General features: G+C 68.6%; 49 protein-coding genes and 1 other RNA gene (1 of these 50 running past the window's edge). 16 read left to right on the top strand and 34 right to left on the bottom strand.

Annotated features, from left to right (window positions below; all coding sequences use genetic code 11):
* The 8 genes from RGD00_RS06585 to RGD00_RS06550 form a co-directional block, all read left to right on the top strand.
* Positions 1-28 carry the 3' portion of a cytochrome b/b6 domain-containing protein gene (locus tag RGD00_RS06585; RefSeq protein ID WP_310456509.1) on the top strand. 629 nt of this gene lie to the left of the window's left edge, so the window shows 28 of its 657 coding nt (coding positions 630-657); its start codon lies beyond the left edge, outside the window; it ends in the stop codon at positions 26-28.
* 182 nt (positions 29-210) lie between these two features.
* Entirely contained in the window at positions 211-723 is a 513-nt protein-coding gene (locus RGD00_RS06580) for a hypothetical protein (RefSeq protein WP_310456508.1), read from the top strand.
* 152 nt (positions 724-875) lie between these two features.
* Positions 876-1,229 (top strand): DMT family protein, encoded by a 354-nt coding sequence (locus RGD00_RS06575; protein ID WP_310456507.1) that lies wholly within the window; start codon positions 876-878, stop codon positions 1,227-1,229.
* A 371-nt stretch (positions 1,230-1,600) separates the two neighbouring features.
* Positions 1,601-8,029: a peroxidase family protein gene (locus RGD00_RS06570; RefSeq protein ID WP_310456506.1), complete on the top strand. Its 6,429-nt coding sequence runs from the start codon at positions 1,601-1,603 to the stop codon at positions 8,027-8,029.
* Positions 8,030-8,086: 57 nt separating this feature from the next.
* Complete coding sequence (locus tag RGD00_RS06565; protein WP_310456505.1) at positions 8,087-9,847, top strand: type I secretion system permease/ATPase; 1,761 nt, start codon at positions 8,087-8,089, stop codon at positions 9,845-9,847.
* Complete coding sequence (locus tag RGD00_RS06560) at positions 9,847-10,968, top strand: hypothetical protein (protein ID WP_310456504.1); 1,122 nt, start codon at positions 9,847-9,849, stop codon at positions 10,966-10,968. Before RGD00_RS06565 ends, RGD00_RS06560 begins: the two co-directional genes overlap by 1 nt.
* Positions 10,969-10,978: 10 nt before the next feature.
* Positions 10,979-12,283 carry an HlyD family type I secretion periplasmic adaptor subunit gene (locus tag RGD00_RS06555; RefSeq protein ID WP_310456503.1) on the top strand — a complete coding sequence of 435 codons (1,305 nt, stop codon included), beginning with the start codon at positions 10,979-10,981 and terminating at the stop codon, positions 12,281-12,283.
* Between the two features lie 116 nt (positions 12,284-12,399).
* Positions 12,400-13,080, top strand: coding sequence for a response regulator transcription factor (locus tag RGD00_RS06550; RefSeq protein ID WP_310456502.1), 681 nt, complete (start codon positions 12,400-12,402; stop codon positions 13,078-13,080).
* Positions 13,081-13,082: 2 nt separating this feature from the next.
* On the opposite strand, the gene RGD00_RS06545 is transcribed toward RGD00_RS06550, so the two are convergent.
* The 5 genes from RGD00_RS06545 to betI form a co-directional block, all read right to left on the bottom strand.
* Positions 13,083-14,432, bottom strand: coding sequence for an ATP-binding protein (locus RGD00_RS06545; RefSeq protein ID WP_310456501.1), 1,350 nt, complete (start codon positions 14,430-14,432; stop codon positions 13,083-13,085).
* Positions 14,433-14,558: 126 nt separating this feature from the next.
* Positions 14,559-15,002, bottom strand: a complete 444-nt coding sequence (locus RGD00_RS06540; protein WP_310456500.1) for an SRPBCC family protein — start codon at positions 15,000-15,002, stop codon at positions 14,559-14,561.
* Positions 15,003-15,021: 19 nt separating this feature from the next.
* Positions 15,022-16,419 (bottom strand): helix-turn-helix domain-containing protein, encoded by a 1,398-nt coding sequence (locus RGD00_RS06535; RefSeq protein ID WP_310456499.1) that lies wholly within the window; start codon positions 16,417-16,419, stop codon positions 15,022-15,024.
* A gap of 73 nt (positions 16,420-16,492) precedes the next feature.
* Complete coding sequence (locus RGD00_RS06530; RefSeq protein ID WP_310456607.1) at positions 16,493-17,695, bottom strand: multidrug effflux MFS transporter; 1,203 nt, start codon at positions 17,693-17,695, stop codon at positions 16,493-16,495.
* 543 nt (positions 17,696-18,238) lie between these two features.
* Positions 18,239-18,820, bottom strand: a complete 582-nt coding sequence (gene betI, locus RGD00_RS06525; RefSeq protein ID WP_310456498.1) for a choline-binding transcriptional repressor BetI — start codon at positions 18,818-18,820, stop codon at positions 18,239-18,241.
* 85 nt (positions 18,821-18,905) lie between these two features.
* Between betI and choX the strand changes: the two genes are divergently transcribed.
* The 3 genes from choX to choV all read left to right on the top strand — a co-directional run bounded on the left by choX (position 18,906) and on the right by choV (position 21,785).
* The gene (gene choX, locus RGD00_RS06520; RefSeq protein ID WP_310456497.1) at positions 18,906-19,829 is read left to right on the top strand and encodes a choline ABC transporter substrate-binding protein; all 924 of its coding nucleotides are present in this window, start codon (positions 18,906-18,908) and stop codon (positions 19,827-19,829) included.
* 61 nt (positions 19,830-19,890) lie between these two features.
* Entirely contained in the window at positions 19,891-20,724 is an 834-nt protein-coding gene (gene choW / locus RGD00_RS06515) for a choline ABC transporter permease subunit (RefSeq protein WP_425603382.1), read from the top strand.
* Positions 20,721-21,785, top strand: coding sequence for a choline ABC transporter ATP-binding protein (gene choV / locus RGD00_RS06510; protein ID WP_310456495.1), 1,065 nt, complete (start codon positions 20,721-20,723; stop codon positions 21,783-21,785). Before choW ends, choV begins: the two co-directional genes overlap by 4 nt.
* Here the strand turns inward: choV and RGD00_RS06505 are convergent.
* The 14 genes from RGD00_RS06505 to ccoN form a co-directional block, all read right to left on the bottom strand.
* Positions 21,754-22,671, bottom strand: coding sequence for a DMT family transporter (locus RGD00_RS06505; protein WP_310456494.1), 918 nt, complete (start codon positions 22,669-22,671; stop codon positions 21,754-21,756). The two genes, choV and RGD00_RS06505, sit on opposite strands and share 32 nt — an antisense overlap.
* A 51-nt stretch (positions 22,672-22,722) precedes the next feature.
* A complete protein-coding gene (locus RGD00_RS06500; protein ID WP_310456493.1) occupies positions 22,723-23,325 on the bottom strand; it encodes a LysE/ArgO family amino acid transporter in 603 nt (200 codons plus the stop codon).
* A 7-nt stretch (positions 23,326-23,332) separates the two neighbouring features.
* Positions 23,333-24,073, bottom strand: a complete 741-nt coding sequence (locus tag RGD00_RS06495) for a YebC/PmpR family DNA-binding transcriptional regulator (RefSeq protein WP_310456492.1) — start codon at positions 24,071-24,073, stop codon at positions 23,333-23,335.
* A 68-nt stretch (positions 24,074-24,141) separates the two neighbouring features.
* Positions 24,142-24,510, bottom strand: coding sequence for a hypothetical protein (locus RGD00_RS06490; RefSeq protein ID WP_310456491.1), 369 nt, complete (start codon positions 24,508-24,510; stop codon positions 24,142-24,144).
* A 12-nt stretch (positions 24,511-24,522) separates the two neighbouring features.
* The gene (locus RGD00_RS06485; protein ID WP_310456490.1) at positions 24,523-26,301 is read right to left on the bottom strand and encodes an SLC13 family permease; all 1,779 of its coding nucleotides are present in this window, start codon (positions 26,299-26,301) and stop codon (positions 24,523-24,525) included.
* A gap of 74 nt (positions 26,302-26,375) precedes the next feature.
* Positions 26,376-27,188 carry a TIGR00282 family metallophosphoesterase gene (locus RGD00_RS06480; protein WP_310456489.1) on the bottom strand — a complete coding sequence of 271 codons (813 nt, stop codon included), beginning with the start codon at positions 27,186-27,188 and terminating at the stop codon, positions 26,376-26,378.
* A gap of 62 nt (positions 27,189-27,250) precedes the next feature.
* On the bottom strand, positions 27,251-27,409 hold the full coding sequence (ccoS, locus tag RGD00_RS06475) for a cbb3-type cytochrome oxidase assembly protein CcoS (RefSeq protein WP_310456488.1): 159 nt from the start codon (positions 27,407-27,409) through the stop codon (positions 27,251-27,253).
* Between the two features lie 8 nt (positions 27,410-27,417).
* On the bottom strand, positions 27,418-29,625 hold the full coding sequence (locus RGD00_RS06470) for a heavy metal translocating P-type ATPase (RefSeq protein ID WP_310456487.1): 2,208 nt from the start codon (positions 29,623-29,625) through the stop codon (positions 27,418-27,420).
* Positions 29,626-29,629: 4 nt separating this feature from the next.
* Positions 29,630-30,091, bottom strand: a complete 462-nt coding sequence (locus tag RGD00_RS06465; RefSeq protein ID WP_310456486.1) for a FixH family protein — start codon at positions 30,089-30,091, stop codon at positions 29,630-29,632.
* Between the two features lies 1 nt (position 30,092).
* A complete protein-coding gene (gene ccoG, locus RGD00_RS06460) occupies positions 30,093-31,529 on the bottom strand; it encodes a cytochrome c oxidase accessory protein CcoG (RefSeq protein WP_310456485.1) in 1,437 nt (478 codons plus the stop codon).
* 245 nt (positions 31,530-31,774) lie between these two features.
* A complete protein-coding gene (ccoP, locus tag RGD00_RS06455; RefSeq protein ID WP_310456484.1) occupies positions 31,775-32,647 on the bottom strand; it encodes a cytochrome-c oxidase, cbb3-type subunit III in 873 nt (290 codons plus the stop codon).
* Entirely contained in the window at positions 32,644-32,859 is a 216-nt protein-coding gene (locus RGD00_RS06450; protein ID WP_310456483.1) for a cbb3-type cytochrome c oxidase subunit 3, read from the bottom strand. Before RGD00_RS06450 ends, ccoP begins: the two co-directional genes overlap by 4 nt.
* 10 nt (positions 32,860-32,869) lie before the next feature.
* Positions 32,870-33,595, bottom strand: a complete 726-nt coding sequence (gene ccoO, locus RGD00_RS06445; RefSeq protein ID WP_310456482.1) for a cytochrome-c oxidase, cbb3-type subunit II — start codon at positions 33,593-33,595, stop codon at positions 32,870-32,872.
* A gap of 15 nt (positions 33,596-33,610) precedes the next feature.
* Positions 33,611-35,215: a cytochrome-c oxidase, cbb3-type subunit I gene (ccoN, locus tag RGD00_RS06440; RefSeq protein ID WP_310456481.1), complete on the bottom strand. Its 1,605-nt coding sequence runs from the start codon at positions 35,213-35,215 to the stop codon at positions 33,611-33,613.
* Between the two features lie 203 nt (positions 35,216-35,418).
* On the opposite strand from ccoN, the gene RGD00_RS06435 reads away from it, so the two are divergent.
* On the top strand, positions 35,419-36,273 hold the full coding sequence (locus tag RGD00_RS06435; RefSeq protein ID WP_310456480.1) for a universal stress protein: 855 nt from the start codon (positions 35,419-35,421) through the stop codon (positions 36,271-36,273).
* A 228-nt stretch (positions 36,274-36,501) separates the two neighbouring features.
* On the opposite strand, the gene fnrL is transcribed toward RGD00_RS06435, so the two are convergent.
* Positions 36,502-37,245 (bottom strand): transcriptional regulator FnrL, encoded by a 744-nt coding sequence (gene fnrL, locus RGD00_RS06430; protein WP_310456479.1) that lies wholly within the window; start codon positions 37,243-37,245, stop codon positions 36,502-36,504.
* Between the two features lie 74 nt (positions 37,246-37,319).
* Between fnrL and hemN the strand changes: the two genes are divergently transcribed.
* Positions 37,320-38,675 (top strand): oxygen-independent coproporphyrinogen III oxidase, encoded by a 1,356-nt coding sequence (hemN, locus tag RGD00_RS06425; RefSeq protein ID WP_310456478.1) that lies wholly within the window; start codon positions 37,320-37,322, stop codon positions 38,673-38,675.
* A 126-nt stretch (positions 38,676-38,801) separates the two neighbouring features.
* Here the strand turns inward: hemN and RGD00_RS06420 are convergent, their stop codons facing one another.
* From RGD00_RS06420 to RGD00_RS06395, 6 genes are all read right to left on the bottom strand, one after another.
* Positions 38,802-40,028 carry a glycosyltransferase gene (locus tag RGD00_RS06420; protein ID WP_310456477.1) on the bottom strand — a complete coding sequence of 409 codons (1,227 nt, stop codon included), beginning with the start codon at positions 40,026-40,028 and terminating at the stop codon, positions 38,802-38,804.
* Positions 40,025-41,638, bottom strand: coding sequence for an ABC transporter ATP-binding protein (locus RGD00_RS06415; protein ID WP_310456476.1), 1,614 nt, complete (start codon positions 41,636-41,638; stop codon positions 40,025-40,027). The genes RGD00_RS06420 and RGD00_RS06415 overlap by 4 nt, the downstream gene beginning before the upstream one ends.
* Positions 41,635-42,747, bottom strand: a complete 1,113-nt coding sequence (locus RGD00_RS06410; RefSeq protein WP_310456475.1) for an ABC transporter permease — start codon at positions 42,745-42,747, stop codon at positions 41,635-41,637. The genes RGD00_RS06415 and RGD00_RS06410 overlap by 4 nt, the downstream gene beginning before the upstream one ends.
* 3 nt (positions 42,748-42,750) lie before the next feature.
* Positions 42,751-43,842, bottom strand: a complete 1,092-nt coding sequence (locus RGD00_RS06405; protein WP_310456474.1) for a microcin C ABC transporter permease YejB — start codon at positions 43,840-43,842, stop codon at positions 42,751-42,753.
* Positions 43,843-43,849: 7 nt separating this feature from the next.
* Positions 43,850-45,769 (bottom strand): extracellular solute-binding protein, encoded by a 1,920-nt coding sequence (locus RGD00_RS06400; protein WP_310456473.1) that lies wholly within the window; start codon positions 45,767-45,769, stop codon positions 43,850-43,852.
* Between the two features lie 187 nt (positions 45,770-45,956).
* Entirely contained in the window at positions 45,957-46,475 is a 519-nt protein-coding gene (locus tag RGD00_RS06395; protein ID WP_310456472.1) for a c-type cytochrome, read from the bottom strand.
* A 123-nt stretch (positions 46,476-46,598) separates the two neighbouring features.
* On the opposite strand from RGD00_RS06395, the gene RGD00_RS06390 reads away from it, so the two are divergent.
* On the top strand, positions 46,599-47,435 hold the full coding sequence (locus RGD00_RS06390; protein WP_310456471.1) for a prephenate dehydratase: 837 nt from the start codon (positions 46,599-46,601) through the stop codon (positions 47,433-47,435).
* 138 nt (positions 47,436-47,573) lie between these two features.
* Here the strand turns inward: RGD00_RS06390 and RGD00_RS06385 are convergent, their stop codons facing one another.
* On the bottom strand, positions 47,574-48,032 hold the full coding sequence (locus RGD00_RS06385) for an SRPBCC family protein (protein ID WP_310456470.1): 459 nt from the start codon (positions 48,030-48,032) through the stop codon (positions 47,574-47,576).
* 11 nt (positions 48,033-48,043) lie between these two features.
* The gene (gene nudC, locus RGD00_RS06380; RefSeq protein WP_310456469.1) at positions 48,044-49,015 is read right to left on the bottom strand and encodes an NAD(+) diphosphatase; all 972 of its coding nucleotides are present in this window, start codon (positions 49,013-49,015) and stop codon (positions 48,044-48,046) included.
* A gap of 252 nt (positions 49,016-49,267) precedes the next feature.
* Here nudC and RGD00_RS06375 point away from each other — a divergent pair, with 252 nt between their 5' ends.
* Both RGD00_RS06375 and ffs read left to right on the top strand, forming a co-directional pair.
* Complete coding sequence (locus tag RGD00_RS06375; protein WP_310456468.1) at positions 49,268-51,112, top strand: bifunctional 2',3'-cyclic-nucleotide 2'-phosphodiesterase/3'-nucleotidase; 1,845 nt, start codon at positions 49,268-49,270, stop codon at positions 51,110-51,112.
* A 42-nt stretch (positions 51,113-51,154) separates the two neighbouring features.
* Positions 51,155-51,251: signal recognition particle sRNA small type (gene ffs, locus RGD00_RS06370), an RNA gene on the top strand.
* Between the two features lie 275 nt (positions 51,252-51,526).
* Here ffs and proX read toward each other — a convergent pair.
* From proX to RGD00_RS06340, 6 genes are all read right to left on the bottom strand, one after another.
* Positions 51,527-52,549, bottom strand: coding sequence for a glycine betaine/L-proline ABC transporter substrate-binding protein ProX (gene proX, locus RGD00_RS06365; protein WP_310456467.1), 1,023 nt, complete (start codon positions 52,547-52,549; stop codon positions 51,527-51,529).
* A 76-nt stretch (positions 52,550-52,625) separates the two neighbouring features.
* Positions 52,626-53,558, bottom strand: coding sequence for an ABC transporter permease (locus RGD00_RS06360; RefSeq protein WP_310456466.1), 933 nt, complete (start codon positions 53,556-53,558; stop codon positions 52,626-52,628).
* Positions 53,542-54,792: a quaternary amine ABC transporter ATP-binding protein gene (locus tag RGD00_RS06355; protein WP_310456465.1), complete on the bottom strand. Its 1,251-nt coding sequence runs from the start codon at positions 54,790-54,792 to the stop codon at positions 53,542-53,544. The genes RGD00_RS06360 and RGD00_RS06355 overlap by 17 nt, the downstream gene beginning before the upstream one ends.
* A gap of 261 nt (positions 54,793-55,053) precedes the next feature.
* Entirely contained in the window at positions 55,054-55,845 is a 792-nt protein-coding gene (locus RGD00_RS06350; protein WP_310456464.1) for a helix-turn-helix transcriptional regulator, read from the bottom strand.
* Between the two features lie 171 nt (positions 55,846-56,016).
* Positions 56,017-57,153: a C4-dicarboxylate TRAP transporter substrate-binding protein gene (locus RGD00_RS06345; RefSeq protein ID WP_310456463.1), complete on the bottom strand. Its 1,137-nt coding sequence runs from the start codon at positions 57,151-57,153 to the stop codon at positions 56,017-56,019.
* Between the two features lie 40 nt (positions 57,154-57,193).
* On the bottom strand, positions 57,194-57,671 hold a 478-nt coding region (locus RGD00_RS06340; RefSeq protein WP_310456462.1), incomplete at its 5' end, for a TRAP transporter large permease subunit.

Here is a 57,671-nt window from a genome sequence, read left to right as displayed (position 1 = left end):
CGAGGAGCCAGGCAGGCTGAAGGGGTGAAACCGGCAGCACATCGGCCCGCGGGCGCCATCCGGGCCATCAATGGCCAAATGCAATCCCGACGGCGCCCTTCTGCCGGCACCCGGCACAAACCGGCGCGATCACTGTATCTTGTTAAGTTTATCGAAAATAGCACAACGGCTCTCGGCGTCCGCTATCATTCCGAGCGTCTTGCCCTCTGGATGAACCGCAAGGGCGAAAACTACCTGGACGTCCGGCGGCATCCCCGCGACATCGGCGCGGTCGAGGTGCGTCTCGGCGGGGACTGGTTCGAGGTGCCTGCTAGCGATCCGATGCTGGCGGGGGTGGCTGCACAGACCTGGCTGACGGCATGGCGCAGCATCCGTGCGGCGCATATGTCCGCAAGGAATTCGATCAACCTGGCTGCGCTGTCTGCTTCGGACTGGCATCATGCCGCATGTACCGGTTGGGATTGGACGAGCCGTGGCGAAGCCGGTCTTCGTGAAGCTTTCAGTCTGATTCGGGCCAGGCAATCGCCAATCAAGCATCAACGGAACCCATCACGACCACCCGCAAGATTCTCGGCAAGATCGTGCAGCGCAATCGAAGCGAACGGGGCGAGCCGCCGCTCTGTTGAGGCCACTGCGACCATACTTCCCGGTTCAACAACCACACCGCCTTCGGGCGGCGTTTTTCTTTCGACTTTCGATGGTCAAGAACCATGTGTAAAATGATCAAAACAACCGCAAGCGCGGCTGGTGCCCGACATTGATCATGTGATATCAGAGCATTACAGATGGCATAAATCTGAAATGGTCAGTTTATCCCGGGTCCGACACCGCGGCCCGATCCAGATCGGTTTTCGCCCCTCCATCGCAGGTCCCCCATGCCCTCGATTCCCGTTCCGCTGCTGACCATCGGCCTGCTGCTGGCCTCCAACGTGTTCATGACCTTCGCCTGGTACGGCCATCTCAAGTACAAGTCCGCGCCGCTGCTGACCGTGATCCTGGTCAGCTGGGGGATCGCCTTTTTCGAATACGTGCTTCAGGTGCCCGCGAACCGGGTGGGGCACGGGCATTTCAGCGCCGCCGAACTCAAGACCATTCAAGAGGTCATCACCCTCGCGGTCTTCGCCGCCTTCTCGGTGCTCTACCTCAAGGAGCCGCTGGCGTGGAACCACCTCGTCGGTTTCGCGCTGATCGCGGCGGGGGCGTTCTTCATCTTCCAGAAGTGGGGTTAGGGCGGATCGGCATTCAGCCCCGCCCATGGCGGGCGCTGGCCTGGCCATTTCTCCCGGCATCACCGTCTTTCATGACACCCCCGCGCGGCCAGACCATGGGCTGAAGGTCGATCACCTTCAGCGCGGACCGGCAGCCGGAGCAGGCGGCCCGGGCGGCGCCGCGCGGGACCTTGGTCCGATGCCGGCGGGGACCAAGGTCCGAACATCTGCCGGACCTCAGGCGCATATCTGCCGCGACCTTGCGCCATTCTCCGCCAGCGGGGCGGGGCCTAACCTGCGGAAAGTTGCCAACGCATCCAATGGGGCGACGGGCGGGCAGGTGTCGGCACCGGCCCCGGATCCGCGCGCCCCGGACCCGACGGGAGGGGAACATGGTCACGCTCATCCGCCACGATCTGGAATTCATCCTGAACCAGATCCGCATCGCCGAGGCCCATGCGGCCGGCACGCCGCTGACCGATCTGGTCGAAAGCCCGCTGCTGCCCTATGGCCTGCGCACCGTCGACGGCAGCTTCAACAACCTCGTCGACGGGCGCGACCCGTGGGGCGCCTCGCACGAGCCCTTCCTGCGGCTGACGGACCCCTACTGGCGCGACGAGGATGACGACAGCCTGACCTTCGGCACGCCGGCCGATCCGGTGGTGCTCGACAACAACGACTACACCCCCGGCGCGCCGACCACCCCCGGCTTCGATCCGGGCACGGTGGTGGACGCCGATCCCCGGACCATCTCGAACCTCGTCGTGGACCAGACGCTGAACAACCCCGCCGCCATCGCCGCGGCGCTGCGGCTCGGCGGGATGGCCGAAGCCGACATTCCCGCCGCCGTGGCCGCGGTCAGTGCCGCGCATGCGCTGGTTCTGGCAGAGGAACCCGACACGCCCGGACATGCCGCGCAGGCCGCGGCGCTGGAGGGTCTGCTGGATGACTACGGGATCGTGATGGACGGCAACACCGTCCACCTGGCCAACGCCGCCCCCGACGAGGGGCTTTCGGCATCCTACAACAGCTGGTTCACGCTGTTCGGGCAGTTCTTCGACCACGGGCTCGATCTGGTGAGCAGGGGCGGCAACGGCACGGTCTATATCCCGTTGCAGCCCGACGATCCGCTCTACAATCCCGATGCGCCGCATACGAACTTCATGGCGATGACGCGGGCGCGCATCGACGCGGATGCGGCCAATGTCACCACGCCCTGGGTCGACCAGAACCAGACCTATACCTCGCATCCCTCGCATCAGGTGTTCCTGCGTGAATATGCGACCGGCCCCGACGGCCCGGTATCGACCGGCAGGCTGCTGGAGGGCGCGCGCGGCCTTGCCACCTGGGCCGATGTCAAGGCGCAGGCGCGCGATCTTCTGGGGATCGAGCTGACCGACCTCGACGTGGGCGCGGTGCCGGTGCTGCTGACCGATCCTTACGGCGAATTCATCCGCGGGCCGAACGGCCTGCCGCAGATCCTTGCGGCCTTCGATGCCGAGGGCGTGCCGATCTGGGTCGAGGGCGATCTGGACGCGCCCGTAAACCCTTCGGCGATCCAGTTGCCGGTGGGAACCGTGCTTTACGGCGGCAATGTGATCGAGGCGGGGGAAACCGTGTCGGCGGCGCGGACCGGCAATGCCTTCCTCGACGACATCGCGCATGCGGCGGCGCCGGTCACGGCGAACGGCCAGTTGCAGGCCGACGATGACGATGCGGTCGGCTATTCCGGCGGCCATGACGCGCGCGGCCAGCAGACCGCCTATGACGACGAACTGCTCGACGCCCATTACATCACCGGCGACGGCCGCGGGAACGAGAACATCGGCCTTTCGGCGGTGCACCACGTCTTCCACGCCGAACACAACCGCCTTGTCGACCAGATCAAGGCCACGATAGAGGCCAGCGGCGATGCCGCCTTCATCGCCGAATGGCGCGATGCGAACGGCAACTGGGATGGCGAGCGGCTGTTCCAGGCGGCGCGTTTCACCACCGAAATGCAGTACCAGCATCTGGTGTTCGAGGAATTCGTCCGCAAGATCCAGCCCGACGTGGACATTTTCATGGTCCAGCCGGATGTCGAGATCGACCCGGCGATCTTTGCCGAATTCGCCCATGTGGTCTACCGCTTTGGCCATTCGATGCTGAACCAGACCGTGGACCGGATCGGGGCCGACGGCAGCGACGACAGCCTGACGCTGTTCGACGCCTTCCTGAACCCGCTCGCCTTCGGGTCGGACACGCTGGACCACCACACCGCGGCGGGTGCCATCGCGCGCGGCATGACCGGCCAGACCGGCAACGAGATCGACGAATTCGTCACCGACGTGCTGCGCAACCAGCTGGTGGGGATCCCGCTCGACCTTGCGGCGATCAACATCGCGCGCGGGCGCGACACCGGCATGCCGACGCTGAACCAGGCGCGGGCGCAGTTCATGGACATGGCGGGGGGCGACACGCAGCTGAAGCCCTATGAAAGCTGGTCCGACTTCGCGCTGAACCTGCGCAACCCGGAATCGGTCGTCAACTTCATCGCCGCCTACGGCAGCCATGCGCTGATCGAGGGCGAAGCGACGATCGCCGGCAAGCGCGCGGCGGCGATGGCGCTGGTCTTCGGCATATCGCAGAGCTTCTTCGACGGCACCGCCACGCGCAGCATCGAACCGCCCGCGGCGGCCGACCGGCTGGATTTCCTCAATGCCCGCGGCGCCTATGCCGATGGCCGGGGCGGCGTCGATGCCATCGACCTCTGGGTCGGCGGGCTGGCGGAAAAGAAGATGGCGTTCGGGGGCATGCTCGGCTCCACCTTCTCGTTCGTCTTTGAACTGCAGATGGAAAACCTCCAGCACGGCGACCGCTTCTATTACCTGTCGCGGCTGCAAGGCACCAACCTGCTCAACGAGATGGAAAACAACTCGCTCGGCTCGATGGTGATGCGCAACACCGACCTGGGCGAGACGGGCTATGCCCTGCCGGGCGACATCTTCTCGACCCCGGACCATGTGTTCTACGTCGATGCCGCGAAACAGGCCGCCTTCGGCCATGTCGATCCGGTGCATGAAAACCCGCTGTTGCAGGCGGTGTCGGCGCTGGTGGAACGCGGGGCGAACTTCATCCGCTACAACGGTCTCGACCATGTGGTGATCGCGGGCACCGAAGGCAACGACACCATCGTCGCCGGTGGCGGCGACGATGCGGTGCGCGGCTTCGGCGGCGACGACGACATCGAGGCGGGCTATGGCGTCGATATCGTCTATGGCGGCGCGGGCGACGATGTGGTGACGAACGCGGGCACCGACATCGGCGAAACCGACATGCTGCACGGCGACGGCGGCAACGACGTGATGCACGGCGGGTCGGGCATGGCGCTGCTGTTCGGCGGCGCGGGGCAGGATTTCCTGATGCTCGGCCCCGATGGCGGCGAGGGCCGCGGCGGCACCGGCAACGACTTCATCCTCGGCGGCAACGGGCCGGATGTGATCTTCGGCAATTCCGGCGACGACTGGGTCGAGGCCGGGGGGCTTTTCGACTATATCGCGGGCGATCACGGCGACATCTTCTTCAACTCGACCGAGATCGGCCATGACGTGCTGAACGGCGGCGCGGGCGACACCGATTACGACGCCGATTCCGGCGACGACATCATGATGGGCGGCGAGGGCATCCAGAAGTTCATCGGCATGTGGGGCCACGACTGGGCCATCTTCAAGGGACAGGCGGTGGCGGCAGAGGCCGACATGAACTTCCCAGTTTTCGCCACCCTGCCGCTGGAGGTGCTGCGCGACCGCTTCAGCCAGGTCGAGGCGCTGTCGGGCTGGTCCCATGACGACGTGCTGCGCGGCGACGACCGCATGGATCCCGATCCCGACGAGGACGACGAGGAACCCCCGGTCCAGGATCCGACGCCCGAGGGCAATTTCCTCTACAACGAACTCGACGAGGCCGGGATCGCCCGCATCGCCGGGCTCGGCCAGATCATCACCCCCGACATGCTGCGCATGGGGCCCTACTGGGCCGACGGTTCGGGCGCCGAAAAGCTGATCTTCTCGGGCGGGAACATCCTTCTGGGCGGGGGCGGCAGCGACCTGTTCGAGGGCCGCGGCGGCAATGACGTGATCGACGGCGACGCCTGGCTGAACGTCCGCATCGCGATCCTCGACGGCAACGGCGCGCGGATCGCGACCGCAGAGGGCATGAACGCCGCCGTCACCGACACCGACGGCAATGTGCTGCACGGCGGGCGCACGCTGGACGCGCTGATGCTGGAACGGGTCTACACCCCCGGCCAGTTGGAAATCGTGCGGGAAATCCTGTGGGACGACAGCGGCGAGGATACGGCCTTCTACTGGGACGTGTTCGAGAACTACGCCGTGACGCTGAACGGCGACGGCAGCGTCACCGTCGAACATCTGAATGAAACCAATGGCGCGATCGACCCGCTGACCGGGCAGAACCGCACCAATGACGGCATCGACCGGCTTTACAACATCGAGTTCCTGCAATTCGCCAACCAGCGGCTCAGCGTCACCCAGGCGCTGAACGCGCTGCCCGCGGGCCTGCCGCTGATCAGCGACATGACCCCGACCGAAGGCCAGATGCTGATGGCCGACCTGACGGGCGTCAGCGATGCCGACGGCATCGACATGGCGACGGTGCAGGTGCAATGGCAGGCGCTGGTGGGCGGCATCTGGACCGACCTGCCGGGCGCGACCACGGCCGGTTTCACCCCCGCGGCGGGCGATGTGAACACGCAGTTGCGCGTGCTGATGCGCTATGTCGACGGCAACGGCATCGCCGAAGAGGTCGCCTCGGCCCCGACCGCGGTGGTGGGGGCGGTGCTGACGGGAAACGGCCTGCCCGACACGTTCGACGGCACGGCAGGCGCCGACCTGATCGCCGGGGGCGGCGGGCCCGACACGCTGAGCGGCCTTGACGGCGACGATACGCTCGACGGCGAGGCCGGGGCGGATCGGCTTTACGGCGGGGCGGGCGACGACCTGCTGACCGGCGGGATCGGCACCGATCAGCTCTATGGCGGCGAGGGCGGCGACCAGCTGGCCGGCGGCCTCGGGGCCGACAGCCTTTACGGCGGGGCGGGCGACGACACGCTGGATGGCGAGGGCGGGCCCGACCGGCTTTTCGGCGAAGAGGGCGACGACCTGCTGACCGGCGGCGCCGGGGCCGATCACCTGTACGGCGGCGAGGGCGATGACCGGCTGGCCGGTGGCCTCGGGGCCGACAACCTCTATGGCGGGGCGGGCAACGACACGCTCGACGGCGAGGCGGGGCCGGACCGGCTTCATGGCGAGGAAGGCGACGACCTGCTGACGGGCGGCGCCGGCACCGATCACCTCTATGGCGGCACCGGCGGCGATACGCTGTCCGGCGGCGCGGGGGCGGATGCGCTGTTCGGCGGCGACGGCGACGACCTGCTGCACGGCGGCGCCGGGCCCGACACGATCGAGGGCGGCGCGGGCAACGACCGGACCATCTGGCAGGTCGGCGAGGGGCGCGACATCGTGCGCGGCGGCGCGGGCACCGACACGTTCGAGGCGCGGGGCGACGCCAGCGCCGAACAGTTCCACATCTGGTCCCGCGCGGCCTGGATCGACTACAGCAACGCGCATGCCCTGCGCGCCGACGACCTCGACCCCGACGCAGAGATCATCGTCACCCGCAACGGCACCGCCTTTGCCGCGATCATCGCCCAACTGGACGATATCGAGGATATCGTGATCGACGGCGGCGGCGGGGGCGACAGCTTCACCGTGCACGGCGACTTCACGCTCACCTCGCTGTCCTACAGCACGATCCGCCTTGTCGGCGGGGCGGGCGACGATCTCTTCGACATCGGCAACCTCGCATCGGAACACCGCGTGGTGCTGGTGGGCAACGGCGGCGCGGACAGTATCGCCGGCACGCTGCGCCCGCAGGAGGAATACATCCCCGGCAGCGAACCGGCGGCGCCGGCGACGACAGAACCACAGACCACCGCGCCCGCGGGCGACACCACGCCCGGCACCGCCGGGGCGGAAACGCTGACCGGCGGGGCGGGCGACGACACGTTGCAGGCCGGCGCGGGCGACGACGTGGTCCTTGCCGGGGCGGGCAGCGATGTCGTGCTGGCCGGTCAGGGCGGCGACACCGTTCTGGGCGAGGCGGGGGCCGACACGCTTCTGGGCGAGGACGGGGCCGACTACCTTTTCGGCGGCGAGGGCGGTGACGTGATTTCGGGCGGCGCCAGCGACGACCACGCCTTCGGCGGGCGCGGCGACGACACCTTCCTTGCCACCCGCGGCGACGGGAACGACTTCTACTTCGGCGACGAGGGCGCGGATACGCTCGACATGTCGGCAATCACCGCGGCGATCCAGGCCAATCTGTCCCGCGGCACCGTCAGCAGCGCCGAAACCGGCCGGGATGTTCTCTACAGCGTCGAGAACTTCATCGGCGGCGCGGGCAACGACGCGATCACCGCCGGGGCGGGCGTCAACGTGCTGGCGGGCGGCGGGGGGGACGACCTCTTCTGCTTCGGCGCGGTGGCGGATGCGGATGGGGACGTGATCCTCGACTTCGCGCCGGGCGACCGGATCGACCTGTCGGGGATCGACGCCGATACCGCCCTTGCCGGCAAGCAGGGCTTCACCCTTGTCGCGGGCGACGCCTTCACCGGGCCGGGGCAACTGATGGTCCAGCACGAAACCCGCGAGGACGGCGCCTATACCGTCGTCCTGGGCAACGTGACCGAGGGCGATGGCGCCGATTTCCGCATCAGCCTCAAGGGCAGCCACACGCTGACGGCGACGGATTTCAACCTGTGACGCCTGACCCGCCGGGCCGCCCGGCCCGGCGGGAACCGCGAAGGATGGGGGGCCATCATGCGCAGCGCAGATCCCGGACGGGCCGCACGCCGCCGCGAGGCGGCAGACCTGATGCGCGGCTATCGCGGGCTGGTCGTGTTCCTGTTCGTCCTGTCGGGGGTGATCAACCTTCTGGCGCTGACCGGCGCCTTCTACATGTTGCAGATCTACGACCGCGCGCTCGGCAGCGGCAGCCTGCCGACGCTGGTGGCGATCTCTGTCCTCGCCATCGGGCTTTACTTCGCGCAGGGGCTGTTCGACATCATCCGCGGCCAGATCCTTGTGCGCATCGGGGCGCGGATGGATGCGCGGATGGCGCCGCTGGCCCACCGCGTGGTGATCGACATGCCGCGCCACGGCTATTCCACCACCGAGGCGCTGGAACGCGGCCGCGACGTCGACACCCTGCGCGGCTTTCTGGGCAGCCAGGCGCCGGTGGCGCTGTTCGATCTGGTCTGGATGCCGCTGTTCGTGGCCTTCGTCTATGCGCTGCACCCGCTGCTTGGCGCGATCACGCTTGGCGGGGCGGTGGTGCTGGCACTGCTGACGGTCGCCACCGAACTGATGTCGCGGGGGGTGAACGATCAGGCGCAGAAGGCGATGGTGCGCCGCAACGCCATCGCCGATTCCAACGCCCGCAACGCCGAGGTGCTGCGCGCCATGGGCATGGGGCCGCAGGCGGTGGCGCGTTTCCGCACGGTCAACGACGACCACCTGGGCCTGCAAACCCGCGCCACCGACCTGACCGGCACCTTCGGCGCCATCGCCCGGGTGCTGCGGATGATGCTGCAATCCGGGGTGCTCGGCCTCGGGGCCTATCTGGTGATCATGGGGCAACTGACGCCGGGCGCGATCATCGCGGCCTCAATCACCTCGGCCCGGGCGCTGGCGCCGATCGACATGGCGATCGCGAACTGGAAGGGCGTGGTGCTGGCGCGCGCCGCATTCCGCCGCCTGCGCGAGACGATGGTGGCGCTGGCCGCCGACCTGCCGCCGATGCCCCTGCCCGCGCCGCGCCACAGCCTGCGGGTCGAGGGCCTGACCGTCGCCGCCCCCGACAGCGGCCGCGTGCTGCTGAGCGACATCGCCTTCCGGCTGACGGCGGGTCAGGCGCTTGGCATCATCGGGCCGAGCGGCGGCGGCAAGTCCACGCTCGCCCGCGCGCTGACCGGCATCTGGGCGCCGGTGCGCGGGGCGGTGCGGCTCGACGATGCGGAACTGACGCAATGGGACGACACCGCGCTTGGCCGGCATATCGGCTATCTGCCGCAGGACGTGGTGCTGCTGGACGGCGACATCCGCGCCAATATCGCGCGGCTGGACCCAGAGGCCCCGCCCGCGCGCGTGGTGGCCGCGGCAGAGGCCGCGGGCGTTCACGCCATGATCGCGCAACTGCCCGACGGCTATCAGACCCCGCTCGGCGCGATGGGCGGCGCGCTGTCGGGCGGCCAGCGCCAGCGGATCGGACTGGCGCGGGCGCTTTACGGCGATCCGTTCCTCGTGGTGCTGGACGAGCCGAATTCGAACCTCGACGGCGAGGGAGAGGCGGAACTGAGCGCGGCGATCCGCGCCATCCGCGCCCGCGGCGGCATCGCCATCGTCATCACCCACCGGCCGAGCGCGCTGGCCGCGGTCGATCTGGTGGCGGTGATCCAGAACGGCCGCATGACCGCCTTCGGCGACAAGAACGACGTGATCGCGCGCCCCGTCCGCCCCGAGGCCCCGGCAAGGGCCGCCGAGGCGCGGGCGGCGGCGCCCCTGACGATGCGGGGGGCATGATGTGGATCAAGGTCCGCGGCACGCGCCAGCCCGACACCGATGACCCGCGCCCCTTCGCCCGGGACGGGGACGCGGATGACACCGCGCCGCGCCGGCGCCTGCCGCTGGCGGTTGCCGGGGCGGTGGTGGCGGTGGCGCTGTTCGTGAAATCGCTGATGCCGCAGCGCGCGGAGGCCGCACAGCCCGCGCCACCCCACGGCACCGGCGACGAAGGCGCGGTTGCGGCCCTGCCCCCCGCCGCAACCGCGCCGCCCCCGGAACCCGCCCGCGCGCCGGATCCGCCCGCCCCCGCCCGGCCGGATGCCGCGCCGCCCCTGCGGGGGGCAGAGGTCACGCTGTTCGGCCCCGGCGCGCCCGACCCGGTGATCCGCGATCCGGGCCAGTTCGCCCTGCCCCGCAGCGCGAACCACAACGGCTTTGTCGATCTCGACGCCGCCGCCTTTCTGACCGAGGCCGCGCGCGTCGCCGGCACCGGCCCCCGCGACAGCTTCACCTTTCCCGAACCGCCCGGCCCGCCCCCGCCGGCCCCGCCCCCGGCCGAACCCGAGAACGCGGATTGCGGCTGCACCGGATCCGGGCGCGCCGCACCCGCGCAGGGGCCCGGCCCCGCCCCGGGGGTCGAGGCGGCGCTGGCCGCCCTGATGCTGGGCAGCGGGGCCGAGACCGGCCCCGAAGGCACCGAAGCGGGCGCCCCCGCCGATGCCGGGGCGGCGCCCGAAGGCTTTACCGCATCGGAGGCCGCCGCGGGCGGCCCGGGCGATGACCACCCCCTGCCCGGCGCGGGCACCGCCGCGCTGCGCGGGGGCGGGGGCGGGGACAGCTTTCTGTTCCGCCTGCCCGAACCGCAGGCATTCGCCCCCACGGAACCCGCGCCTGCGGACCCGCGCCCCCTGACGATCGCCGGGGGCCCGGCGGAACGGGCGCAGGACGACCCCGGCGCGGGGTTCGCCCGCATCTACGGCACCGATCCCGACGACACGCCGCCCCTGCGCCTGCCGCAGATGGCGGCCGCCGAACAGGACCGCGCCGCCATCGCCGCACCGCCCGATACCGAGGCGGCATTCCCCATCCCGGCCGTGGCCGAGGGGCCGCGGATGTTCCTCGCGCTCGACCATGCCTGAGAGGGCCGCCATGACCGATGCCATCCCCCGCAGCGAAACCCGTTTCGCCACCGGCCCGCGCGTGCTGGCGGGCAGCCTGATGATGCTGGCGCTTCTGGGCGGGGTGGGCGGATGGGCGATGACCGCCCGGCTTTCGGGCGCGGTGATCGCGGGCGGCGTGGTCGCGGTCGACCAGAACCTCAAGCTGATCCAGCACCGCGACGGCGGCATCGTCAGCGCCATCGCGATCCGCGAGGGAACCCGCGTCGGGGCGGGCGAGGTGCTGTTCCGGCTGGACGACGCGCAGACGCGCGCGGAACTGTCGATCCTGCGCGGCCAGTTGCTGGAACTGCGGATCCAGCGCGCCCGGCTGATCGCCGAACGCGACGACGGCGAAACCGTCGCCCTGCCCCCCGGCATCGCCCCCGGCCCCGAGGCCCAAGACCTTCTGGCCGGGGAGTTGCGGCTTTTCGCCGGCAAGCGGCAGGAACGGCTGTCGCGCAAGCAGCAGCTCGGCCTCGGCATCGCCCAGATCGCCGAGGAAATCCGCGGACTGGAGGCACAGCGCGCCGCCAAGACCCGCGAAATCGCCCTTGTCGATGCCGAGGCCGCCCGGGCCGCGGCGCTGGCGCAATCGGGGCTGATCGAGGCCGCGCGGCTTTATTCCGTGCACCGCGAACAGGCCCGGCTGAACGGCGAACATGGCGAGATCACCGCCGCCATCGCCCGCGCGCGCGCCCGGGCGAACGAGGTGGAGTTGCAGATCCTCGCCATCGACGAAACCGCCCGCACCGAGGCGCAGCGCGCCCTGAGCCAGACGGAAACCCGCATCGCCGAACTGGACGAACGCCGCATCGCCATCGAGGACCGCCTGACCCGCACCGACATCCGCGCGCCGATCGCGGGCGTGGTCAACGAACTCAACGTCCATACCCTGGGCGGCGTGATCGGCGCGGCCGAGGTTCTGGCCACCATCGTGCCAGACGGCGCGCGGCTGAGCTTTCAGGTGAAATTCGCCCCCGCGCTGATCGACCAGGTGGCGGTGGGCCAGCCCGCGCGGCTGCGCTTCGTCGCCTTCAACCAGCGCACGACGCCGGAACTGAACGGCACCGTCGCCCATGTCGCCGCCGCCGCCGCCCGCGACGCCAAGACCGGCGAGCCCTATTTCGCCGGAGAGATCGCGGTGCCGCCCGAAGAGCTTTCCCGCCTCGGCGAACTGCGGCTGATGCCCGGCATGCCGGTCGAGGTTTTCGTGACGACCGAGTCGCGCACCGCCCTGTCCTATCTGGCGAAACCGCTGACAGATCAACTTATGCGTGCATTCCGGGAAAGATAGGGGGCCGAAACCGCCGCGAAACCGGCCCTTCCAGCCGGTAAAGACCAATAAAGCCGTGAAAATTCTGCATATTCGTGATAGGTTTGTCCGACTGACATAGATATTGGGGTAAAGCGATGTCAGTGATCAGCGTTGCTGTTTTTGACGATCATCCGGTTGTGTTGGAAGGTCTGTTGCAGATGCTGGCCGCCTCGGGGGATTTCGAGGTTTGCGGCAGCGGCCGCACCGCCGCCGAGGCGCTGGAATGCGCGCAGGCCCTGAGACCCGATGTGGTGGTGATGGACCTGATGATGCCCGGCGATGTCTGCGGCACCATCACCCGCATGGCGCGCAACAGGCCCGGGGCGCAGGCCATCGTCTTTACCGCCTCGACCCGGGTGGACGATGCGGTGCGCGCGCTCGACGCGGGTGCGCGGGGCTATCTGCTCAAGGGCACCTGCGGCAGCGACATCGCCGAGGCGATCCGCGCCGTGGGCCGGGGCGAGACCTTCGTCAGCCCGATGATCGCGGGCCATGTCATCACCGCGGTGCAGTCCGCCGCGCAGCGCCGCAAGGAGGTGGACGCCGCCCGGCTCAACGTGCGCGAGGAACAGATCGTGCGGCTGCTGCTGACCGGCAAGACGAACAAGGAAATCGCCGCGCGGCTGCAGATCAGCGAAAAGACGGTCAAGCATTACATGTCGCTGCTGATGCAGAAACTGCATGTCCGCAACCGGCTGGAGGCGGTTCTGGCGGCGCAGAAGCTGCACGACCAGTTGCGCCCCGCCGCCCGCCCGGGGCCGGGCTATTACCAGTAGGCTCAGCCGGGCGGCAGGCTGGCCAGCAGGACCACCCGCGCTGCCCCCGCAGGACGGTGCAGCCGCAGCCGCCCGCCGAGCGCCGCGACCCGCCGCCGGATGCCGCGCAGACCAAGGCCGCCGCCCTGCCCCCCGCCGCCGGTGCGGGGTGCGGCCGTGCCGTTGATCACCGCCACCCGCAGCGCCCCGCCCTTCCGGCGCACGCAGACCGCCTGGTCGCGCCCGCCGGCGTGCTTGAAGGCGTTGTTCAACCCCTCCTGGATGATGCGGTAGAGGCAGATCCGCGTCGCCGTGCCGATCCCGCCGGGCAGCGCGCCGAGCGTCACGCGCACCCGCGTGCCCGTCACCGCCTCGTGCCGTTCGACGGCGAGCGCCACGGTTTCGGCAATGCCGAGGCCCGCCAGTTCCGGGATGTTCAGCCCCGAGGCGAGGTCGCGCAGTTCCTGGATGCTGCGCACCAGCAGATCGCGCGTCATCGTCGGCCCCGCGGCCTGCCGCCGTTCGCCGTCGAGCGTCATCGCCGCCGCGGCCAGAAGCTGCAACGGCCCGTCATGCAGATCGGCGCCGAGCGCGCGCAGCAGTTCCTCGTTGCCGTCCACAAGATCCTGCCGCGCCGCATCGGCCTCGGCCCGCAGGGCCTGGTTCAGCGCCAGCAGCCGTTCGGTATGGGCCAGCCGCGCATCGAGTTCGTCGCGCTGCACACGCACGACGCGCCGGGCCCAGTGGATCAGCGGCAGGATCATCGCCAGCATCGCCGCCGCCCCCAGACCCACCGCCAGCCAGATCACCAGCCGGATCCCGGCCAGCCGCTGCGACAGATCGCTCGCATCCAGATAGACCTCGCCGATCAGCGGCGCCCCGCCGGGATCGTTGCGGCCGAGGGGCACATAGACCTCCAGCAGCGGCCGCGCCGAGGCGCTGCCGAGCGACCGGCGGTCGACGAATTCCGCCGCCGTGCCCCCCGCCAGGACCTGGCCGAGCGCGGGATTGTCGAACCGCTGACCGATGGCCGTTTCGTCGTTGCTGAACAGCACCGTCCCGTCGCCGCGCCACAACACCACGTCGATGACCCGCCCGCCGGGCAGGCGCATCTGCCCCAGATCCGCCAGCAGGCGCGCCACGGTGGCCGGCGCGGGGGTGCCGTCACCGGCGAAATCCTCTGCCCGCAGGCTGTTGGCGAACATCAGATGCAGATAGCCCGTGGCCACCTCGACGGCAGAGCGCAGTTCGACCTGATGCAGGTGCCGCCCCAGCCACATGCCCACGAACGACATCGACAGGCAGATCGACAGCGTAAGGGCGATGGCGACACGGCCGAACAGGCTGAAGGATGACCGCGGGGGAAAACTCACCTGGCAAATCCCTGGGACCGGCGGAGGGCGGACACGGCACAGCCGGCACCGAGGTGCCGGGGGCACAGGCTAGCATCCGCCGGGCCCTGCGTCGCGCCAAATCGGCAGGCGGCCCGCGGCCCCGGGTCAGGCCGGCCGCGATTCCAGTTGCTGCTTGAGCCGGTAGAACAGCGCCGACACCACGCGGTCCGCCGTGCCCGGGGCGGCGGTTTCGGCCAGCTTGCGCAGCAGACCCTGAAGCGTGACGCTGCCGTCCCAGTCCAGCCGCGTTTCCGCACCGCGCGGGGCCAGCCGGATGTCGCAGCGCGCGGCGATCTTGCCGGTCAGCAGGTTGCCGCCCTCGATTTCCAGCACCTGCACCGCACCCTCGCCCGCCACCCGCACCCGCGCCGACAGGCCGAGCCGCATCCGCCCCACCTCGCGCGCGAAATCGGCGGTGAAGGCGTCGCGCTCCTGCGCCGTCACGCCGCGGCAGGCGGGCAGGATCGCCGCCAGAACCGCCGGGTCGCGCAGCGCGGCGGTGATGGTTTCGGGGCTGGCGGCGATGCGGATGTTTCCATTGGCCTGCATGGCGGTCCTTCCGGCTGGCTTATTCGGCGATCACATAGGGCAAAAGCCCGCGCCTGTCAGGGTCTACCCGCAGATGCCGTTCCAGCGGCGGCACCGACCGCTGGTGGCAATCGCGTCTTTCGCAGATCCGGCAGGAAATCCCGATCGGCTGGAACCCGCGCGCAAGGTCGAGCCCGTCGGCATAGACCAGTTGCGGCGCATGCGCGATCTCGCACCCAAGCGCGATGGCATAGCGGCGCACCGGCGCGGTGAAACTGCCGCCGGGTTTCGACACGTCGCGCGCAAGGCTGAGGTACCGCACCCCGTCGGGCGTTTCGGCCAGCTGGCGCAGGAAACGGCCCGGCATCTCGAACGCGCGGTGCACGTTCCACAGCGGGCAGCCGCCGCCGAAACGGGCGAATTGCAGCCGCGTGGCGGAATGGCGCTTGGTGATCGTGCCCGCCTGATCCACCCGGACGAAGAAGAACGGGATCCCCTTCAGCCCCGGCCGCTGCATCGTGGACAGCCGGTGCGCCACCTGTTCGATCGAGGCCCCGAAGCGGTCGGCCAGCCGTTCCAGATCGTGGCGTTCCTGCTGCGCGGCGGCCAGAAACGCGCGGTAGGGCATCAGCGCCGCCCCGGCGAAATAGTTCGCCAGCCCGATCTTGGCGATGCCCCGCGCCTCCGGCGTCTGGAAGCGGGCAAGATCCAGCGTCGCCTCCAGCAGGTCGTTCTGGGTCAGAAGCGCCATCTGGTGCAGCAACTGGAACCGCCGCGTGGGTTCGGCCACCCGGGCGGAAACGGTCAGCCGCCGGGTCTGGGGGTCGTAGATGCGGATCGCGGCCTCGTCCCCCGTCGCCACGGCGATGCCGCGCGCGGCCAGTTGGTCCGTCACCACCGCCACCGGGTCGCCGCCGGGGCCCCAAGCCTGCGACAGCCGTTCGGCGGCCAGATCCACCGCGTCGATGTAATTGTCGCAATAGTGGAAGAAATCGCGCACCTCCTCCCACGGCGAGGGGCGCAGGGAGGCGCCGTCGCGGCCCAAAGCCTCGTCCAGCGAGGCGAGCCGTTCATGCGTCTGCCGGTAGGCGCGGTGCAGGTTCAAGAACGCCCGCGCCAGCGCCGGCGCGTTCGAGGCCGCAAGCCGCAGATCCGCCAGGGGGGGCACCGCCGCGCCGAACACCGGGTCCGCCAGCGCCTCGCGCATGTCGCTGACGATGCGTTCGGCATCGCCCGTAGTCAGTTCGGTGACGTCGAAGCCGAATTCCTGCGCCAGCCGCAACACCACCGCGGCCGAGATCGGGCGGTGGTTGTTTTCCATCTGGTTGAGATAGGGCAGCGACACGCCGAGCCGTTCGGCAAAGGCCTTCTGCGTCAGGCCGAGCCGGGTGCGGGTTTCGCGCAGGGTGACACCGGCGTAGAGCTTTTGCACGGTCATGGCAGTATCGGCATGGCGGGCTCCGGGGCTTTGCAAAGGACAGTTAGCCTTTGCAAAGCCCTGCGCGCAAGGCTCAGCCCGCCTCGGCCCGGCTGAACCGCACCGCCAGCGCCGCCAGCAGCGACACGACCGCGGACCCGAACATCAACAGCACCAGCGGCAGTTCGCTCGCCCCCGGTTGCAGCAGCACGCCCGCAAGTGCGGTCAGCGCCGCACCGCCGCCGATCATCATCGCCCCGCCGAGGCCCGACGCCGACCCGGCCAGTTCGGGGCGCACCGACATCATGCCCGTATTGGTGCTGGGCAGCGCCATGCCGTTGCCCACCCCCACCAGCGTGATCAGCCCGAAGAACAGCGTCGGGTGGCGGATACCCGCCAGCGTCAGCACCGCCAGAACCCCCATTCCCACCGCCAGCACCACGCAGCCGCGCAGCACCATCCCGTCGATCCCGAACCGCACCGCGAACCGGCCCGACAGGAAGTTGCCCACCGCATAACCAAGCGAGGGCGCGGCGAAATGCAGCCCCAGAACCGCCGGCGACAGGCCGAACACCTGCGCGCCGACGAAGGGCGCGCCGCCCAGAAAGGTGTAGAACACCCCCGCCCCCGCCGCGCCCGACAGCGTATAGCCCCAGAACCGCATGGATCCGAACAGCGCCGGATACTGCCGCAACTGCGCGCCGAAGCCGCCCGGCGCGGGCCGCTTGGTTTCGCCCAGATCCGCCCAGACCAGCACCAGCACCACCGCGCCGAGGACCGCCAGCAACCCGAAGCTCGCCTGCCAGCCGAGGATTTCGTCCAGAAAGCCCCCGATCATGGGCGAGGCCATGGGCACCAGCGCCATGCCCATCGTCACATAGCCGATCATCGACGCCGCCTGCGGCCCCGGCACCATGTCGCGCACCACCGCGCGGCTGAGCACCATGCCGGTGACGATCACCGCCTGAAGCATGCGGAAAACAAGGAACAGCTCGATCGTCGGCGCCAGGATCGTACCGACCGAGGCGAGCAGGAACACCACCCCCGTGCCGAGGATCACCGGCCGCCGCCCGAACCTGTCCGACAGCGGGCCCACGACCAGTTGCAGCACCGCCGACAGCGCCAGATAGAGCGTCACCGACAGCTGCATCGTGCCATAGGGCACCGCGAACCATTCCGCCATCGCCGGCAGCGAGGGCAGAAAGACGTTGAGCGACATCGACGACAGACCCGTCAGCAGGATCAGCGTGGCGATATGCGGCGGCGTCGTGCGGTCGAGGAACCGGACGACAGGCATGCCGGAAGAGGGGGGCATGCCGGAGGCGGGGGGCATGCCGGGGGCGGGCGTGGGGGTCTGGGTACGCATGACGCAAGGGCTAGGCGGCGGCGCGGGCGAAGTCCATCACCCCCGGCGGGGGACAGCGGCTTTCGCGCCCCCGGTGGCGCGGCGGCACCACCGGGATTGCGGCCCGGGGGCAGGGTAACGGGCCGATGGTGCGGCCAGCCACAGCACGCTTTGGCCACCGTGCACCCGGGCACAGTCCGCCTGCCGCCCCGCCGACTGCAAGACGGGTGGGGCTCGGCCGATTCGGTGGGCTGACCTGCATGGTTCGCCCACGCTCCGGCCGGGCGGGAAGAGGAAACGCACCGCGTTTCCCCCGCCCGTCGCGCGACAGGGCCGCAGGGGCGGAGATGCCGGGAGAAATGGAAAGGCCAGCGCCCGCCATGGGCGGGGCGGGCGCTGGCCGGGGGCTTTGGGCCCCCGGCCGGGGCAGCGGCATCTGTATCGCCATGGCGAAGGCACGCGCCTTCGCCAGACAGAGCGGCAGCACGAACCCGATCATTTCCCCCGAGCGCGTTCGGCCGCCACATAGGCCGCCAGCATCGCCACCGCCGCCGCGCCATCCGGCGCGCCCTGCCGCAGCGCCTGGCGCAGATAGACGCCGTCGATCATCGCCCCCAGGCCATCGGCCAGCGCGGGGGCGCGGGCACCGACCAGCGGGCGCAGGCAGGCCAGCAGGTTGGAATGCAGCCGCCGGTGATAGATGTTCAGCAGCCGCCGCGCCTCGGGGACCGTGCGGGCCAGCACCCAGAAGTTCAGCCAGGCCCCCACCACCTCGCGCCGGAAATTCGCCGGGCTGAAGGACGCGCGGAAGATCGCGGTCAGCCGCGCCTCGGGCCCCTCTGCCACCGCCAGCGCGCCGCGCACCTCTGCGGCATAAAGCGCCATCACATGCCGCATCGCCGCCAGAAACATCTGTTCCTTGCCGCCGAAATAGTGATGCGCCAGCGCCGGGGACATGCCCGCGCGCCGTGCGATCTGGCTGACAGTGACATCCAAACCGCCGGCCTGCCCGATTTCGACAATCGTGGCTTTGACCAGCGCAGCCTTTCGGATAGGCTCCACCCCGATTTTCGGCAAAATACCCCCGTCGCCGGGAATCACCCTTTTGCGACACTAGACGCCGTTGATTGATCCGTCAATCAAAAGAACCCAGGAGACCCGGATGCAGATCCGCACCACGCTTTTCGCCGCCACCCTCGCGGGCCTTGCCGCCCCCGCCTTCGCCGCCTGCGACAAGGTGGTCTTTTCCGAACCGGGCTGGACCGACATCGCCGCCACCTCGGGCGTCACCACCGTGATCCTGAATGCGCTCGGCTATGAAACCGAACTCAAGGTCCTGTCGCTTCCGGTGACGTTCAGCGCGCTGGCCGCGGGCGACATCGACGTGTACCTGGGTCTGTGGATGCCCTCGATGGAGGCCGACTTCGCCCCCTACCGCGAGGCGGGCACCATCGACACCCTGCGCGTGAACCTCGTGGGCGCGAAATACACGCTGGCGACCAACGCGCCGGGCGCGGCGATCGGCATCAGGGATTTCGCCGACATCGCGGGCAAGGCGAAGGAACTGGACGGCAAGATCTATGGCATCGAGCCGGGCAACGACGGCAACCGGCTGATCCTCGACATGATCGCGGCCGACAACTTCGGGCTCAAGGGGTTCGAACTGGCCGAAAGTTCCGAACAGGGGATGCTGGCGCAGGTGGACCGCGCGACGCGGCAGGGCAAGCCCGTGGTCTTTCTGGGGTGGGAACCCCATCCGATGAACACCGCCTACGACATCACCTATCTGGCCGGCGGCGACGAGGTGTTCGGCCCCGATTTCGGCGGGGCCGAGGTGATGACCGTCACCCGCAAGGGCTATGCCGCCGAATGCGCCAATGTGGGCGCGCTGCTGAGCAACCTCGAATTCAGCCTGACGCTGGAAAACGAGATCATGGCGGCGATCCTGAACGATGGCGCGGAACCGGCGGCGGCGGCCAAGGCGTGGCTGGCGCAGAACCCCGGCGTGCTGGACGGCTGGCTTGCGGGCGTGACGACCAGGGACGGCGGCGATGCCAGGGCCGCCGTGACCGCCGCGCTGAACTGACACCGGCGGCCCCGCCGCCCGCCGGCGGGGCGCCACAGACGAAAGGGCCGGGATGGACCCGCTGAACTGGCTGCAAGACCACAAGATCCCCGTCGGGCGCACCGCCAAGGCGGGTTTCGACGCGCTGCAATCCGCCGCCGTCGGGTTCTTCGACGCGCTGTCCGACACGCTGACCGCGATGATCGAGGCGCTGCTGCATCTGATGCAGACGCCGCATCCGCTGGTCATGGTGGCGCTGTTCACCGCGCTGGCCTGGGTGCTGCAACGGTCGTGGAAGACCTGCGCGGTGGTGGCGGCGGGGCTTTTGTTCATCCTCAACCAGGGCTACTGGAAAGCCACCACCGAAAGTCTTACGCTGGTGCTGACGGCCTGCCTGCTGTGCATGGCGGTGGGGGTGCCGATCGGCATCGCGGCGGCGCATCGGCCGCGGCTGCATGCGGCGCTGACCCCGGTGCTGGACCTGATGCAGACGCTGCCCAGTTTCGTCTACCTCATTCCCGCCATCGGCTTCTTCGGCATCGGCATGGTGCCGGGGCTGATCGCGACGGTGGTCTTCGTGCTGCCCGCGCCGATCCGGCTGACCTGCCTCGGCATCCGGTCCACCCCCCCTGCCCTGATGGAGGCCGCGACCGCCTTCGGCGCGACGCCCTTCCAGCGGCTCGTCAAGGTCGAACTGCCCCATGCCCTGCCGCAGATCATGGCGGGGCTGAACCAGGCCATCATGCTGTCGCTGTCGATGGTGGTGATCGCGGCGCTGGTGGGGGCGAACGGTCTGGGCGTGCCGGTGGTGCGGGCGCTGAATTCGGTGAACACCGCGCTCGGCTTCGAAGCCGGGCTGGTGATCGTGGTGGTGGCGATCGTTCTGGATCGCATGTTGCGGGTGGCGCGGCGATGAACGTGGTGGAATTCGACAATGTGTCCATCGTCTTCGGCGACCGGCCGGGGGCGGCGCTGGCGGCGGTGGATGAGGGCCGGGCGCGGGCCGATGTGCAGGCCGCGACCGGACAGGTGGTGGCGGTGCACGATTGTTCGCTGTCGGTCGCGGCGGGCGAGATCGTGGTGCTGATGGGCCTGTCGGGGTCGGGCAAGTCCACGCTGCTGCGCGCGGTCAACGGGCTGACGCCGGTGGTGCGGGGCGAGGTGCGGGTGCATGACGGCAAGGGCATGATGTCCGTCACCCATGCGGCCCCGGCGCAGTTGCGGCAACTGCGGCTGTCGCGGGTGGCGATGGTGTTCCAGCAGTTCGGCCTGCTGCCCTGGCGCACGGTGGCGGAAAACGTGGGCCTCGGGCTGGAACTCGCGGGCGTGAAGCGGGCCGAGCGCGCCGAACGGGTGGCGGCGCAGCTGGATCTGGTGGGGCTCACGCAATGGGCCGGCCGCAAGGTGGGCGAGCTGTCGGGCGGCATGCAGCAGCGCGTGGGCCTTGCCCGCGCCTTCGCGACCGACGCACCGATCCTCTTGATGGACGAACCCTTTTCCGCGCTCGACCCGCTGATCCGCACCCGGTTGCAGGATGAGTTGCTGGAGCTTCAGGCCCGGCTGAAACGCACGATCCTGTTCGTCAGCCACGACCTTGACGAGGCATTCCGCATCGGCAACCGCATCGCGCTGATGGAAAACGGGCGGCTGGTGCAGACGGGGCGGGCGTCGGACATCGTGGCGGCCCCGGCCTCGGCCCATGTCGCGGATTTCGTGGCGCATATGAACCCTCTGGGCGTGCTGCGCGCGCGCGACGTGATGGTGCGCGGGCCTGCCGCCCCCTGCCCCGCCAGCCTGCCCGCCGATACGCCGGTGCGCGCGGTGATGGCGGCGCTGCGCGATGGCGCGGCGCGGGTGGTGGTGACGGAAGGCGGCGCGATCGTCGGCCAGATCACCGCCGCCGACGTGATGGCCCGCCTGCTGGACCCGCGCGAGGGCGCCGCCCCTAGACCCGCGGCGCGTCGGGAGGTGGGGTGACGGCGCGGCCGCGCAGCACCGTTTCGCGCCAGGTGATATAGCTGATGGCGGCGATCATCACGCCGCCGCCCAGAAGGACATACAGGTCCACCGGCTCTGCAAAGGCCAGAACGCCCAGAAGGCTGGCCCAGATCAGTTGCAGGAACGTCACCGGCTGCGTCACCGCCATGGGCGCGGCGATGAAGGCGCGGGTCATGCAGTAATGCCCGACCGTCGCCGCCCCCGCCACCACCGCCAGCGCCGCCAGCTGCGTCGGCGTCACCGGCACCCAGGCGGCCAGCGCGAAGGGCAGCAGGCCGAGCGTGACCGACAGCGACATCAGCGCCACCACGGTGGCCGCGCCGACCATCTGGCTGAGCCGCTTGGCGAACAGGTAGGACCCGCCGAAACAGATCGCGGCCAGAAGCTGCGCCAGATGGCCGGGCTCGATCTCGCGCAGGCCCGGGCGCAGCACGATCAGCGCGCCCAGCAACGCCACCAGCACCGCCACGATCCGACGGAAGGCGAGCTTTTCGCCGAAAAAGACCACCGCGCCCAAGGTCACGCAGACCGGGTTGAGAAAGCCGATCGCCGTCACCTCTGCCACCGGCAGGCGCGCCATCGCATAGAACCAGCAGATCACCGCCACCGTATGGATGGCCCCGCGCCCCGCCACCAGCGGCCAGGCCCCGCGCGGCACGCCCGCACGCAGGACGCCCGCCAGCGTCGGCAGCAGGATGACGACGCCGAAGGCAAAGCGCAGAAAGGCCGATTGCGCCGCCGGCAGGTCGGTCCCCAGCCAGCGCACGGTGCCGTTCACGGCCACGAAGGTCAGCCCCGCGGCCAGCATCCAGAGCACGCCTTCCAGCGGCCGGTTCTGTGTGATGGGGGCGGGGGTCTCGGTCATGGGGCCACCAAAGACGATCCCCCGCGCGGCGGCAAGCCCCCTTCGGCAGGGTCAGCCGAACGCCAGCCCCGCCGCCAGCGCCCACATCAGCAGGCCCACCAGCAGTTCCAGCACCACCCAGGCGCGGGGGCGGGCAAAGACCGGCGCCAGCAGCCGCGCCCCGAAACCGAGCGCGGAAAAGAACACGACCGAGGCCACGCCCGCCCCGATCCCGAAGGCGGTCTGGTGCGGCGCATGCTGCACCGACACCGCCCCGATCAGCAGCAGCGTATCCAGATAGACATGCGGGTTGGCCCAGGTGAACAGCAGGCACATGGCGATGGTCCGCCCCAGGCCCTGCCCGTCGCCCGGCGCGGGCATCAGCGCCAGCCCCCCGCGCAGCGCCGCGCGGAACCGCATCGCGCCATAGGCGAACAGGAAGGCGGCGCCGGCCCACCGCATCGCCTCTGCCAGCCAGGGCAGGCGCGTGACGGCGGCGCCCACCCCCGCCACCCCGGCGGCGATCAGCGCCGCATCCGACAGCGCACAGACCGCGACCACCGCCAGCACATGTTCGCGCCGCAACCCCTGCCGCAGCACGAAGGCGTTCTGCGCCCCGATGGCGGCGATCAGGCCAAGCCCGGTCAGAAACCCCGACAGTGCCGCGGCGGTCATGGGCGGATCAAAGTTTCGCCGCCACGTCCTCGGGCACGTCGAAATTCGCCGTGACCGTCTGCACGTCGTCGTCGTCTTCCAGCGTGTCGATCAGCTTCATCAGCTTCTGCGCGGTTTCCAGATCGACGTTGGTGCGGTTCTGCGGCCGCCAGATCAGCTTCGATTCGGTCGATTCGCCCAGGGCCTTTTCCAGCGCCTCGGACACCTCGGACAGGCTTTCCATCGCGCAGTAGATCCAGTGGCCGTCCGCGTCCGAATCCACGTCGTCCGCGCCGGCCTCCAGCGCCGCCATCATCACCGTGTCGGCATCCCCGGCAGCGGCGGGATAGGTGATCTCGCCCACCCGGTCGAACATGAAGCTGACCGAGCCGGTCGCGCCCAGGTTGCCGCCGTTCTTGGCGAAATAGCTGCGCACGTTCGACGCTGTGCGGTTGATGTTGTCGGTCATCGCCTCGACGATCACGGCGATGCCGTTGGGGCCGTAACCCTCGTACCGGATTTCGGTATAGTCCGCCGCATCCCCGGCCTGCGATTTCTTGATCGCGCGGTCGATCACGTCCTTGGGCATGGACTGCGCCTTGGCGGCCTTGACGGCCAGCCGCAGGCGCGGGTTCTTGTCGGGGTCGGGGTCGCCCATCTTTGCCGCGACGGTGATTTCCTTCGACAGCTTCGAGAACATCTTGGAACGCGCCGCATCCTGCTTGCCCTTGCGGTGCTGGATGTTGGCCCATTTGGAATGGCCGGCCATGGTTTCCCCCGGTGGATCTGAACGGGGTTTCTATAAGGCACGCGCCGGGCGGGCCGCAACCCTGCCGCTTAGCGTCCTCGGTCGGGGGGCGGCGAGACGAAGCTTGTCACCCGGCCCGCCGCATCCGCGACCTCGATCAGCCCCATCGGCTGCAACACGTCCCGCGCGCCCAGAAGGCCCAGACCCTCCTCGATCACCCGGCGCAGCGGGTTGACCTGCGGATCCGCGGTCAGCCGCCACGACAGGTCGGGGCAGTTGCCGAACCGTCCCGCACCCTCTGCCACCGGGTTCAGCGCCACGCAGCGCCCGCCGTCGGACATGTGCACCACCAGCACGGCGCGGATGACCTCTGCCGCAATCGGCTGCGGCCGGGCCACCGCACCGCCCGCACAGGCGGCCAGAAGCGCGGTCAGGGGCAGGAACATGGCGGGGCGCATGGGGTTTCCCTTCTACAGCGGCCAGAACACCGGGATCAGCAGCGTTGCCAGAATACAGGTGAGGATGTTCAGCGGAATCCCCACCCGCATGTAATCCGAGAACTTGTAGCCGCCGGGACCGTAGACCATCATGTTGGTCTGATAGCCGATCGGCGTGGCGAAGGCGAGCGTGGCCGAGAACATCACCGCCACCACGAAGGGCCGCGGATCGTAGCCGAGTTCCTGCGCCAGCGCGATCGCGACCGGGGTGTACAGCACCGCCACGGCGTTGTTCGACAGGAATTCCGTCAGGATCAACCCCAGAAGATAGACGAAGAAGATCAGCAGCATCGGCGGCAGCGTGCGCAGGAAGGGCTCCATCCAGTTCACGATCATCACCACCGCGCCGGAATGTTCCAGCCCCGCGCCCACCGCGACCATGGCAAAGATCATCGCCAGCAGCCGCCCGTCCACGAAGGACAGCGCCTCGTCGGGGTCCACGCAGCGGGTGACGAGGATCAGCGCCACCCCCACCGCCGCCAGCGCAAGGATCGGCGCCACATCGACGGCCGACAGGATCACCACCATGGCCAGCGCGGCGATGGCGATGGGGGCCTTGTGGCGGCGGAAGGCGCGGATGGTGGGGCGGCTGAAATCGACCAGATCCATGTCGGCGGCCAGCCGCTGGATGTCCTCTATCGCGCCTTCCAGCAGCAGCGTGTCGCCCACCTGCACCACCAGATCGTCCAGCTGCCGGCCGATGTTCTGGCTGCGCCGGTGGGCGGCCAGAACATAGACGCCATAGCGCCGGCGCAGGCGCAGGGCCCCCAACCGCTGGCCGGTGATGCGGCAGCCCGGCGTGATGAGAACCTCGACCGTTTCCGTGCGCACCGAGGACAGCTTGTCCACCAGCACCAGTTCCTTGCGGCCCTTCAGGCCCAGAAGTTCCGTCATCTCGGTGCGCAGCACCACGCGGTCGCCGGCCTCCAGTTCCACCGCCGCCAGATCGCGGCGCAGCGAGGCGTCGCCCCGCAGCACGTCGATCACCCGCACGCCGTCGGGCTTGAACAGGTCGATGTCGAGCACCTTCTGCCCGATCAGCACCGAGCCTTCGGGCACCGCGAGTTCGGTGAAGTATTTCATCTTGCGCCGGTCGGCCAGCAACGTGCCCATCGACTGCCGTTCCGGCAGCAGCTTGCGCGCCATCAGCGCAAGGAACAGCCCGCCCACGACCGTCATCACGATGCCGAGGGGGGCGATCTCGAAGATGCCGAAGGGGGCCATCCCGCTCTTGCGGGCGACGCCATCGACAAGGATGCTGGTCGAGGTGCCGATCAGCGTGATCATCCCGCCCATGACCGTCATATAGCTGAGCGGGATCAGCATCTTGGACGGCGCGGTGCCGAGGCGCACCGCCAGCTGGATCACCACCGGGATCATCACCGCCACCAGCGGCGTGTTGTTCATGAAGGGCGATACCGCGGCGACGAAGCCGAACAGCCCGATCACCGTCAGCTTCGGGTGATCGTCCACATGCCGGCTGACGATGCCGACCAGCATCTCTACCGCGCCCGTCCGCACCAGCCCGCCCATGATCATGAACATCAGCGCGATGGTCCAGGGGGCAGAATTCGACAACGCGTCGATGGCCTGGTTCACGGGCAGGATCCCCAGCACCAGCATCACCGCGACGCCCGCGATGGCCACGACCTCGACGGGATAGGTTTCGCGCAGGAACAGCGCGAACATGCCGAAGAGAATCACCAGGGCCAGGATCGCCTGCGTGGTCTGCGAGAATTCAATTCCAATCATGGGGCCCTGCGGAGGATAATCTCGACTTTCCTAGCAGAGATTTGCGCCAAATCAAGCAAGGCTCGCCCCGGGGGTCAGGGCAGCGACGGTTCCAGCCGCCCGCCGACGCGGATCATGCGCACCCGGGTGGCCTTGCCGGTGCGGTCGTCGGTTTCCACATAGACCCCCGACAGCGTGGCGGGGCCGCCCGCGGGCTCGAACCGGCCGGAGGGCATCTGGGTGATGAAGCGGCGCATGGGTTCGGCCTTGTCCATGCCGATGACGGAATTGTAGTCGCCGCACATCCCGGCATCGGTCTGATAGGCGGTGCCGGCGGGCAGGATCATCGCATCGGCGGTCGGCACATGGGTATGGGTGCCGACCACAAGGCTCGCCCGCCCGTCGCACCAATGGCCCATCGCCATCTTTTCCGACGTCGCCTCGCAATGCATGTCGATGAGGGTGGCCTGCGCCAGCCCGCCGAGAGGATGCGCCTGCAACACCGCCGCCACGGCGGAAAACGGGTCGTCGAAGGGCCGCTTCATGAACACCTGGCCAAGCGCCTGCGCCACCAGCACCTTGCGCCCCTGCGTCGCGGTGAACAGCCGCGCCCCCTTGCCCGGCGCCGCCTTGGCATAGTTCAGCGGGCGCAGGATGCGGGGTTCCTGTTCGATGAAGGCCAGCATGTCGCGCTGATCGAAGGCATGATCGCCCAAGGTCAGGCAATCCGCCCCCGCGGCCAGCAGCGCCTTGGCATGCGCCGCAGTCAGGCCCGCGCCGCTGGAGGCGTTTTCGCCGTTGACCACGACGAAATCGAGCCCCCAGTCCGCGCGCATCCCCGGCAGCCGTTCCGCCACCGCCTGCCGGCCCGCACGGCCCACCACATCGCCAAGAAACAGAATCCGCATGGCAACCCGCTTAGGCGCTGCCCTGCCCGAGGGCAAGGCCAAAGGCGTCAGGGCCTAGGCGCTCAAGGTTTCGGGGCGTCGTCCCAATCGCTGGTCAGGATGCGTTCGGCGTCGCCGCGGGGATCTTCGTACTGGCGGTTCTTCAGCGACCAGAAGAAGGCCAGCAGGCCGAGCCCGCCCAGAAACAGCGACACCGGAATGAGGATACCGAGGATTTCCATCTTTCCCCCTATTTCAGCCGCAGCGCGTTCAGCGACACGGTGATGGACGACAGCGACATCGCCAGCGCGGCCCAGAGCGGCGTCGCCAGCCCGACCAGCGCGATCGGCACCGCGACCACGTTATAAAGGCCCGATATGGCGAAGTTTTCCTTGATCCGCCGGGTCGCCTGCCCGGCGATGCGCGCGGCATCGGCCACCGGCGCGATGTCGCGGCCCAGCAACACGATGTCCGACGCCACCCGCGCCGCATCCAGCGCCGAGGCCGGCGAGACCGACACATGCGCCGCCGCAAGCGCCGCCGTGTCGTTGAGCCCGTCGCCCACCATCAGCACCTTGCGCCCCTCGGCCGCGAAAGCGGCAACCTTGGCGGCCTTTTCCTGCGGCAAAGCCTCTGCCTGCCAGTCGTCGATGCCCAGCCGTTCGGCCAGATCCCGCACCGCGCCGGGTGCGTCGCCGGAAATCAGCCAGACCCGCTTGCCCTGCGCGCGCAGCCCCGCCACCGCCGCCTCTGCCCCCGGCCGCAGGCTGTCGGCAAAGGTGAAGGCGCGGGCGGGCGCGTCGTCGCCCCGGTGCAGCCAGGTCGCCGTCACCGCCAGCGGATCGGCGCCCACCCAGCCCGCACGGCCCAACCGCACGCGGCGGCCCTGCCAGCGGCCCTCGACGCCATAGCCCGGAACCTCGTGCAGATCCTCCCCCCCCGCAGGGCGGATGCCCGCATCCGCACAGGCCCGCGCCAGCGCCAGCGCCAGGGGGTGCGACGACGCCCCCGCCAGCGCCGCCGCCAGTTCCAGATCGGCGCGCGGGTGGTCGTCCAGATTCACCGGCGCGGGCGTGCCCATGGTCAGCGTGCCGGTCTTGTCGAAAACCACCGTGTCGACCTCTGCCAGCCGTTCCAGCGCCGTGCCGGACTTGATCAGCAGCCCCTTGCGGAAAAGCCGCCCCGAGGCCGCCGTGACCACCGCCGGCACCGCAAGGCCCAAGGCGCAGGGGCAGGTGATGATCAGCACCGCGGCGGAAATGTTGATCGCATGGCGCACATCGCCGCCCGTCTGCCACATCCACCAGCCGAAGGCCGAAAAGGACAGGATATGGACCAGCGGCGAATAGGCCCGCGCCGCCCGGTCGGCCAGACTGGTATACCGCGTGCGCGCGCTTTCCGCGATGGCGACCAGATCGGCCATGCGGTGCAGCGACGTGTCCTTGCCCGCCGCCGTCACCCGCACCGTCAGCGGGCCGGTCAGGTTGACCTCGCCCGCGCTGACCGGGGTTTCGGGGCCGGCAAAGGCGGGCAGGCTTTCGCCGGTCAGCAGGCTGCGGTCGATTTCCGACGTGCCGGCCGTCACCACGCCGTCCACCGGCACCCGCCCGCCGGGGCGCACCAGAACCAGATCGCCCACCGCCAGTTCCGCCACCGGCACCGTGACCTCTGCCCCCTCCGACAGCCGGATGGCGCGCGGCACCTCCAGCGCGGCCAGTTCCTGCGCCGCGGATCGCGCCACAGCGCGGGTACGGTGGTCCAGATACCGCCCCCCCAGCAGAAAGAAGGTCAGCATCACCGCGGCGTCGAAATAGGCGTGATGGCCGGAATGCCACGTCTCGTAGACCGAAATCGACGACGCCAGCACGAGCGCCAGCGAGATCGGGAAATCCATCCCCAGCCGCCCGGCCTTCAGCGCCGCCCAGGCGGATTTGAAGAACGGCTGGCCCGCAAAGGCCACCGTGGGCAGCGCGATGGCGCCGGAAATCCAGTGGAACAGGTCGCGCGTCGCATCCTCCGCCCCCGACCAGACGGCGACGGACAGCAGCATGACGTTCATCATCGCGAAACCGGCGACGCCCAGCCGCATCAGCAGGTCGCGTCCCTGCCGGTCGCCATCGGTGACGGACAGCACGCCCGCGTCCAGCTCATGCGCCTCATACCCCAGCCGGGCCAGCGCGGGGATCAGGTCCTGCGCCGTCATCTCTGCGTCCGCCTCCACCAGAACGCGCTTGAGCGTCAGGTTCACCCGCGCCGAATGCACGCCGGGCAGCCGCTGCAACCCCGTTTCCACCGTGGAAATGCAGGCCGCGCAATGCGCCGTGGGCAACGACAGCATCAGCCGCGCGGCCTGCGGCGCCGCCAGTTGCGCCAGCCGTTCGGCAGAGGGCGCGACGACGCAGGCCGGGCAGGCGGCGGGCATCGCACGGGGGGGCGGCAGGTCGGCGGCGCTGGTCATCGCATCAGCCCTTCACGAAGAGGTCGAGCCGCTGGTGGAACCGCGTCCCGTCGGCGGCCCGCGCCTCGACCCGCAGCAGCCATTTGCCGGGGCCGAGCGTCAGCGGCGCAACGAAGGCCCCCGCCTCGCGCACGAACTGCGGGGTCTGGTCGTCGCGCGCCTCGGTCGCGCGGCCGACCAGAACCGACATGTCGGCCACCTCGGCGGGATGGCCGGTTCCGGCCTCGGTGAACGACAGCCGCAATTCCCTGGCGCCGGCATCATAGCCATAGTCCAGCTGCCAGCCCAGCGCCTCTTGCGCCGCGCGTTCGGCGTCGAAGGTCTGGCTGGCGATGTAGGAATTCTTCACCTCCAGCCCCGGGAAGGTGCGCACCGCCTGCGTGGCCAGCACAAGGTTCACCGCGATGATGACGCCGAAGGCCCCGGCGGTGAAGAAGAAGACCTTGCGCCCCGTGATCTCGGCCATGTCAGTTCCCCTTTCCGTTGAAGATGGTGTCCTGTCTCACCCGGTCGTTCGACACCGGATCCTCGATCCACAGCGTCAGGCCCGACCGGTGTTCCTGCGCCGCGGCGGATCCGGCGGGCGCGGTCAGGTAGACGCGCTGCGTCAGCGTCTCGTTCGCGGGAACCGAGACATGCAGCGCCTCTGCCCCTTCCAGCGACAGGTGCAGATCGCCGTCGCCCGCCACCGACAGGTGGAAATCGCGGGCCTCGCCGTGCTTGTTGCGCAGCCGCATGTCATAGGTGTTGCGGATGGACCCGTCGGACAGCGTGACATAAAGCGGGTTGCGCACCGGGGTGATGTTCACGTCGATCGCCGTGCGCAGGAACAGCGCCACGATCAGCCCGATGCCGATCCCGCCCCAAAGCACGGTATAGACCACGGTCCGCGGCCGGAATACATGTTTCCACACCGATTTCGGCGGCTTGCCCGCGCGTTCGGCGGTTTCGTCCGTCAGCGCCAGATAGTCGATCAGCCCGCGCGGCTTGCCGATCTTGTCCATGATGTCGTTGCAGGCGTCGATGCACAGCCCGCAGGTGATGCAGGCCATCTGCTGGCCGTTGCGGATGTCGATCCCCATCGGGCAGACGTTCACGCAGGCCATGCAGTCGATGCAGTCGCCCTGCACGGCATCGGGCGCCGCCGCGCCCTTCTTCAGCTTGCCGCGCGGTTCGCCCCGCCATTCGCGATAGGCGATGGTGATCGTGTCGGCATCCATCATCGCCGCCTGGATCCGCGGCCAGGGGCAGGCATAGATGCAGATCTGTTCGCGCGCGAAGCCGCCGAAGGCGAAGGTGGTGGCGGTCAGAAAGGCCATCGTCAGATAGGCGACCGGATGGGCGTCGAGCGCCACCAGATCGCGGGCGAGCGTCGGCGCATCGGTGAAATAGAACACCCAGGCCCCGCCGGTCGCCAGCCCGATCAGCAGCCAGACCGCCCATTTGACCAGCCGCTTGCGGATCTTTTCGCCGTTCCATTTCTGCCGGTGCAGGCGCAGGCGGGCGTTGCGGTCGCCCTCTATCCAGCGTTCGACGAGGATGAACAGGTCCGTCCACACCGTCTGCGGGCAGGCATAGCCGCACCAGACCCGCCCCAGCGCCGAGGTGAAGAGGAAAAGGCCGAGGCCCGCCATGATCAGCAGGCCCGCGACGAAATAGAATTCGTGCGGCCAGATCTCGACCATGAAGAAGAAGAAGCGGCGATGCGCAAGATCCACCAGCACCGCCTGATCGGGCAGGTTCGGCCCGCGGTCCCAGCGGATCCAGGGCGTCAGGTAGTAGATGCCCAGCGTCACCCCCATGATCCACCATTTGAGCGTGCGGAAGGCGCCCTTCACGCGGCGGGGGAAGATCGGTTCGCGCGCGGCATAAAGGCTGTCTGGCGGGGAGGCTTCGGAATTCACGTCACGACTCCGGCTGGTGGGCTGTTGGAAGGGGCGCGTCAGGCGGGAACACCTTGACCTGCGTCGGAAAAAACCTGATCCAACATATATGTTTCTGCGGGCGGCCTCTGTGTGGCATCACGTCCCTGCGGCAACGCGTCCTGCGGGAATTTGGGTACGCCGGCACCCCGGAAACGCGCGAACCGGAAGGGGCGCCGGCGCTTTCCCCGGAGTCGCCCCCGGGGAATTTCTGGCTCAGGCCGGCATCATTCGCCGCCGCCGAGCCCGTGGACATAGACCGAGACGGACCGGATGTCGGCCTCGGACAGGCGGGTGTTCCAGTTCGGCATCACGCCGAAACGGGAATTGGTCACGGTCGCGGTCAGCGCCGCGGCGTCGCCGCCGTACAGCCAGATGGCATCGGTCAGGTTCGGCGCGCCCTGCGCGCGGTCGCCGGTGCCGTCCTCGGCATGGCAGGAGGCGCAGTTGTCGGCAAAGACCGTTTCCCCCGCCGTGGCGAGCGTGGCGTCATGCGCCTGCCCCGACAGCGCCAGCACATGCTGCACCACCTGGTCGATTTCCGCTTTTTCCAGCATGTCGCCGAAGGCCGGCATCTGGGAATAGCGCGCGTCGTCGTCGGTAGTGTTGCGGATGCCGTGGGTGACGGTGGCGTGGATCGATTCGATATCGCCGCCCCAGAGCCAGTCGTCGTCCAGCAGGTTCGGATAGCCCGACGCCTGCACCCCCGCCGCGCCCGAACCATGGCACTGCGCGCACCAGGTACGGAACACCGCCGCGCCCGCCTGGGTCGCGAACTGGCGCAGTTCGGGATCGGCGGTGATCTCGGTCAGGTCCGCCGCTTCCAGCCGGGCGCGGATCGGCGCGTTCATGTCGTTGAACCGCTGGATCTCGTTCGCCACCTCCTCGCGCACCGAATAGCCCAGCGCCCCCTCGGTCGCGCGCGTCACCAGCGGCCAGGCGGGATAGGCGATCGTGTAGCCGATCCCCCACAGGATGGTCAGGTAGAAGACCCAGAGCCACCAGCGCGGAAGCGGGTTGTTCAGTTCCTCGATCCCGTCCCAGGTGTGGCCGGTCGTTTCCACCTCGCCGGGCTTGCGGTTGGTCTGCTTGGCGCTCATTTCCACGCCTCCTTCATGCTGGCTCCGGTCGCCGGCGCGTCGCTGTCGCGCGCCGGGCGGTCGTCATTGCGGAAGATCGCATTCGCGGCGTCGTCATGGGTGCGGCGGCTGCCCGGGCGGAAGGCCCAGACGACCACCCCCAGGAACACCAGCAGCAGTGCCAGCATCGCCCAGCTGTCGGCGAAATGGCGCAGCAGTGTATAGAGTTCCATCCGCGCCCCCTTACCGGCTCTTGTCCGGGGTGTAGGTGGAGAAATCCACCATCGTGCCCAGCACCTGCATATAGGCGATGATCGCATCCATCTCGGTCAGCTGCGGCTGGCCGTCGAAGTTGCGCGTCTGCGCCCCCGGATAGCGTTCCAGAAGCCCGTCCCAATCGGCATCCGGGTCGGCCTGGGCCTTGAAGTCGGCCACGGCGTTGTCCAGCATGTCGTCGGTATAGGGCACGCCGACCATGCGGTGGGTGCGCAGCAGGTCGCCGATATAACGGCCGTCCAGCGGGGTCCGCGCCAGGAACGCGTATTTCGGCATCACCGATTCCGGCACCACGGATTGCGGATCCTTCAGGTGGTCCACATGCCATTCGTCCGAATAGCGCCCGCCCACACGTGCCAGATCCGGGCCCGTGCGCTTGGACCCCCACTGGAACGGGTGGTCGTACATCGATTCGGCCGCCAGGCTGTAGTTGCCATAGCGTTCCACCTCGTCGCGCATCGGGCGGATCATCTGGCTGTGGCAGACATAGCAGCCCTCGCGGACGTAGATGTCGCGCCCCGCCAGTTCGAGCGGGCTGTAGGGCCGCACACCCTCCACCTTCTCGATGGTGTTCTGAAGGTAGAACAGGGGCACGATCTCGACGATCCCGCCGATGGTCACGACCAGAAAGCTGAGCACCAGCAGCAGCGTGGCATTCGTCTCGATCTTCTTGTGCTTGTCAAGAAAGGCCATTGGCTGTCTCCGGTCTCATTCAGCGGGGACGACCGAATGCGTCGTCGCCTTGGCAGGCTGCGCGCGGACGGTCATCCACAGGTTGTAGGACATGATGATCCCGCCCAGCAGGAACAGCGTCCCGCCCAGCGCGCGCACCACATACATCGGGAACTTCGCGGAAACGGTGTCGGCGAAGGCGTTGACGAGGAAGCCGTTGGCATCCACCTCGCGCCACATCAGCCCTTCCATGATGCCCGTGACCCACATCGAGGCCGCATAGAGAACGATCCCGATGGTGGCGAGCCAGAAGTGCCATTCCACCAGCCGCAGCGAATAGAGCCGCTCGCGGTTCCACAGTTTCGGCGTCAGATAGTAGAGCGCGCCGAAGGTGATCATGCCGTTCCAGCCGAGCGCGCCGGAATGCACATGGCCGATGGTCCAGTCGGTGTAGTGGCTGAGCGAGTTCACGGCCTTGATCGACATCATCGGGCCTTCGAAGGTGGACATGCCGTAGAAACCGATGGCCACCACCATCATGCGGATGATCGGGTCGGTGCGCAGCTTGTCCCAGGCGCCCGAAAGCGTCATCAGCCCGTTGATCATGCCGCCCCAGGACGGCATCCACAGGATGACCGACATCACCATGCCCAGCGTCGCCGCCCATTGCGGCAGCGCGGTATAGTGCAGGTGGTGCGGACCCGCCCAGATATAAAGGAAGATCAGCGCCCAGAAGTGGATGATCGACAGCTTGTAGCTGTAGACCGGGCGTTCGGCCTGTTTCGGGACGAAGTAATACATCATGCCCAGGAAGCCCGCGGTCAGGAAGAAGCCCACCGCGTTGTGGCCGTACCACCACTGCACCATCGCATCCTGCACGCCCGCGAACACCTGCACCGATTTCGACCCGAAGACCGACACCGGCATGGACAGGTTGTTGATCACATGCAGCATCGCGATGGTCACGATGAAGGACAGGTAGAACCAGTTGGCCACATAGATATGCGGCTCCTTGCGCTTGATGATCGTGCCCAGGAACACCGCGAGATAGACCAGCCAGACGATGGTCAGCCACCAGTCGACGTACCATTCCGGCTCGGCATATTCCTTGGACTGGGTGGCGCCCAGAACATAGCCCGTCGCCGCCAGGACGATGAACAGGTTGTAGCCCCAGAACACGAACCAGCCCGCGTTGCCCCCCCACAGCCGCGCGGCCGAGGTCCGCTGCACGACATAGAACGAGGTCGCGATCAGCCCGTTGCCGCCGAAGGCGAAGATCACCGCAGAGGTATGCAGCGGCCGCAGGCGGCCGAAGTTCATGTAGGGCTGCGCCCATTCGAAATTCAGTACCGGAAATGCCAGCTGAAAGGCGATGAAAACCCCGACCAGAAAGCCGACCACCCCCCAGAAGGCGGTGGCGATCACACCCGCCCGCACCACACCATCCGCATATTCGGTCTGGAGGATGGGGGTGCCGGGCTCGCCCGTACGCCGCAGCGTCCAGAGGAACAGGCCGCCGGCGACGAGCATGACGGTGATCGCGTTGACCTGATAGGCGAGATCGTCGTGCGCATAGTTGGCCGCGATCGCCGCAAGCAGCGCGATCAGGCCGAGCGCAACAAGTTTAACGTAATCCCACATTGTGCGTCCCTTCGTCTTGCCCGGTCCGGCGGTGCCGCCCGGGCGCTATTCGACAGGCTCATCCCTTAGCGCGCGCGCGCAAAGCCGCCTTGATCCATGTCAAGCTTTCGCCTTCCCGTGCGCGATCGGTCCTTGATCAAGGTCAATGCACGGGTCAATCTCGGGCGGCAGACTGAGTCCACATTCGACCGGGAGGCGATCCAATGGCTTACAAGACCCTTCTCACCATCCTGACCGCCGATCAGGACGCCCCCGCCGCGGTGCGGGCCGGCGCGCTCGAGGCCGCCGTGGCGCTGGCCCGGCGCGAGGATGCACATCTCGACGTGCTGACGCTCGGCGTCGACCGCACGCAGATCGGCTATTTCTACCCCGGCGCCAGCGCGGTGATCTATCAGCAGTCGATGGAGGCCGCACAGGCCCAGGCGGCGGCGCTGGAACAACTTTCCCGCGACCGGCTGGGGCGCGAGGACATCCGGTGGGGCGTCGACAGCGCGGTGGCGCAGCTTGGCGGGCTCGGGCCCCTGGTGGCGCAGGCGTCGCGATTCGCGGATCTGGTGGTCCTGCCCAAACCCTATGGCGAGGCCCGCGGCCCCGAGGAAGAGGCCGCGCTGGAAGCCGCGCTGTTCGACGGCCAGGCCCCGGTGCTGGTGGTGCCCGAGGGCGCCGACATCTCTGCCCCCCCGCGCCGGGTGGTGGTGGCCTGGAACCAGTCGTCCGAGGCGCTGGTGGCGATCCGCCGCGCGCTGCCGATGCTGAAAAAGGCAACCAGCGTCAACATCGCCATCATCGACCCGCCCGCGCATGGCCCCGAACGGTCCGACCCCGGCGGGATGCTCAGCCAGTGGCTGGCCCGCCAGGGCGTCAGCAGCGAGGTGTCGGTCCTCGCGCGCACCATGTCGCGCATTTCGGACATCCTCGCCCGCCACGTCCGCGACCAGAACGCCGACATGCTGGTGATGGGCGCCTACGGCCATTCCCGTTTCCGCGAGGCGATCCTGGGCGGCGCGACGCGCAACATGCTGGAAATCACCGAAGTGCCGGTGCTGCTGGCGCACTGACGAAAAAAGGGGGGCGTTCCCGCCCCCCTGCCCCCTTTTGCCCTCCCCGCCAGCCGGCAACGCGGGGAGGAGAGGACAGGAGCCTCCGGCGGGGATATTTATGGACAGAAAGTGAGGAAGGCCGGGTCTTGTGGACCTCCCTCCTTCACTTTCTGTCCATAAATATCCCGGGGGTCCGGGGGCTGGCCCCCGGCGCTGCCCTGACCACTCGCGCAACCGCCGGAAGGATCAGTTCAGATAGCCGCCATCGCTGTCGTCGCCGGCCTCTTCCAGCAGGCGGCCGAAATCGGGCACGCTCACGCGCCGCTTGCCTTCCAGCGAGATCACCGAGTCCCGCCGCAGGGCGGAAATCTGGCGGCTGACGGTTTCCAGCGTCAGGCCCAGGTAATCGGCCATCGCCTCGCGCGTCAGGGGCAGTTCGAATTCCAGCGGCCCCGCGACCCCGCGCAGTTTCAGCGTGGCGTCGCGCCGGGCGACGATGGCCAGAAGGCTCGCGATCTTCTCGCGCGCGGTCTTGCGACCCAGAAGCAGCATCCATTCCCGCGCGGCGTCAAGCTCGTCCAGCGTCATTTCCAGCAGCCGCTGGCTGATGTGCGGGGTGCGCAGCATCATTTCCTCGAACGGCTTCTTGCGGAAGCAGCACATCACCAGATCGGTCGTCGCGGTCACGTCATAGGCCGCGATTTCCCGCCCCGGCCGGCCGACGAAATCCGACGGCAACAGCAGGCCGACCATCTGGCGCCGCCCGTCTTCGAGCGTCTGGGTCAGCGTGGCGATGCCCGAGACGACCGAGGCCACGAAATCCATCCGGTCGCCGGACCAGACGACCGTCTGCCCGGCCTCAAAGCTGCGGTAGTACTTGATCCGTTCCAGCTGTGCGAGTTCGTCGGTTTCGCAACGGGCGCAGACCGCGCGATGCCGGATCGGGCATTCGCCGCAGTTCTGGTGGTCTATCGGGCCTGCGTCCTTCACGGGGAGATGATCCTGGCTTGACGGGTTTGATCTGCGTCAAGGCAATCGGGGCCCGACAGGCAGAAGGTATCGCAATGGACACTGAATCGCAACTCACGCGGCTCGGGCTTTTTGACGCGCGGGTGCCCCGCTATACCAGCTATCCCACGGCACCCCATTTCGGCACGTCGTTCGGCCAGGCCCGGTATATCGACTGGATCGGGCAGATCCCCCCGGGGTCCGCCATTTCGCTTTACGTGCATGTGCCGTTCTGCCGCAGGCTGTGCTGGTTCTGCGCCTGCCGCACGCAGGGCACCAGCAGCGACGCGCCGGTCATCGCCTATGTGGAAACCCTGCGCGCGGAACTGGCGCTGTTGCGGCGCCACCTGCCGGCGGGGGTGCGGCTGGCGCGGCTGCACTGGGGCGGGGGCACGCCCACGCTGTTGCAGCCCGACATGATCCGCTGGCTGACGGATGCGATCTTCGAGACGACGCCGCTTGCCGAAGGGGCCGAGTTCTCGGTCGAGATCGACCCGTCGGAAATCGACGCGGCGCGGCTCGACGCGCTGGCGGCGGCGGGGATGAACCGCGCCTCGATCGGGGTGCAGGATTTCGACCCCGAGATCCAGCAGACCATCGGGCGGCTGCAAAGCTATGACCTGACGCGCGCGGCGGCAGAGATGATCCGCGACCGCGGCGTGCACAGCCTGAACGCCGACATCCTGTTCGGCCTGCCGCATCAGGACCCCGCGCGCATCGCCGATTCGGTGCAGAAGCTTCTGTCGCTGTCGCCCGACCGGGTGGCGCTTTACGGCTATGCGCATGTGCCGTGGATGAGCCGGCGGCAACAGATGATCCCCTCGGACGCGATGCCCACGCCGCAGGAACGGCTGCGGCTGTTCGAGGTCGCGCGGCAATTGTTCCTGTGGGACGGCTACGCCGAAATCGGCATCGACCATTTCGCGCGCCCCGAGGACGGACTCGCCGTGGCGCAGCGCGAGGGGCGACTCAGGCGGAATTTCCAGGGCTATACCGACGATGTGGCGCCGGTGCTGCTCGGCCTCGGGGCCTCGTCGATCTCGCGCTTTCCGCAGGGCTATGCGCAGAATGCGGCGGCCACGGGGGCCTATACCAAGGCGATCCGGGCGGGGCAGCTGGCCGTGCACCGCGGCCATGCGTTCCAGGGCGAGGATCTGCTGCGCGCGCGGATCATCGAGGCGCTGATGTGCGATTTCCGCGTGGCGCAGAAGGAACTGGAGGACAGTTTCGGCCTGTCGCCCGCGGGCTTCGCGGCGCTGATGCGGCCGGTGGCGGACCGGTTCGAGGGCATGGTCCGTCTCGGCCCCGAGGCGCTGGAGATCACCCGCGAGGGCCAGCCCCTGACCCGCATGGTCGCGCGGATGTTCGACGCCTACGACCTGTCGAAGGCGGGGCATTCCGGGGCGATCTGATCGGGCCCGCATGCCCGGCGGCGGTTCGGGGGGCGCTGGCGGAACCGGGGGCCAGCCCCCGGACCCCCGGAGTATTTGGGAAAAGGTGAAGGGGGAGGGGCGCGCCATTCGCGCGGGCGGCGGTCCTCAGCCCCGGCCCACGCGTTCCACGAAATCGGCGATCGCGGGCAGGCAGTGGCGGCGCAGGTCATAGCCGCCCTGCAGGATCGTCCGCCGGGCGGCGGCGCGCAGGGGGGCGTGGGCCTCGGGCTCGGCCAGCGCCGCGATCAGCGCCGCGGACCAGCCCTCGACGTCGAAGAAATCGACCAGCCGCCCGTTCACCCCGTCCTTTATCAACTCCTCGACCGGCGCGGTACGCGAACCGACGATGCAGGCCCCGGCCGACATCGCCTCCAGCATCGACCAGGACAGGACGAACGGATAGGTCAGATAGGCATGCGCCCGGCTGACCTGCATCAGCGACACGAAGGCCGGATACGGCACCTTGCCCGCGAAATGGATGCGCGACAGGTCCACCCGGTCGCGCACCTCGTTCAGGAAGCGGTCCTTCCAGGTGCCTTCCGCCGGTGCGGCGCCATAGCTGACCTCATCCCCGCCGATGATGACGACCTGCGCGTTTGGCCGTGCCGCCATCACCGCGGGCAGCGCGCGCATGAAGATGTGGTAGCCGCGATAGGGTTCGAGATTGCGGTTGATGAAGGTCAATACCTCGTCGCCCGCGCGGAACTGCCGGCCGTCGGGCAGCACCGCCACCGCCGCCGGATCGGGGCGCAGCACATCGGTATCCACGCCGTCGAAGATGACCTCGATCATCGGGCGCAGCTGCGGCGGGAAGGTGCTGGCCTGCCATTTCGTCGGCGCCAGCGCCGCATCGGCGGACAGCATCGCCATCCCCAGATGCGCCGCCCGCGCCGTGGTGATCATCGCCTGATCGAGCGAGGGCGTGCTGAATTCCGGGTCGAACCCGACATCCCGCCCCCGCGCGCCGTAGAAGAATTCGGCATAGATGATCAGCTTCGCCGCGGGCCAGACCTCTTTCAGGAACAGCGTCTCGCCCCAGCCGGAATGGCCGAAGATCACGTCCGGGGCGAAGCCGTGCTTGTCGCGCAGCGCGGCGGCGGCGCGGGCGACGGATATGCCGCGGTCGGACATCTCGGTATAGGTCCGCCCCAGCCGGCAGACGGCGCCATCGGGGCGGGGCGTGCGGTGGCGATAGCGGACGGTGGGGGTTTTCGTCTCGCGCTTGTTCACCTCGTCGGTCAGCGCGAGGCAGCGGTGGCCGCGGCGGATGAGTTCGGGCGCGAGGTGGACGAATTGCGCCGGAAAGTTCTGGTGGACGAAAAGGATGTTCATCCCTTGTCCCCTGCCGCTGCGGGATGGTCGCGGAAGGCCGCGGCCATCAGGTTGCGGGTATAGTCGGTCGCGGGCCGGTCGAAGATCGCATCGGCCGGGCCCTGTTCCACCACATCGCCCGCCTTCATCACCATCACCTGATGCGACATGGCGCGGATGACCTTGAGGTCGTGGCTGATGAACAGATAGGCCAGCCCCCCCTTTTGCTGCAATTCGCGCAGGAGGCCCACGATCTGCACCTGCACCGTCATGTCCAGCGCCGAGGTCGGTTCGTCCAGCACCACCAGCCGGGGCCGCAGGATCATGGCGCGGGCGATGGCGATGCGCTGGCGCTGGCCGCCGGAAAATTCGTGCGGATAGCGGCCCATGGTGGCGGGGTCGAGCCCCACCTCGGTCATGATGTCGGCCACCATCCGGCGCGGGTCGCGGCCCGGTTCCACCCCGTGGACGCCCAGACCCTCGGCGATGATCTGTTCCACCGTCATGCGGGGCGACAGGCTGCCATAGGGGTCCTGGAACACGATCTGCATCTGCCGGCGCAGGCTGCGCAGCGCCCTGCCCCGCAGGCCCTGCACATTGCGGCCCATGAACACCACCGGCCCTTCGGAGGCGATCAGCCGCATGATGCCAAGCGCCAGCGTGGTCTTGCCCGACCCGGATTCGCCCACAATGCCAAGGGTTTCCCCCGCCCGCACGGAAATCGAGGCCGCGTTGACCGCCTTGACATGCCCCACGGTGCGGCGCAGCAGCCCGCGGGTGATGGGAAACCAGATGCGCAAGCCTTCCGTCCGCACGATTTCGGGCGCGTCCGCGGGCACGGGATCGGGGCGGCCCTTCGGTTCGGCGGCCAGCAGTTTTTGCGTATAGGGGTGCTGCGGTGCGGCGAACACCTGCGCCGTCGGCCCCTGTTCCACGATCTGCCCGCCCTGCATCACGCAGACCCGATCCGCGATCCGCCGCACGATGCCGAGGTCATGGGTGATGAACAGCAGGCTCAGCCCCTCGCGGTCCTTCAGGTCGGCCAGCAGGTCGAGGATCTGCGCCTGGATCGTCACGTCGAGCGCCGTGGTCGGTTCGTCCGCGATCAGCAGTTCCGGCCCGTTGGCCAGCGCCATGGCGATCATCACCCGCTGCCGCTGCCCGCCCGACAGCTGATGGGGATAGGCGCCAAGGCGGCTTTCGGCGTCGCGGATGCCCACCTTGTCCAGCAGTTCCAGTATCCGCGCCCGCGCCGCCGCGCCCCGCAGGCCCTGATGCAGGGCAAGGCTTTCGGCCAGCTGCTTTTCGATCGTGTGCAGCGGGTTGAGGCTGGTCATCGGTTCCTGAAAGATGAAACTGATGTCGTTGCCCCGCACCGCGCGCAAGCCGGGTTCATCCGCCCCTACCATCTGGCGGCCCAGATAGGTGATGGATCCCGTCACCTCTGCCGAATCCGGCAGAAGGCCCACGGTGGACAGCGCCGTGACCGACTTGCCCGACCCCGATTCCCCCACCAGCGCCACGGTTTCCCCGCGCCCGACGGTGAAGGACACGTCGCGCACGGCCTCGGACACCCGCCCGTCCTGACGGAACCGGACGGTCAGCCCGTCCACCTGCAACACCGGCGTCATCGGAAGGTCTTTCGCGGGTCGAAGGCGTCGCGCACGCCCTCGAAGATGAACACCAGCAGGCTGAGCATGATGGCGAAGGTGAAGAAGGCGGTGAAGGCCAGCCACGGCGCCTGAAGGTTGCGTTTGGCCTGCAAGGTCAGTTCGCCCAGACTGGGGGCCGAGGACGGCATGCCGAAGCCAAGAAAGTCGAGCGCGGCGAGGCTGCCGATGGTGCCGGTGATGATGAAGGGCAGCATGGTCAGCGTCGCCACCATCGCGTTCGGCAGGACATGGCGGAACATGATCACCCGGTCCGTCACGCCAAGCGCGCGCGCGGCGCGGACGTATTCGAAATTCCGCGCGCGCAGGAATTCGGCCCGCACCACGCCCACCAGCGCCGTCCAGCCGAACAATGTCATCAGGATCACCAGCAGCCAGAAATCCATCTGCCAGATCGCGGCGACGATGATGATGACGTAAAGGCTCGGCGTCGCGCCCCAGATCTCGATCACGCGCTGGAAGATCAGGTCCGTCAGCCCGCCGAAATAGCCCTGCACCGCCCCCGCCGCGATACCGATCAGCGATGTGGTCAGCGTGACGACCAGCGCAAAGCCCACCGACAGGCGGAACCCGTAGATCACCCGCGCCAACACATCGCGCGCGGTGTCGTCGGTGCCCAGCCAGTGGCGCGCATCGGGGGTGGAGGGCGCGGTGGTGCCGATGTCGTTGATCGTGTCGTAGCTGTAGGGGATCGGCGGCCACAGGATCCAGCCCTGCCGGAACCCCTCGAGCCCGTCGCTGTAGGCGCCTTCGTGGATCGCCGACATGATGCCTTCGGGATCGTCGAGGCAGTCTTCCATGCCGCCCGCCACGATCAGGCACTGCACCTCGGCGTCACGATAGATCGCCTCGGTCTGGAAATCGCCGCCGAAGGCGGTTTCGGGGTAGAACCGGAAGATCGGGGCATAAAGCTCGCCGCGATAGCGCACCAGCAGCGGCTTGTCGTTCGCAAGGAACTCTGCGAACAGCGACAGGCCGAACAGCACCGCAAAGATCATCAGCGACCAGTAGGCCCGCCGGTTCGCGCGGAAATTGCGCCAGCGGCGCCGGTTCAGGGGCGACAGCGCCATGGGTCAGCCCCCCCGCCGTTCAAAATCGATGCGCGGGTCGATCCAGACATACATCAGATCCGACAGGATGCCGACGATCAGCCCCATCAGCGCAAAGACGTAAAGCGTGCCGAAAATCACCGGATAGTCGCGCGCCACCGCCGCCTCGAACCCCAACCGGCCCAGACCGTCGAGCGAAAAGATCGTCTCGATGATCAGGCTGCCGCCGAAGAACACCGACACGAACACCGCCGGAAAGCCCGCGATGACGATCAGCATGGCGTTGCGGAACACATGGCCGTAAAGCACCCGCCCCTCGCTCAGGCCCTTGGCGCGGGCGGTCATCACGTATTGCTTGCGGATTTCGTCCAGAAAGCTGTTCTTGGTCAGCAGGGTCAGCGTGGCGAAGGCCGAAATGGTGGACGCGATCACCGGCAGCGTGATGTGCCAAAGGTAATCGAGGATCTTTCCCCCCAGGCTCAGCGTCTCGAAATCGTCCGAGGTGAGACCGCGCAGCGGGAACCAGCGGAAATAGGACCCGCCCGCGAACAGCACCAACAGCAGGATGGCGAACAGGAACCCCGGGATCGCATAGCCCACGATGATCGCGCCCGAGGTCCAGGTGTCGAAGGGCGTGCCGTCGCGCACCGCCTTGCGGATGCCGAGCGGGATCGAGATCAGATAGGCGATCAGCGTGGACCACAGGCCCAGAGAGATCGACACCGGCATCTTTTCCAGCACCAGATCCACGACCGAGATCGAGCGGAAATAGCTTTGGCCGAAGTCGAAGCGCAGGTAGTTGCCCATCATCGTCAGGAACCGTTCCAGCGGCGGCTTGTCGAAGCCGAATTCCCTTTCCAGTTGGGCGATGAATTCCGGCGGCAACCCGCGAGAGCCGATATAGCGTTCGTCCCCCCCGCCCTGCGGCATGGCCGAACCGGCATCGCCCGCGCCGCCGGCGAAGCCGCCGAACACATCGCCCTGCCCCTGCACCTGGGCGATGATCTGCTCGATCGGCCCGCCGGGCACGAATTGGACCAGCGTGAAGTTGATGACCATGATGCCGATCAGCGTCGGCACGATCAGCAGCAGCCGGCGAAGGATATATGCGGCCATGCCCGCGTTACCTCAGCGCGCCTTCGGCCCTCAGCCGGGCGGCCTTGTCGGCGTCGTGCCACCAGAAATCCAGCACCCCTACCGAATAGGGCGGCAGATTCCCGGGATGGGCGAACATGTCCCAATAGGCCACCCAGGTGGTGTCATTGTACCAGACCGGCACGATGAACCGTTCCCACCGCAGCGCGCGGTCCAGCGCGCGCAGGGCGGTGTCGCGTTCCTCGGGGGTCTTGCTGTCCAGCGAAATGTCGATCAGCCGGTCCACCAGCGGGCTTTGCAGCGCCGCGGGATTGAAGGTGCTGACCAGCGCATCGCGCGAGCCGTAGGTCTGGTGCAGCCCCGTGCCGGTATCGAGGAAGGCGCGGTAGCCACTGTAGATCATGTCGAAATCGCGGTTGCGTTCGCGCAGCGTGTATTGCGACGGGTCGATCTTGACGAACCGCGCGTCGAGGCCGAAGCGGCGCAGGTTCTGCACGAAGGTTTCCACGACGGATTCCAGCGTCGACGACCCGGCGGAATTGATCGGGATTTCCAGCCGGAAGGTTTCGCCCGCCGCATTGCGGCGCATCCCGTCCTTGCCCACGGGCCAGCCCGCGGCATCCAGCAACTCGCCCGCCCGGCGGCGGTTGCGGCGGTCGTCGAGGCTCCTTTCGCTCGACTCATGGGCCATCACCACGGGGTCGGCCAGCATTTCCGGCGGCACCAGATCGCCAAGCGATTGCAACAGCGCCAGTTCCGCCCCCTCGGGGGTTCCCTTCGCCTCCAGCGGGCTGCCCTGGGTGAAGGAATGGCGCTGCTTGAACAGCCCGTACTGAAGCTGCGCGTTGGTCCATTCGAAGTTATAGGCCAGCGATATCGCCTCGCGCACGCGGCGGTCTTGGAACTGCGGCCGCGTCAGGTTGAAGACGAAGCCGGTGGGATCGGGCGGCGTGCCGTTCGGGAGTTCCTCGCGCACCACCCAGCCGCGCTGGAAGGCGGGGAAATCGTATCCCGTGGCCCATTGGCGCGAGTTGGATTCGGCCCGGAACGTGTATTCCCCGGCCTTGAACGCCTCGAACCCCGCCGCCTCGTCGCCGAAATATTCGATGCGGATACGGTCGAAATTGTGCCGCCCGCGGTTGATGGGCAGATCCTTGCCCCAGTAATCGGGGTTGCGGCGATAGACGATACGGCGGTTGACGTCATAGCTTTCCAGCACATAGGGGCCGGATCCCGGCGCCGCATCCATCCGCGGCTCGTCCAGCCGCGCGCCGGTCTTGTCGAACCACGCCTTCGGCCAGACCGGCACGCTGCCCACCTGGTCGATCAGGCTGCGGCGGGAAATGCCTTCGGCGAAGGTGAACCTGACGGTGTGGTCGTCCAGCGCCTCGGCGCTCAGGATGCGGCGTTTGACCGCATCGGCATAGGAGGCGAGCCCCTGTTCCAGCAGCAGGTTGTGCGAAAACACCACGTCATGCGCCGTCACCGGCGTGCCGTCGGAAAACCGCGCCTCGGGCCGCATGTAGAAGATCACCCAGCTTTTGTCGGCCGGATATTCCAGCCGTTCGGCCAGCAGCCCGTACATCTCGCCATAGACATCGGCAGGGGCGGACCCGCCGGTCGAGGGCTCTTCCCCCAGAAGGCTTTCGTAGGCCATCCAGGAATAGGCCCCGGCGCGGCCCTTGACGCTGTAAGGATTCATGGAATCGAACGTGCCCGAGGCGGCAAGCGCGATCTCGCCCCCCTTGGGGGCATCGGGGTTCACATAGTCGAAATGCGCGAAATCCGCCGGGTATTTCAGATCGCCGTAGTAGGAATAGCCATGCGAACGGATCATATCCCCCGCCGGTTGCGCCGCGGCATCCTGCGCCGCCGCGCCCTGGGCCAGCGACAGCGCCAGCGCCCCGGCCAGACCCGCCCCCACCACAACCCGCCGCCAAGCCGTCATCCGCGATTCTCCCCTGCCGCCGCCGTCCCGCCTGCCCCCCTGCCGGGCCGGGGCATCGTAGCGGCGCGGCCTGCGGGGCCGCAAGTTGCGATTGTGTGAAATACCGGCCATGCAACGGAAATCCGGCATGGAAAAGGCCGCCCCGAGGGGGCGGCCCGGAACCCTGGCCCTGCGGCGGGGCGGCCGGTCAGCCGCCGATGCCTTGCAGATAGGCGATCAGGTCGGCGCGGTCGGCGGGTTTCTTCATGCCGGCATAGCTCATCGTGGTGCCGGGGACGAAGCCCTTGGGGTTGGCGATGAAATGGTCGATGTCGGCGGGAATCCACGCGCCTTCGGCGGCGGCCATCGCGCCGGAATAGTTGAAGCCCGGCGCAGCACCCTTGTCGCGTCCGACGATCCCGGCCAGCGACGGCCCGGTGCTGTTCTTGCCCGGCTCGACCGAATGGCAGGCGGCGCACTGGCGGAACAGCCGTTCGCCCTTGGACGGGTCGGCGGCGGCCAGCAGCGCGTCGAAATCGACCTCTTCTTCCGCGCCGCCCGCATCCTCGCTGGCGCCGGTGTCGATCACATAGGCCTGTTCGGCATGATCGCCATGCCCGCCCCCGGTGGCATACAGCGCCGAGGCCGCCCAGCTGCCGAGAAGGAAGACCAGAAGCGAGCCACAGACTGCGCCCAGGATCTTGGTGGAAGTCATCGTGTCGAACATGTCGCGTCCTAACCCTGCCGTCCCGTTCGTCGGCTATCTACCCGCTTCCCCTATGCGGTTTCAAGGTGTACTAGCGCGCTTGCCCGCGCAAACCGGGCGATTGTCCCTGACGGAGCCCCCTTCATGCGCGGCCGCATCGCCTTCCAGGGTGAACCTGGCGCCTACTCGCACCAAGCCTGCCGGCAGGCCCGCCCGGGGATGGAGGCCGTTCCCTGCCCCACCTTCGAGGATGTGGTGGACCTCACCCGCCGCGGCGAGGTCGATCTGGGCATGCTGGCGGTCGAGAATTCGACCTATGGCCGGGTGGCGGATGTCCACACGCTTTTGCCCCATTCCGGGCTCTATATCGTCGACGAGGCTTTCGTGCGGGTGCATATCGCGCTGCTGGCGGTGCCGGGGACGCGGCTCGACCAGGTGCGCCGGGTGCGCTGCATGTCGATCCTGCACGGGCAATGCCGCGGCTTCATCCGCCGCCACGGGCTGGCTACGATGAACGCCCACGACAACGCCGCCGGCGCGCGCGAGGTCGCGGAACTGGGCGACCCGGCAGAGGCGGCGCTGGCCTCGGAACTGGCGGGCGAGATCTACGGTCTCGACGTGCTGGCGCGCGAGATCGAGGACCAGGCCAACAACACCACCCGCTTCCTCGTGATGTCGCGCGACCGCGACCTTTCCCGCCGCGGCCCGGGCACGATGATGACCTCGTTCACCTTCGAGGTGCGCAACATCCCCGCCGCGCTCTACAAGGCGCTCGGGGGCTTTGCGACGAACGGGATCAACATGACCAAGCTGGAAAGCTACATGGTCGGCGGGTCCTTCACCGCGACGCAGTTCCTGGCCGATATCGAGGGACACCCCGAGGACGCGAACGTCGCCCGCGCCTTCGAGGAACTGGCCTATTTCACCAGCTCCTTCGACATCCTCGGCGTCTACCCCGCCGACCGCAGCGCGCGGGGCTGAACGGGCCCCCGCCTATACACCGGCGCGCTCACCATGCCGGGCGCACCCCGCCCCTTCAGGCTGGTCCCAAATATCCCCGCCGGAGGCTCCCGCACCACCCGCTGCGCCCAAGCGCCGCCGGGGCAAGCCCCCGCACCCTCAGACCCGCGCGCCGCGCAGGCGGGTTTCGACCGCGCCGGCGATCTCTGCCACCCGGGTCTGGAAGCGGCGGGTGATCTTGCCCTGCGCCAGCCGCGCCGATTGCAGCATCACCCGCGCCGGCAGCGTCAGGGCGCGCACCTCGGCGTTGACGATGATCCGGGTGCGGCGCCGCGACATCTCGACCAGATCGACCTCCACGTCGCCCTCGAACTGCTGGCCGGCGACGGCGAAGGCCAGCCGGTCGGGCGCGCGCGCCTCGGTCTGGCGCAGCGACAGCCGCCGCCGCTTGCCGCGGAAGCGGAACGCCAGATCCCATTCCGCCGCCGCGCCATCGGCGGTGCGCGCCACCTCGGCCCCGCGGCGCAGAGCGGCGTGTTCAAACGCATCATGGTCCGACAGGGCGGCATAGACCTCTGCGATCGGGGCCTCGATATCCTCGCGCGTCGTCAGCTTCATCCGCCGCTCCCTCAGTCCGTTTGCCCGGCCAGCCACATCGCCAGCAGGTAATGCGCGATGGCCCCCTGCCGCGGCGCGCGGATCCCGGGGTGGATGCCGGCCATCACCGCCACCATGTCCTCGCGCGTGACCCATTGCGCGCTTTCCAGTTCGTTCGGGTCCACCCGGATCTCGGCCGTCTCGGCCTCGCCCGCGCAGCCGAACATCAGCGAGGCCGGAAAGGGCCAGGGCTGGCTGGCCAGATACCGTACCGCGCCCACGCGCACGCCGGTTTCCTCCTCGACCTCGCGGCGGACGGCGGCCTCGATCGTCTCGCCGGGCTCGACGAAACCGGCGAGGCAGGAATACATCCCCTCGGGCCAGCCGTGCGAACGGCCCAGAAGCACCTCGTTCCCGCGCGTGATCAGCATGATCACCACCGGGTCGGTGCGCGGGAAATGATGCGCCCCGCAGGCGGTGCAGCGGCGTTGCCAGCCGGCGGCCTCGGGTTCCGTCCCGGCGCCGCAGCGGGCGCAATGGCCATGCGTTTCATGCCAGGTGAGGATCCCGCGCGCGGTGGCGGCGATTTCCGCCTCCACCGGCGTGAGCCGCGCCATCACGCCGCGCAGTTCGGCAAAGCGGTGGTCCATCGGCAGCGCCGGGTGGTGCTGTTCCGAAGGGTCGAAGAAGGCCGCCGTCGCGGCGGCGTCGACCCCGGTGGGTTCCCACCCGGTCATGTCGGCGGCAAAGACCGGCGCGCCGCTGTCGGGCAGAAAGCCCAGGAACACCGGCGCCCCCCGCATCTCTGCCAGCACCGGATGGCCATGGGGCACGAGGCCCAGCCGGTTGCGCCCCTCGTCCGCGATCAGCGGCTTGCCGCGCCACATCGGCAGGATCTGCGCCTTGCCCCCCGTCAAGAGCGCGCCCATGCGCGGCGCATCCATGCGAATCCCCGACGCGCGGTCCAGCCCGCCGCCGCCGAACGTCATCACCAGCCCGTCCATTCCGACCCTGCCCTCCCGGCGCCTGCCCCTTGCCCGGGTCCGGCCCGGGTCTTGCCACGGGTTTGCCATGCCTGCCGCCGCAACGCAAACGCAACCGTCGCGCCGCTGCAACAGATGCGCAGGAAGGGAGGCGCCACAACCTTTGCATGTCCGGGCATTCTGGCCATCCCCCCGGCGCGGCTCTAGATTCGCACCACCCTGGGCAGGACCAGCCGCCGGAACCGCCACCGCCCGCCAATCGCAGGAGCAACCTTGCCCCCACCCCGCCCGCCCCGTCCGGCCGCGCCGGTGATCCGGTTGAGGATCCTTGCCACCAGCGATCTGCATGTGCAGATCCCCCCGCACGACTATTACCGCGACCGGCCCCTGCCCGGGATGGGTCTTGCGCAGGCCGCGCATCTGATCCGCGCGCTGCGGGCCGAGGCGGCGAACTGCCTGCTGTTCGACAACGGCGATTTCCTGCAAGGCACGCCGCTCGGCGATTACCTGGCCGAACTGCGCCCCCCCACGCCCGCCGCGCCGCATCCGATGGTCGCGGCGATGAACCTTCTCGGCTACGACGCCGGAACGCTCGGCAATCACGAATTCAACTATGGCCTGCCGTTCCTGCGCGCAGCCCTTGCGGGGGCGGCCTTTCCGCTGGTGTCGGCGAACCTCCATCCGATCGGGGACGAACCGCCGCTGGCGCCGCCCCATCTGCTGCTCGACCGGCAGATGCGGGACGCGGCCGGGGCGGTCCACCGGCTGCGGATCGGCGTCACCGGCTTTCTGCCGCCGCAGGTGACGATGTGGGACCGCACGCATCTGGCCGGCCGTTTCGCCACCAGCGACATCCTGACGGCGGCGCGCCGGCAGGTGGCGGCGCTGCGCGCGGCGGGGGCGGATCTGGTCGTGGCGCTCAGCCATTCCGGGATCGGTGCGGCGGGCGCGGGGGCGGGCACGGAAAACGTGACGCTCGACCTGGCCGGGGTCGCGGGGATCGACGCCGTGATCGCCGGGCACAGCCATCTGGTCTTTCCCGATCCCGCCTTCGCGGGCATTCCGGGCGTGGACGTGGCGGGCGGGCGGCTGCGCGGCACGCCCGCGGTGATGCCGGGCCACAGCGGCAGCCATGTCGGCGTGATCGAGCTTGAACTGCGGCGGGGCGCGGGCGGCTGGCAGGTGGCGGCGGGGCACGGCCGGGCGCTGTCGCCCGCCGCGCTCGGCGCCGAACCGGCAGAGGACGTGCTGGCCGCGGCGGCGGCCGATCACGCCGCCACCCGTGCCCGGCTGTCGCAAGTCGTGGGCCACAGCCGCGCGGCGCTGCACAGCCATTTCGCGCTGACCCACGATAGCGCCGCGGTGCGCCTGATTGCACAGGCGCAGGCCGCGCATGTCGCGCGCGCGCTGGCCGGGGGCCCGTTCGGCGGCCTGCCGGTGCTGGCCGCCGCCGCGCCCTTCAAATCCGGCGGGCATGGCGGGCAGGACCATTACACCGACGTGCCCGCGGGCGCGATCACGCTGCGCGATCTGGCGGACATATCCCCCTATCCCAACCGGATCGCGGCGGTGGTGCTGACCGGGGCGCAGCTGCGGGCGTGGCTCGAACATGCCTCGGGCATCTTCCGCCGGCTGGTGCCCGGGCGGCAGGATCAGCCGCTGATCGACCCCGACACGCCCGGCTATCATTTCGACCTGATCGAGGGGCTGCGCTACACCATCGACCTGACCCGCCCGTTCCGCCGCGCCTCGGACCCCGGGGAACCGGGCCGCATCCGCGACCTGCACCACCGCGGCCGCCCGGTGGACCCCGCGGCGCGCTTCGTGCTGGCGACGAACAGCTACCGCGCGGCGGGGGGCGGCGGCTTTCCCGGCACCGGCGCCGGGACGGGGCTGGATGTGGGGCAGGCCACCATCCGCGAGGTGATCGCGGCGCATCTTGCCGCCACCGGCCCCTTCGCACCCCCCGCCGCGCCGGTCTGGCGCTTCGCCCCCCTGCCCGGCACCTCGGCGCTGTTCGACACCGGCCCCGCCGCCGCCCGCCTGCCCACCCCCGCCGGGGTGACGCCGGTCGGCCCCACTGCACAGGGCTTCCTGCGCCTGCGGCTGCGGTTCTGACGCCGCTTGCATTCCGCCCCCGCTGCGCCTATCTCTGCCCGCGAGAGGTTGGCGCGGGCAGGCGCCTCGCCAACCCGGTCAGGTCCGGAAGGAAGCAGCCGCAACGAGCCCCGTCTGGGTCGCTGTCCAGCCTCTCACCCTTTCCCCCACATCAGCGTTTGAAAATGCCGGCCCCCGGTTTCCCGGTGCCGGCATCGAAACGGCGGTTTCGAGATGGGTCCGCGCGACGGGGGGTGCAGCAGCGGCGCCGCTTTCGGTGATCGTCTGTCATGCCGACACCGCGGGGGCCGGTCGTCGCCGCACCTGAACAGCCGCCGACACCCGATGGCGACGCGACGAGGCAGGATCGTGCAAAGCGCGAAGCCTCGGCCATCCGCCGCCGCCCCCCGGCCCGGGGCACGGCGGCGGGGTGTGTTACTGCGCGGCGGTACGGGCCGCGTCCAGCCAGCCGTCGACCTTGGCCCGGTTCGCGGCGATCCAGGCGGCGGCCTGGGCCGTGATGTCGGTGTCGCCGGCGTTCATCGCGGCGTTCTGGGCATAGATGTCGGCCACCGGGATCTCTGCCGCTTCCAGCAGCGCGCGGACGTCAGGGTGTTCCTTCAGGAACGCGCTGTTGGCCACCGGCACGATGTCGCTGCCGGGAAAGCCGAGGCGGCAGGGGTCGTTCACGCAGCCCGTGACGCCGGTCAGCGTGGCGGCATCGGCCAGCTTCATCAGGTCGCCGGGCAGGTCGACCTCGGGCACCTCGATCCAGACCACATCCTCGCCGGGGACCAGTTCGTTGACCGTCCAGTTCGGCGTCCAGGTATAGAAGAAGATCGACTCGCCGTTGCCATAGGCCGCGACCGCGTCGCCCATCGCGGCGGCGTAGCTCGCCTTGATCGGGTTGACGTGATCGCGCAGGCCGTAGGCGTCGAGGTGATGCTCGATGTTCAGCTCGCACCCCCAGCCGGGCGGGCAGGCCACCAGATCGGCCTTGCCGTCGCCGTCGCGGTCGAAAGCCTGCTTGACCTCGTCGCGCTTGAAATCCTCGACCGAGGTGATGTTCAGCCGGTCGGCCGTGGCCTTGTCGACCAGATAGCCCTCCATCGCGCCGCCCGGGGCGACGGCGCCGATGATTTCGGCCCCCTGTTCGAACATCGGGCGGTAGGTGTCGTGCAGCGGGAACCAGCCGTCCACCCACAGGGTCACGTCGCCGCTGGCCACCGCCGTATAGAAGGGCGGGTTGTCGAGGGTCATCACCTCGGGCGTGGTGTAGCCGAGTTCCTGGAACATCTGGCGGTAGATTTCCGTCTGGAACCAGCCGGTATCCCAGGTGGGTTGCGCCATGGTGATCGTCGCGCCCTCGCCGGGGCGGTCCTGGGCCAGGGCGGGCGCCGCCCCCAGAAGGCCGAGCGCGCCGATTGCGGACAGGGTAAGCTTGAGACGGGAACGCATCCGGGTCTCCTTTTCTTCTCGTGTTTCCAGATGGACGCGCGGGGCGCACCCCGCCCGCCATGCGAAACGGGCAGGTTCAGCCTGCCTTCTGGGCCTCTGCCCCGGGGGCGGTGCCCCGCAGGCGAAGAAGGTTCATCACCGCCTGCCGCAGCGACAGGCCGCGCAGACCCGCGCCATCGGCGATGCCTTGCGTGATCCGGTCGAGGACGATGGCGAGGATGACGATGGCGACGCCGCCGGCGGTCGCACCGCCCACGTCCAGCCGCCCGAGCCCGGTGTTCACCACCAGCCCCAGCCCCCCGGCCCCGATCAGCGCCGCGATCACCACCATCGACAGCGCCAGCATCAGCGTCTGGTTCAGCCCCGCCATGATGGTGCGCATCGCCAGCGGCAGTTGCAGATCCCACAGCATCTGCCACGGGGTCGAACCGAAGGCCTCTGCCGCCTCGATCAGGTCGGCGCGGACATTGCGGATGCCGAGGTTCGTCAGCCGCACGATGGGCGGCAGGGCGAAGATGATGGTGGCGATGATGCCGGGCGCCATGCCGACGCCGAACAGCATGACGATCGGCACCAGATAGACGAACGAGGGGATCGTCTGCATGATGTCCAGCACCGGGCGGATCACCCGCCACGCCCGGTCCGACCGCGCCGCGAGGATGCCGGCGGGAATGCCGATCACCGTGCAGAACAGGACCGAGGTGACGATCATCGCCAAGGTGGTCATGGTGTGGTTCCACAACCCGATCATGTCGATGAAGGCGAAACCGAGGACCGTGATGATCGCGGTCGCCCGGCCCGCCGTCCGCCACGCCACCAGCGCGAAGGCCGCCGTCGTCACCAGCATCGGCATCCAGCGGAAGAACCAGTCGAGCCCGGCCAGAACGGCGGAAACCGGCACCTGCGCGGCGCGGAAGGTGGGGCGGAAGTTCGGCACCAGCCATCCCCGGACGAAGGCGTTCACCCAGTCGTCGAAGGGAAGCGTGGCAAGGTCAGCGGGGCTGAACATCGGCGCCCTCCTTCTGTTCGGCGCTCTGGCCATCGGGGCTGTCGGTCTCTGCCTCGCCCGACAGGTGGGACAGCACGGCGTTCGGTTCGACCACGGCGACCAGCCGGTCGTTGTCGTCGGTCACGGCGATGGGCAGGCCGCTGCCGGCGGGCCCGTAAAGCGCGCTCAGCTGCGTGTCGGTCGAGGCGGTGGGGTAATCGGTGATCAGCGTGCTGCGGATCGTCGGGCTCGGGGTGGATGCGTCCATCTCGCAGGCCGCAAGATCGCGGTAGGTGACGACCCCCGCCACGCGCTTGCCGTCCATGACGTAAAGCGCCTGGCTGCCGTGTTTTTCCATCAGGCGCAGCGCCTCGCGCACCGGCGTGTCGCGCAGCTGGATGGTGATCGGTTCCGACGACACGTCGTCGGCGGTGAACACCCGGCCCCGGTCGATATCGGCGACGAAGGCCGCGACGTAATCGTCGGCGGGCGCGGTCACGATTTCCTGCGCGGTGCCGATCTGGACGACGCAGCCGTCCTTCATGATCGCGATCCGGTTGCCCAGAAGGATCGCCTCGTTCAGGTCGTGGGTGATGAAGACGATGGTCTTGCGCAGCGTCTTTTGCAGGTCGAGCAGTTCGGCCTGCATGTCGCGGCGGATCAGCGGGTCGAGCGCGCCGAAGGGTTCATCCATCAGCAGGATGTCGGGGTCCGCCGCAAGGCCGCGGGCAAGGCCCACGCGCTGCTGCATGCCCCCCGACAGGTCCGACGGCATGCTGTCGGCCCAGGGTTCCAGCCCGACCTGCCCCAGCACGGCCAGCGCGCGTTCGCGCCGCGCGGATTCCGGCATGCCGCGCACCTTCAGCCCGTAGGCGACGTTTTCGGCGATGGTCCAGTGCGGGAACAGCGCGAAATGCTGGAACACCATCGCGATCTTTTCGCGCCGGATGCCGCGCAGGCGGGCCGTATCCGCGGCGGCGACATCCTCGCCGTCGATCAGCACGCGCCCCGCGGTGGGCGGGATCAGCCCGTTCAGCATGCGCACCAGCGTGGATTTCCCCGAACCCGACAGCCCCATGACGACGAAGATCTCGCCCTCGTCCACCTGAAAGCTGACATCCTGCACCCCGACGGTGGCGCCCGTCGCCTCGAGGATTTCCCGTTTGCCCTTGCCTTCCCGCAAAAGGGCCAGTGCCCGGGAGGCATCGTTTCCAAAGACTTTATACAGGTTCTCGACCGAAAGTTTCGGCTGCATGACACTCCGATTTGTCCCGGTCGGTAACATCGGCCGAGGCCGACACTGGATGACTTGCTGATCCCGATGCGCATGCGACATGCGCGATCCCGCCGTTTCCACAGCAGAAAGACGAGGCACACCGGGACGCGCCTCAGGGATCGGAGAGTGCGCGGATTTTAGCGCACTGGCCCCGGAGCGCAACCCGAATATGCCCCGGCCACTGGTTTCACCCCTGCTACGGCGACTAAGATATTGTCAGTAAATGGAAAACCGTCCGGATCAGGCGACCAGCAACCGCATCAATTCGTTCTGGGAAGATATCCTGAGCCGCGCATAGGCCCGTTTGCGGTAGGTCAGAACGGTGTTGATGCTGATGCCCAGTTCCAGCGCGATCCCCTCGGATGTCAGGCCGCGGGCGATGTTGACGCAGACCTCAATCTCGCGGCGGGTCAGGCCCAGGGCAAGCCGGTCCAGCCTTTCGCGCATGTCTTCCTGTCCGGTTCCCGGCGCATGGACGGCGGCGCCGATGCCGTCGCGCTTCAGCAGCATGTAAAGCACATCGGCGCTTTCCGACAGGAAGGACACCGTGTTGCTGCTGAAGGCGCCGTCGCCTTCGAAATAGATGTTGAACCGGGTCGTTATGCTGTCCTGCGTATGCAGGACCGAGGCGCGGCTTTTCAGGTTTTCCGCGACGAAACAATCGTCGCGGTATTCGGCATCGGGGATCTGTTCGCGATCCAGCAGGACCATCGACCGGCCGTCGCGGACCTTGTGCGCCTCATAGGCGCTCAGCGGGTCGTTCTTCCAGTAATAGTCGAGGTATTTCCGGTTGCGCCACAGCGGGGGCATGCGGGTGCCCATGCGCATGTAGCAGCTTTGCGGGCGGCCGGGCGGGCCGTGGAAGATGATGATCTGGTCGCAGCCGGTCGCCGCGCGGGCAAGGCCGAACAACTCGCGCCCGAAGGTCGGGCGGCCGACGCTGCAAAACGCCGCCTCATAATGCGGAAGGAGGTTCGGGCGAAAGCTGCGGCCGTCTCCCCCCAGATCCTCGATATGCAACGTTCCCTCCAAACCTTGCACAGGACTGCTACTGCACGGGCAAATCCTCATCCCGCGTGTACGCTTCGAGTGAAGAACAAGTCCCCTCGGGATGCAAGCGCCGCGTGGGCCGCCTTGCGGGATGGTTCACACAAGACGCCTGCCACGGGATCCGTGGCAGGCGCGCGGCGCGGGCTGGCGCTGTTACCGGATGCCATAGGTGGCGACATCGACCTTGCTGTAGATGTTGTCCCAGATCAGCTTTCCGAGGACATCGGCGTCGGTGACGTCGACATCCTTCAGCAGGCCGTCCCATTTTTCCATCAGCGCGGTGAAATCCGCCATTTCCTTCTCGATATTCCCGACGCCCGCGGCCTTGCCCTTGGCGACGACGATATCGTCGATGTCGGCGACGAACGCCTGATAGGCATCGACAAGATCGGGCGACGGCTCGACAAAGGTGATGCCGCCGTCCTTGCCCGCCTGCTTGGCCTTTTCGCCATCCGCGACATAGGTGGTGATGTTGACCGCCAGATAGCGCGCCGATTCCTCCAGCACGATCTTGCGGTTCTCTTCGCTGATCCGCGCCCAGGAATCGGGGTTCCAGATCCACGACGCGCCGGTGAAGAACGGCCCCATCGGCATGGTGTTGAAACCCTTGGCCACGCGCAACAGGTTCGCGCCGGTCACGATATGGGTCGGATCCGCCGTGGCGCAATCCACCGCGCCGCGTTCGAAGGCGGTGTACATCTCTGCCGAGGTGATGTTCACGTCGACCATGCCGAGCGAGCGGGCGAATTCCGACCAGGGCCCGCCCGGGGTGCGCACCCGCAGGCCCTTGAGGTCCTCGGCCCCGGCGATCTTGTCGCTGCGGCAGATGAAGTGATAGGCGGGCGTGGTATAGCCGCCCATGTAGACCACGCCGGCCTTGGCGATCTCGCCGTTTCCTTCGGGGTCGAGCAGCCCGTATTCCGCCGCCGCGATCGCCACCACATGGGGCTTGGGCACCTTGAAGCCCAGGAACGAGATCACGTTCCAGATCGGCATTTCCGCGGGCGTATAGGTGAAGGCGTGATAGGCCAGATCGGCCACGCCCGAACGGGTGCCGGCAAGGCTTTCCGCGTTCGGCAGCAATGCGCCCGAGAAATAGAACTCGATGGTGACATCGCCGTTGGTGCGGTTCTTCACCGATTCCGCCCAGGGGATATAGGCGTTGGCCGGCATCGGTTCGGTCGGGTTCAGGTTCATCGCATAGCTGAAGGTGTCGGCCTGCGCGGCCGGGGCGCCGGCAATGGCGCCAAGGGCGGCCGCGGCGGCGAACAGGGTTCTTCTGTAGGTCATGGGTCTCCTCCGTTGGTGAATGTTGGGGGCGGGACGCCCCTCAGCCGATGAGGTCGGGCAGGTAGAGGCTGAGGACGGGAAAGGCGACAAGCAGGGTCAGCACCAGCAGGTCGGTCACGACGAACCAGCTTACGCCCCGGAAGATCGTCACCAGATTGACCTCTTTCCCCAGGGCGCTTTTCACAACAAAGACGTTCAGGCCCAGGGGCGGCGTCACCATCCCGATTTCCAGCAGCTTGACCGTCAGGATGCAGAACCAGATCATGTTCACATCGAAATGGTTCAGCAGCGGCATCAGCACCGGCAGCGTCAGCAGCATGATCCCGATGGATTCCAGGAACATGCCCAGCACCAGATACATCAGCGCGATGAAGAAGATGATGACGTAGAGGTTGTCGCTCAGCGACAGCACGTTGTTGGCGAAGGCGGTGGGCAGCTGGCTCATCCCCATCAGGCGCTGGAACATCGCCGCCCCGATCGAAATGAGGAAGATCGCGCAGGTCGCGGTGGCGGTATCG

The sequence above is a fragment of the Ruixingdingia sedimenti genome (assembly GCF_031432425.1).
GTDB lineage: Bacteria > Pseudomonadota > Alphaproteobacteria > Rhodobacterales > Rhodobacteraceae > Ruixingdingia > Ruixingdingia sedimenti.
The sequence above is the reverse complement of the archived record's forward strand: the minus strand, read 5'-3'. Positions and strand labels throughout refer to the sequence as shown.

Excerpts from the sequence above, each read along its gene's own strand:
- RGD00_RS06500 (WP_310456493.1), bottom strand. The coding sequence starts at position 23,325 with ATGACCGCCGCGGCACTGTCGGGGTTTCTGACCGGGCTTGGCCTGATC.
- RGD00_RS06575 (WP_310456507.1), top strand. The coding sequence starts at position 876 with ATGCCCTCGATTCCCGTTCCGCTGCTGACCATCGGCCTGCTGCTGGCC.
- RGD00_RS06495 (WP_310456492.1), bottom strand. The coding sequence starts at position 24,073 with ATGGCCGGCCATTCCAAATGGGCCAACATCCAGCACCGCAAGGGCAAG.
- nudC (WP_310456469.1), bottom strand. The coding sequence starts at position 49,015 with ATGGACGGGCTGGTGATGACGTTCGGCGGCGGCGGGCTGGACCGCGCG.
- RGD00_RS06405 (WP_310456474.1), bottom strand. The coding sequence starts at position 43,842 with ATGGCCGCATATATCCTTCGCCGGCTGCTGCTGATCGTGCCGACGCTG.
- RGD00_RS06360 (WP_310456466.1), bottom strand. The coding sequence starts at position 53,558 with ATGTTCAGCCCCGCTGACCTTGCCACGCTTCCCTTCGACGACTGGGTG.
- RGD00_RS06465 (WP_310456486.1), bottom strand. The coding sequence starts at position 30,091 with ATGGCCGAGATCACGGGGCGCAAGGTCTTCTTCTTCACCGCCGGGGCC.
- RGD00_RS06385 (WP_310456470.1), bottom strand. The coding sequence starts at position 48,032 with ATGAAGCTGACGACGCGCGAGGATATCGAGGCCCCGATCGCAGAGGTC.
- RGD00_RS06490 (WP_310456491.1), bottom strand. The coding sequence starts at position 24,510 with ATGCGCCCCGCCATGTTCCTGCCCCTGACCGCGCTTCTGGCCGCCTGT.
- RGD00_RS06485 (WP_310456490.1), bottom strand. The coding sequence starts at position 26,301 with ATGATTGGAATTGAATTCTCGCAGACCACGCAGGCGATCCTGGCCCTG.
- ccoO (WP_310456482.1), bottom strand. The coding sequence starts at position 33,595 with ATGGCCTTTCTTGACAAGCACAAGAAGATCGAGACGAATGCCACGCTG.
- RGD00_RS06395 (WP_310456472.1), bottom strand. The coding sequence starts at position 46,475 with ATGTTCGACACGATGACTTCCACCAAGATCCTGGGCGCAGTCTGTGGC.
- ccoP (WP_310456484.1), bottom strand. The coding sequence starts at position 32,647 with ATGAGCGCCAAGCAGACCAACCGCAAGCCCGGCGAGGTGGAAACGACC.
- RGD00_RS06470 (WP_310456487.1), bottom strand. The coding sequence starts at position 29,625 with ATGACCAGCGCCGCCGACCTGCCGCCCCCCCGTGCGATGCCCGCCGCC.
- RGD00_RS06420 (WP_310456477.1), bottom strand. The coding sequence starts at position 40,028 with ATGAACATCCTTTTCGTCCACCAGAACTTTCCGGCGCAATTCGTCCAC.
- hemN (WP_310456478.1), top strand. The coding sequence starts at position 37,320 with ATGGACACTGAATCGCAACTCACGCGGCTCGGGCTTTTTGACGCGCGG.
- RGD00_RS06390 (WP_310456471.1), top strand. The coding sequence starts at position 46,599 with ATGCGCGGCCGCATCGCCTTCCAGGGTGAACCTGGCGCCTACTCGCAC.
- choX (WP_310456497.1), top strand. The coding sequence starts at position 18,906 with ATGCAGATCCGCACCACGCTTTTCGCCGCCACCCTCGCGGGCCTTGCC.
- RGD00_RS06580 (WP_310456508.1), top strand. The coding sequence starts at position 211 with ATGAACCGCAAGGGCGAAAACTACCTGGACGTCCGGCGGCATCCCCGC.
- RGD00_RS06450 (WP_310456483.1), bottom strand. The coding sequence starts at position 32,859 with ATGGAACTCTATACACTGCTGCGCCATTTCGCCGACAGCTGGGCGATG.
- RGD00_RS06410 (WP_310456475.1), bottom strand. The coding sequence starts at position 42,747 with ATGGCGCTGTCGCCCCTGAACCGGCGCCGCTGGCGCAATTTCCGCGCG.
- RGD00_RS06355 (WP_310456465.1), bottom strand. The coding sequence starts at position 54,792 with ATGCAGCCGAAACTTTCGGTCGAGAACCTGTATAAAGTCTTTGGAAAC.
- ccoS (WP_310456488.1), bottom strand. The coding sequence starts at position 27,409 with ATGGAAATCCTCGGTATCCTCATTCCGGTGTCGCTGTTTCTGGGCGGG.
- RGD00_RS06415 (WP_310456476.1), bottom strand. The coding sequence starts at position 41,638 with ATGACGCCGGTGTTGCAGGTGGACGGGCTGACCGTCCGGTTCCGTCAG.
- RGD00_RS06540 (WP_310456500.1), bottom strand. The coding sequence starts at position 15,002 with ATGCAGGCCAATGGAAACATCCGCATCGCCGCCAGCCCCGAAACCATC.
- RGD00_RS06535 (WP_310456499.1), bottom strand. The coding sequence starts at position 16,419 with ATGACCGTGCAAAAGCTCTACGCCGGTGTCACCCTGCGCGAAACCCGC.
- RGD00_RS06400 (WP_310456473.1), bottom strand. The coding sequence starts at position 45,769 with ATGACGGCTTGGCGGCGGGTTGTGGTGGGGGCGGGTCTGGCCGGGGCG.
- RGD00_RS06345 (WP_310456463.1), bottom strand. The coding sequence starts at position 57,153 with ATGACCTACAGAAGAACCCTGTTCGCCGCCGCGGCCGCCCTTGGCGCC.
- RGD00_RS06550 (WP_310456502.1), top strand. The coding sequence starts at position 12,400 with ATGTCAGTGATCAGCGTTGCTGTTTTTGACGATCATCCGGTTGTGTTG.
- choV (WP_310456495.1), top strand. The coding sequence starts at position 20,721 with ATGAACGTGGTGGAATTCGACAATGTGTCCATCGTCTTCGGCGACCGG.
- RGD00_RS06555 (WP_310456503.1), top strand. The coding sequence starts at position 10,979 with ATGACCGATGCCATCCCCCGCAGCGAAACCCGTTTCGCCACCGGCCCG.
- RGD00_RS06530 (WP_310456607.1), bottom strand. The coding sequence starts at position 17,695 with ATGCCTGTCGTCCGGTTCCTCGACCGCACGACGCCGCCGCATATCGCC.
- ccoN (WP_310456481.1), bottom strand. The coding sequence starts at position 35,215 with ATGTGGGATTACGTTAAACTTGTTGCGCTCGGCCTGATCGCGCTGCTT.
- RGD00_RS06565 (WP_310456505.1), top strand. The coding sequence starts at position 8,087 with ATGCGCAGCGCAGATCCCGGACGGGCCGCACGCCGCCGCGAGGCGGCA.
- proX (WP_310456467.1), bottom strand. The coding sequence starts at position 52,549 with ATGCGTTCCCGTCTCAAGCTTACCCTGTCCGCAATCGGCGCGCTCGGC.
- RGD00_RS06505 (WP_310456494.1), bottom strand. The coding sequence starts at position 22,671 with ATGACCGAGACCCCCGCCCCCATCACACAGAACCGGCCGCTGGAAGGC.
- RGD00_RS06570 (WP_310456506.1), top strand. The coding sequence starts at position 1,601 with ATGGTCACGCTCATCCGCCACGATCTGGAATTCATCCTGAACCAGATC.
- RGD00_RS06480 (WP_310456489.1), bottom strand. The coding sequence starts at position 27,188 with ATGCGGATTCTGTTTCTTGGCGATGTGGTGGGCCGTGCGGGCCGGCAG.
- RGD00_RS06435 (WP_310456480.1), top strand. The coding sequence starts at position 35,419 with ATGGCTTACAAGACCCTTCTCACCATCCTGACCGCCGATCAGGACGCC.
- RGD00_RS06560 (WP_310456504.1), top strand. The coding sequence starts at position 9,847 with ATGTGGATCAAGGTCCGCGGCACGCGCCAGCCCGACACCGATGACCCG.